We start from the raw sequence: 57,421 nt of genomic DNA on the forward strand, positions 1-57,421 counted from the left end.
GTGTTGGTCCAGACGACATCGCGAGAGTCGTGAGGATCACGTGACGGGATGCTGTGAGGGGCGGTGCTAACCGGTGCGACGGGTGCGGCTCTTGCGTCGCGCCGCGAGCTCGTCCTCGGGTGCCGTCTCGCTGACGCCGCCGTCGGCGCGTTCCCCCGGGAAATCGGCGATGGTGCCGGTCAGCTCGCGCATCGCACCGCTGACCGCGATGCCGAACACTCCCTGCCCACCCTGGAGGAGGTCGACCACCTCTTCGGCGGAGGTGCATTCGTAGACGGTCGTGCCGTCGGAGAACAGGGTGATCTTCGCCAGATCCTCGACGCCACGCTTGCGGAGGTGGTCGACGGCGACACGGATGTTCTGCAGCGAGATGCCGGTGTCGAGCAGTCGCTTGACGATCTTGAGGACGAGGATGTCCTTGAACGAGTACAGACGCTGGCTGCCCGAGCCGGCGGCGCCGCGGATCGACGGGACGACCAGCGAGGTGCGAGCCCAGTAGTCGAGCTGGCGGTAGGTGATGCCGGCGATCTGGCAGGCACTCGGCACGCGGTAGCCGACGAGCTCGTCGGGCACGGTGTCGTCGGGGAAGAGACCCGGTGCGATCTCCTCGAGGCTGCCCTGGGTCGGGCCCGCGGGGCGATCGGACACAGCGTGGTCGGGTGACGGGTCGCTCGACGTCACTTCACTGTCGACCGGACGATCGCCCACTTGATGTCTCCCTCGCAAAGCTCGGACCGGATGCCGCATCACATGCCTGACATCCACGTCCACAGTACGCGGTCCAGGCCCTGCTCGGGTCAGCCGATCACATCTTCATCGGCCCGTGAGTGGTGCTCGATGTCGGGTTTGACGCTATGCCGCGCGGGACACCGGATCAACGCGACGCGCCATGTGGCTCAACCTCAAGTTGAGATTGAGACATACGGTGACCTCTCGGTTGCCGTTCCGTGACCGGGTACAGCCTCAGGCGCCGCTGGCCTTGAAATCGTCGGGCGAGACGTTGTCGAGGAATTCCTTGAACTTCTCGACCTCGTCCTCTTTGGTCCCGTCGACCGACTCGGCGGTGGCGTCCTCGGGCTCCTCTTCCGGGATCAGCAGACCGGCCTCGGCGAGGACCTCTTCGTCGGCGATGATCGGCACCTCGGCACGCATCGCGACGGCGATGGAATCCGACGGCCGCGCGGACACCCGGAGATCGCCCGAGAAGATCATCTCGGCATAGAAGGTGCCCTCTTGCATGTCGACGATGCGCACCTCGAGGAGCGTCTGGCCGAACTCGCGGATGAGGTTCACGATCAGGTCGTGGGTCAGCGGGCGGGGCGGCTCGATCCCCTTCTGACGCAAGGCGATCGACGCGGCCTCACTCTGTCCGATCCAGATCGGCAGGTAGCGCTCGCCGTCGACCTCACGGAGTAGGAGCACGGGCTGACTCTGCGGGGGCTCGACCCTGATGCCCACCACACGCATCTCGCTCATCTCGCACCTCCCAGACGCCTCGTAGGGCGATCGATTGATGACCTCGACGCTACACCGCTCAGGCGATACACGGCGGCCGACTCGCTGCTGCGCGACACGATCATTCCGGCCCGATGAGGACCCCGGGGAACGCGGAGTGTGCTGGTCGAGGAAGAGTTCAGTCGAGCACGTCGCGGACGGCCGACTTGACCAACTGCGTGTGCAGGGTCACCGACAGCGCCGCGATCTCGCGGACGAGTTCCTCGGCGCGGTCTCGCGCACCGGTCCCCTTGCCCTTGGCTATGGGGTTGGCGATCTGGGCGACCAGACCGGCCTCCCGGTCCGCGGACACCTTGAAGGCACGCAGATGGCGCGTCTCGAGTCCATAGCTGGCCAGCGCCGCGGCGGCCTCGACGAGGCGCACCGCATCCTCGTCGAAGAAGCCGGCCGGTCCGGGGGTCAGCAGTCCGTTGCGCTGCAGTTCGGTCACGAACGCCGAGTCGACGCCCGTGCGCTCGATCAGCGTCTCCCGGGACACCCGCCCGGCGCGCGCACCGAAATCGGTTGCGGGGGCCACGGTGCCGCGGGCCGTGGACAACGCCACGGTCCCGCCGGAACCGAAGCCACCGTTCCCGTTGTCGATCGCGTCGAGCTGTTCCTTGATGACCTTCAGCGGGAGATACCGGTCCCGCTGGGCGGTCAGTACGAAGCGCAACCGTTCACAGTCGGCTTCGCTGAATCGCCGATAGCCGGACGGCGCCCGCTCCGGGGTCACCAGACCCTCCGATTCCAGGAACCGGATCTTCGAGATCGTGATGTCTGGGAAGTCATCACGCAACTGGGCGAGGACCGTGCCGATGGACATCGATCCCTCGCCGCGGGGGGCTGTGGACGCCGTCACGACGTATCAGGCGTCGGCTTCGTCGCGTGGTCCGCTGAGGAAGACCAGACGGAACTTGCCGATCTGGACTTCGTCGCCGTTGCTCAGCGATGCGGTGTCGACGGGCTCCCGGTTGACGTAGGTGCCGTTGAGGCTGCCCACGTCGACGACCTGAAACTCGTTGTCGCCGAGACGGAATTCCGCGTGACGACGGCTGACCGTCACATCGTCGAGGAAGATGTCGCTGTCGGGATGCCGACCTGCGGAGGTCGTCGGCTGGTCGAGGAGGAACCGCGATCCCGCGTTGGGTCCCCGCTTCACGACAAGCAGCGCGGTCCCGGGAGCGAGTCGCTCGACTCCCGTCTCGGCCGGCTCACTCGAGGTGCTGGTTCCGGCATCGAGTTCATTGATGAACTCCTCCCGGAACACCGAGGTGGTCTCCACCGGCGCCTCGAAGTCCCTGTCGTTTTCGCTCACCACTTCTCCTTCGTCGTCGTCAGTGCAATCGCACTGTCAGTGCACACCGCACTGTTCGGCCAGCCGCACTGTCCGGCCGTCCACGTCTCCGGTCCCGATCGCGGTCTCGCGTCGGCTCGGAGTCGGCTCTCGCCACGATGGCCGGTTGAATCTACATGACATGTGCGGACGGGTAGATCTCGGTGCATGATCGCGAAGTTGGTTCACGTCACGCCTCTTTCCCACTGCCGTAACCGTACCGGTCATGTCGATCGCACCGGCGAGCGAGTCGACTCCGGCACGGTCGATCATATCGTCACCGGGGCGATCAGCCAGGTCGATCAGAGCCACCGGGGCGTATCGGCGGGAAGTCCTACCCTTCGATGACGGCGCGGTAGCCCGCGGCGTCGAGAACATCACCCAGTTGCTCGTCGAGGGTCGCCTCGTCGGCGGCCTCGATCTCCACCAGCCAGCCCTCACCGTACGGGTCCGAATTGACCAGTTCCGGTGAGGCGTCCAGTGCGTCGTTGACCGCGCTGACGGTACCGGTCAACGGCCCGAAGATGTCGGAGACACTCTTGGTCGACTCGACCTCGGCGAAGGACTCGCCGACGGTGACCTCTGCACCGGAGTCGGGCAGCTGCACGAACACCACGTCGCCGAGCGCATCCTGCGCGAAGTCGGTGATGCCGATGCGCACGGCCGTCGGCCCGATCTTCTCGATCCACTCATGTTCTGCGGTATAGCGCAGGTCTTCTGGCACTTTGCTGTCGGTCACAAGGGCCCCTTTCGTTCCCGTCAGACTCTACTGTCTGGGGAGGTGTCGGCCTGACGGCGCGACGGCATGTGTCGCATCACCAGGATCGTCTGATACCAGTACAGGACGAAGGACCACAGGTAGAGCCCCACGCCCCAGATCATGAACGCCCACCCGATCGGGTAGGCGAAGCCGCTCACCGCATCGATCTGTCCGGCGAGCAGCCACGGGAACGCGCTCATCAGCGCGAAGGTCGCCGCCTTGCCGATGTAGAGCACCGGGAGTGCGAACACACCGCGCGAGCGCAGCAGCGGTGCCGTGGCGAACAGCAGTACGTCGCGCCCGATGATGATGCCGATGAGCCACCACGGGATGAACTCCCGCACGCCGAAGGCCAGCGGGATGATCACGATGTACAGCCGGTCGGCCGCCGGGTCGAGCAGGGCCCCGATCCGCGAGGACTGATCGAGCAGCCGCGCGAGTTTCCCGTCGAGCCAGTCGGAGACCCCGGAGAAGATCAACACCGCGAACGCCCACCCGTCGGCCTTCTCGACGAGCAGCAGCCAGAGGAAGACCGGGATGAGGACGAGCCGAAGCACGCTGAGCGCGTTCGGCACCGTCACGATCCGGTCCGGAGCCGGCGTGGGTGCCGCCTCCGGTTCGGTCACCGGAAGATCCCGATGATGCCCTGCAGCGTCTTCGCCCCGCCGGAGGAGAAGAGGTTGTCGTGGACCATGTAGGTCCACGTCGTCGTCGAGCGGTGCAGATCCGAGGAACCGAGGTCGACTCCGTCCGCGGTGATCTCGGCCTCCCGGAACGTCTCCCGTGCCTTCTCGAGCGCCTTGGCGGGCAGATCGGAGAACTCCGCGAGGATCATCCGGTGGAACTCGTCGAGCGGGCTCTCCTTACCCAACGACCGCAGATGGATGCTCGCCCGGACATCGGAGACGAACGCGAGATGGTCTGCCCACGCACGGTCGAGGTGGTAGAGCACGATCTCGCGGGCCGCCTGGCTCAGCACCTCTCGCGGCACGGTCTCGGTGGCGGCCTTCGACGTTTCGTCCGACTTCTCCGCGTCGCCCGACGTCGTGGGCTTCTCCCCCGTCAGTTCGGCGTAGCGCTCCGGTTCGAGTTCGGCGAGCTCGTCGAGCGCGGTGTCCGTGGTGAGGATCTTCATGCGCCGGTCGACGATGATGTCGCGCTGCTGGTTGACGAGCTTGTTGTAGCGCCAGGTGTTGGCGTGCAACTCCAGGCGGACGCCCTCGGCGATCCGCTGCGCCTGCTCGATGAGGTCGATGCCCTTGCTGCCCATCGAGCCGTCCTCGTTGGGCGACACCGGATCACGCTTGAACGCGAGGTTCTTGGTGACGACCGGGTCCTCGAGGCTGGAGAAGAAGACCGACGTGCCGGGGTCGCCCTGGCGTCCGGCGCGACCCCGCAACTGGCTGTCGAGACGCTCGGTGTCGTGCCGTCCGGTGCCGACCACGCACAGTCCACCGAGCTCGACGACCGCGTCGCGGGCGGCGGCGTCGTCGGCCGAGCCGCCCAGCCGGATGTCGGTACCACGACCAGCCATCTGCGTCGAGACCGTCACCGCGTTCAGCGCGCCGGCCTCGGCGATGATCTTCGCCTCCTGCGCGTCGTTCTTGGCGTTGAGGACCACCGACGACACACCCGCCTTCTCGAGGAAGTACGCGAGCTCCTCGGACTCGGCGACGTCGTGGGTGCCGATGAGGACCGGCTGGCCGGTCTCGTGGATCTCCTTGACGTAGGCCACGATCGCCTCGACCTTGTTGGCCTTGGTGTCGTAGACCCGGTCGGGCAGATCGGTGCGGATGTTCTCGGTGTTCGGCGGGATCTGCGACACCCGGAGGTCGTAGAACTGCCGGAACTGCTCTCCGGCGGCGAGCGCCGTACCGGTCATGCCGCACACCTTCGGGTAGCGGCCGATGAGCGCCTGCACCGTGATGGTGTCGATGACCTCGCCCGAGTCGGTCTGGGCGAGCCCCTCCTTGAGTTCGACGGCCGCCTGGACGCCGTCCGGCCAACGCTGCAGCTGGGCCACGCGGCCGCGCGAGGCGTTGATCAGGTGGACCCCGCCGTCGCGGACGATGTAATGGATGTCGCGTTCCAGCAGGTAGTGGGCGTGCATCGCGATGCTGACGTGCACGAGCGTGGAGCCGACGTGTTCCTCGCTGTAGAGGTTGATCCCGCCGAGTTCCTCCTCGACGAAGGCCGCACCCTCGTCGGTGAGCGTCACGTTGCGGCCCTCGGCGTCGACCTCGTAGTGCTTCTTCTTCATCCGCGACACCACGTCGTGGATGGCCTGGTCGGGAACCTCGGTCTCGGTCGATCCGGCCAGCACCAGCGGCACGAGTGCCTCGTCGACGAGCACCGAGTCGGCCTCGTCGATGATCGCGACGTCGGGCTTGGGTGAGACGAGGTCGGCCTCGGACAGGGCCAGCTGGTCGCGGAGGACGTCGAATCCGATCTCGTTGACCGAACCGTAGGTGACGTCGCCGGCGTAGGCGCGTCGACGCTCCTCGCGGCTGGAGTTCTCCGAGATGGCATGCACCGCAATGCCGAAGACGTCGAAGAGCGGCTTCATCCACTCGGCGTCGCGGGTGGCGAGGTAGTCGTTGACCGAGATGACATGGACCTGGTGTCCTTCGAGGACATACCCGATCGCGGCGATCGCACCGGCGAGCGTCTTGCCCTCACCGGTGGCCATCTCGACGATGTCGCCCTCGAGGAGACGCAGCGCGCCCTGCAGCTGGACGTCGAAGGGGCGCAGGTTGATCGAGCGGTCCGCGGCCTCCCGGACGAGCGCCAGGAACTTCGCCCGGTCGCCGGGCTTGGACCCGATGTCGAGCTTCTCGGCCTCACCGACGAAGGCGTCGTCGGCGAGTTCGGCTGCCCAATCGGTGTGGGTCTCGGCCTCCTTGATCACACTCAGCGACTTCGACTGGTTGCGAGTCGACTGGGCGCCCAGAAGTCGCCACATGCTGTTGCTCAGCTTTCCCACCGAAACACTTCTCCTGATCGTTTCCCGGCCACCTACACGACCCGTCGGGCCTCGCGGCGCCGTCAGGTCAGCAACAACGGTACGCGGCCCCTGGTAGCGCAGGGTCGGCGACATTATGATCAGTCCACCGATTTCGCCCCTGACGCATTTCGCCCCTGCTCCCCTCACCCTAGGACGGCTGATGAGCGCGACCCTCTCGAGCAGGACACGCCTACGTCTGGTCCGGGCCGTCCTGGCCGGGATGCTGGTGGCGACCGGTATCGGGCTCGGCGCGTTCAACGCCTGGTGGGTCGCCTTGTCCTTCGGTGTTCCGCTGGTCTTCCTGGGGATCGCGATCAGTCCGCGCGCGTCGCGGGTGTCCGAGCTGCCGGAGTTCCGGCGCGGTGTCACGCGAGACGCACCGCAGATCGAGGTCGGGGCGCTCACGCGCAGCAGCCTCGGGGCCGAGGACATGCAGCCGACGATGGTGACCGCGACCGTCAACCCGCCGAATGACACCGCCTACGAGGCGCGATGGATCACCTCGATGAGCAAGGGGCATTTCCAGGCGCTGGCGTCGAGCCCGTTCACGACGCTGCCGCCCGACCAGTTGCCGCCGCGCGATCAGACCGACACCCCCGAGTTCGACGACCACCCCGGCCGGTGGGCGGTCATCTATCCCGCGGTGACCCTCGTGACGGCCGTCGCCCTGCTCTTCGGTGTCGCCGAGAGCTGGACGATCTCGGTCCCGTCGATGCCGTCCTTCGGTTCGGCCGTCGACATCGACGACGCCGACGACGCCGAGGCCACACTCGCCGAGCGCCACCAACGACTCCTCGACGAGATCGTCGACTACCTCGGACCCGGCGCGACCCGAAATCTGTTGCGCCTGAGCTACAATCTCGATTCGACCTCCGATCAGGCCATCGTGTTCGATCCCACGAACGGCCGCGCGACGAACATCAACGTCTGGGACGGGGGTTCCAATGCGTCGGCGACCCGCACCATGGACCGGGCGGACAAGACCTTCGACGCGGCCTCGATCAACCCGGGTTCGCTGGGCGACATCGTCGGGTCCATGCACGCCGAGGTCACGCCCATCGTGCCGGATGCCCAACTCGACGGATTCGAGATCCGACGTCCGGCGGCGAACGAGCCCGTCGTCCTCACCGGTTCGTTCGATCCCGGCGACGCTTTCATCCACGACGTCGAGATCGAGGCGCGCTCCGACGGCACCGTCGCGACGTTCTTCGACCCCGCGGACTTCGACACCGCTTTCGCGGTGGGCCGCGCCGCGCTGCCGCTCGCCGGCATCGCCCCTAACGCAGCGGCCCTCGACCAGTTCGTGATCCGCGGTATCGCCGACAACACCCCGATCATCAGCGCCAGCAGCATCCAGAACAGTGGCGGTGTCCTGATGCAGTACCGGACATCCACCAGTGACGGGCAGATCGTCATCGTGCCGGGCAAGTTCCCGGCGGTCAGCGGCGTCGAGGGAAGCTACCGGCCCGACGGTTTCTCCTTCGACGCGATCTCACCGCGATTGTTCGACCGTGTGCGCGACGACGCGATGAAGCGCGGTTCGGTCCCCGACTACGATCACGGGGCCGTCGCCATCGATGTCATCGAGCCGCATCTCCGCGACGACACGGCCTTCGTGATCCGCATCGAGATGGCGCGGGTCGACGCGTCGAAGGGCATGTATTCACTCGACGGACAGTTCATCAAGGCCGCGCACTACTGACTCGGCACCGGCCGGACTCCGAGTGGGACGGCGCCGTCGACCCGAGGTCACCAGCGATCGCGATGGATGACGGTCTCCGGGTCATACCGGCTGACCGGTCCGAAACGTCCTCGCGGCCAGCCGATCGGGACGATCGCGAACGTCTTGACCCGCCGCGGTATCCCCGCATGATTCCTCCCGAGATCGTCGACGGGTCACGCGTTGGACTTGCCGGCCTCCAGCGCGCGACGCGTGACGGCGCTCAGTTCAGCGACCGCCGCCTCCGGCGGATGCAGGACCCCGCGGTCGGTCATCGTCGTGACGATGTCGCGAACCCGGCCGTAGTACGTCGCCTGCTCTGCCGGGGTGCTGCTCGCCTCGGCATGGTTGTACAGCTTGAGTGCGGTGTCGAGGGCGTTCTGGTCGGCGGGTTCGAGGTAGCCGGCCCCGATGCGTCGTCCGTGCTTCTCACAGGCGATCCAGGCACGCCGCAGGGCAGCCACCGACTGCTGGTAGGCGTCGGCGCGACCGCGATTGCCCGGGTAGGAGTCGGTGCGCAGGGCGGTGGCCTCGTCGAGCGCGAGATGGAAGGTCTGGGTCTGATCGACGGTCACGTCGGTGACCGCGGGATACTTCAACAGCAGCGCCGGATCGAGCTCATAGCTCCCGTACGCGCTGAGCACCTCGTCGTGGCGCCGCGTCGCTTCCTCCCACAACCGCTCGGCGGCCTCGTCCGATCCCGCGTCGGCGATGCGAGGCCGGCGCAGATCGACGGGTGAGTGCTCGTCGTTCGAGGGGTCGTGGTCGGGCGGCACCGTCGCCACCGACGCCTTCTCCTTCGGCGGAGCGGCCTTCTTTTCCGTCGAAACACGTTGCGGCGCATGGACTAGTAGCCTGTCGATCACCGCGGACGCTGCCGGATCGCCCTCGATGATCGCGACCCGCCAGAAGTCGGGGTCGAGATCTTCGTCGGCTCCGGTGCCGGCGCGCGGTTGTTCTCGCGCGAAGGTCAGCTTGAGGTACTTCTGTCCGAAGACGGTGAGGTGCTGGGCCCGCCGGCCGGTCATCGGCGAGGTGTCGTCCGCCGGTCCGCCGATCGCGAACGAGCGCAGCGCGCTCAGGGGGTAGGACACCAGCGTGCGGTCCTCGTTGCCGAAGTAGACGGTGTCGTCGTCGACGGTCAGCAGCACCGCTCCGCGCTCGCCCAGTCGGCCGTATGCAGCCGCGAACAGCGACAAGGCGAGCAGTCCGGCGACCACTGCGGAGATGAGCAGACCGTCGACGCCGGCGATGTTCAGCCCGACGAGCGCGATCATCGCGACCATCATGACGATCCACGCGGCCCCCGCGGAGATGTGGTGGCGCCCCGTCAGATATTCGGTTCGGCAGGTCACCGGAACCACATCTCACCTCCGATGGCCATATCGCATCCCCCATCCGGTCGGCTACCGTAGTGAACGTGAGCCTCGGGGATCGCCGACAGACGGCACGCGTACTCCGCCCAGCCCGCGAACATCGCATCAGCTTACGCATTGTTGCGCTGGTCAGCGCGGTGTTGTTCGTGTCGGGTCTCGGTGCGTTCGCCGCCGGTCGGGGTGACGCCGCGCCTGCGGTTCCGCCCTTCGTCGGCAAGTCCTACTCGTCGACGGCGGTGACCGGCCCCGAGATCCCCGGCGGCGGCCCCCTCCAGTTGACCTTCACCGCCGCCAACCGCATCTCCCTGTTCGCCGGCTGCAACCGTCACGTCGGTGAGATGACCGTGGAGGGATCGGTGCTGCGCGTCGGCTCGCTCGCCTCGACGATGATGGCGTGCCCCGGTCCACGCGCCGGCGCCGACGAGTGGATCACCGCGCTCACCCGAGAGCCCCTCACCTGGTACTCGGCGGGCCACGCACTCGTACTCTCCGGACCGGGAACCCAGGTCCTCCTGATGGAAAAGTACTCGTGAGACGTTCCGCACCGGCTGTCGTCACCGTGACCGGTGCGGCCGGGAGCATCGGGTACGCCAGCGTCTTCCGGATCGCCGCCGGCGCCATGCTCGGCCACGACCAGCCCATCGCCCTCCGACTCCTCGAGCTGCCCCAGTCGGTCCCGGCCGCCGTGGGAACCGCGATGGAACTCGACGACGGCGCGTTCGGTCTGCTGAAGTCCGTGGACGTCTTCGACGACCCGCGCAAGGCATTCGACGGTGCGAGTTTCGCTCTGCTCGTCGGCGCTCGCCCACGGTCCAAGGGCATGGAACGCGCGGATCTGCTCGCGGCCAACTCCGACATCTTCGCGTTACAGGGAGCGGTCATCAACGAGGTTGCCGCCGACGACGTCCGGGTGATCGTCGTGGGCAATCCCGCGAACACCAACGCCGCGGTGGCCGCTGCCCACGCTCCCGAGGTGCCACCCCAACGGTTCACCGCGCTGACCCGCCTCGACCACAACCGCGCGATCGCCCAGCTGTCCCATCGCGCCGGGGTCGAGGTCGGCGAGATCAGCCGGGTCACCATCTGGGGCAACCACTCGGCGACGCAGTACCCCGACATCTTCCATGCACGCGTCGGCGGCCGGAGCGGCGCCGACCTCGCCGCGGACCGCGAATGGCTCGTCGACGACTTCATCCCGACCGTCGCACGTCGGGGCACCGCGATCATCGAGGCGCGCGGCTCGTCCTCGGCGGCGTCGGCGGCCAACGCGACCATCGATCACGTCCGTGACTGGGTGCTCGGAACCCCCGCCGACGACTGGACGTCCACCGCACTCCCGTCACCGGGCGTGTACGGCGTGCCCGAGGGCATTGTCTGCTCGTTCCCGGTGCGCTCGGTCGACGGACAATGGGAGATCGTCGAAGGACTCGAGATCAACGGGTTCTCCCGGGCACGCATCGACGCTTCGGTCGCGGAACTCGAAGCCGAACGCGTCGCTGCTCTGACCTCCTGATCGCCTCCGCAGCCCGTAGTCTCTTCCCATGGCGAAGAAGGACAAGCAGAGGCCTCAGAAGATTCCGAACAATGTCTACGAGGCCGAGCTGTTCCGGCTGCAGACCGAGCTGGTCAAGCTCCAGGAATGGGTGCGCGAGACCGGCGCTCGCGTGGTGGTGGTCTTCGAGGGCCGCGACGCCGCGGGCAAGGGCGGCACCATCAAGCGGATCACCCAATATCTGAGTCCTCGCATCGCACGCGTCGCCGCGCTGCCCGCGCCGACCGATCGTGAACGCGGGCAGTGGTACTACCAACGCTACGTCGCGCATCTCCCGGCGCCGGGTGAGATCGTGCTGTTCGACCGGTCCTGGTACAACCGTGCCGGAGTCGAGAAGGTCATGGGATTCTGCACGCCCGAGGAACACACCCGATTCCTGCGGCAGACACCGATCTTCGAGCAGATGCTCATCGACGACGGCATCATCCTGCGCAAGTACTGGTTCTCCGTCTCCGACGACGAACAGCTCAAGCGGTTCCGGCAGCGGATGAAAGATCCGGTGCGACAGTGGAAATTGAGCCCGATGGACCTCGAGTCGGTGTACCGCTGGGAGGACTACTCGCGCGCCAAGGACGAGATGATGGTGCACACCGACACCGCCCTGAGCCCTTGGTACGTCGTCGAATCCGACGTGAAGAAGCACGCGCGGCTCAACATGATCTCGCACCTGCTCGACAACATCGAGTACGGCGAGGTACCCCGCCCCGAGGTGACGTTGCCGAAGAAACCGATCCAGTCGGGCAACTATCACCGGCCGCCGCGATCGCTGTCCAAGTACGTTCCCGACCACGTGGCGACGCTGATCCGCACCGACCACTGATCGCGTTCTGATGTGGATCGGGTTCGCCGAGTTCGACTATCGCCTCGGTGACGTGCACTCGCTGAAACAAAAACGGTCCATCGTCCGGCCGATCGTCGCCGAACTCCGACGACGGTTCTCGGTGTCTGCGGCCGAGGTCGGTCACCTCGACATGCATCGGCGCGCGGTGATCGGCACGAGCGTGGTGGCGGCCGACCGGACCCACGTCGTCGATGTGCTCGATGCGGTCGAGCGGTCCGCCGCCAACCATCCCGAGGTGGAGCTCCTCTCGGTGCGGCGTCGGATCCTCAACTCAGAAGACCTCTGAGACCCGGCCGAAGGTCCGGCTGAGAAGCGCCCCCGGAATCCGCCCTCCAGAAGCCGACGGACGCTGGGTCGCCCGTGGCACTGTCCAGGGTCGTTTTCGGGCAGATTTCGGCGACGCCCGCTCAGACCACGCCGGCCGCGACCGCTGCCTCCCGATACGCGGCGGCCAGCGAGTCGACGGTCTCGTGCGCGTTGAGTCCGCTGGGGTTCGGGACCACCCAGAGCTGGGCCCCGTCCCAGGTCTCATCCTGGCGACCCGACACCGCGTCGCGACGCCCGAAGGCGCTGCGGTAGGCGGTGATCCCGGCGACCGCCACCACTCGTGGCCGGATCTCACGCACACGTTCCCGCAGCCGACGACCCCCGTCTTGAAACTCCTCGACCGTGAGTTCCGCGGCGGTCGCGGTCGCCCGGGCGACGACGTTCGTGATGCCGACTCCTCGTCCGGTCAGCAACTCGGCGTCGGCCTCGGACATGCCGCGGGACGCGTCGATGATCCGGTCGACGATCCCGGCGCGTGCCAGCGCGGGATAGAAGCGGTTGCCGGGGCGCGCGAAATGGGCGCCGGTGGCGGCGGTCCACAGGCCGGGGTTGATCCCGACGAACAGCAATCGACAGTCGTCACCGACGAGGTCGTCGACGGTGCGATCCCGGAACTCGAGGAGTTCGGCCCTGGTGAATCCCATCCCCCGAGGCTAGACGTCAGTCGAAGGTCCCCTCGGCCTCGTGCCGTCCGGCGACGCAGAACTGGTTGCCGTCGGGGTCGGCCAGCGTCACCCAGCCGAAACCGGGCATCTCACGGTCGGCGATCTTCGTCGCGCCGGCGGCGATGAGTCGTTCGACCTCGGTTTCGCGATCTTCGGTCGTGAGGTCGAGGTGGATGCGGTTCTTCCCCGGGGTCGGGTCGTCGACCTGCTGGAATGCGAGGAGCGGTGCCCCCTCTTCGAGGGAGACGACGACGAAGAACCCCTCGTTCTCCTGGATGATCCGGCCACCGAGGGCCTCGGCCCACCACGTGGCGAGCGGCATCGGCTGAAGGGTGTCGACGGTGATCATGCCCACTGTGAGAGTCATGCGGACAAAGGTATCGCCGCCCACCGACATCTGGCGTCCGCGTCTGTCGGACGAAGGACCGGTCCTGGTCCTCAACCCCTCCCTCGAGGGGTTGTGGAGCATTACACTCACGCTGATGCTCGGACTCTCGTACACGGTCTTGGGCGGGCTCGGCGCCCAGATCGGTTCCGATCCCGTCGAACTCGGCACCCGCAAGCAGCGGGCCACACTCGCGCAGCTCGTCCTCGCCGAGGGTGCACCGCTACGTGCCGACCGGCTGATCGAGGGCATCTGGGGCGACTCACCACCCGACCGCGCCGAAGTGTCGCTGCAGTCCTACATCTCGGGGTTGCGCAAGGCCCTCGAACCCGACCGTAAGCCGCGTAGTCCCTCGACCGTGCTGCTCACCCACGGAACCGGCTACAGCCTGCCGACGACCCCTGACCAGGTCGACCTGCGCCGGCTGACCACGGACCTGGCCTCGGCGCGAACCCTGATGCAGCAGGGCGACACCGCCGCCGCGGCCCCACTCCTGCAGAAGGTACTCGAGTCCTACCGGCCGATCCTCCCGGAGTTCGAGGGACTGGCATTCCGCGACGAGGCCGCCGACCATCTCGACCGCATGCTCGGCGCGGCGCGGGAGATGTCCTTCGAGGCGCGGATGGCCGCGGGCGACCATCATCTCCTCGTCACCGAACTCGACGGCGCCGTCAAGAGATCGCCGCTCGACGAAGGACTGTGGGTTCTGCTCGCCACCGCGCTGTACCGGCTCGGACGGCAGTCCGATGCGCTCGGCGCGATCGCCGGCGCCCGACGCATCCTCGCCGACGAGATCGGTGTCGACCCGGGCCCACGACTCCGTGAGCTCGAACGCGACATCCTCGATCACGCACCGCACCTCGATGCACCGGCAGCGTCGCGCAGGTCCGTCACCGCTGCAACCGGTTCCCTGAGCACCGATGCCGTGGAACCCACCGCGGCGACACACGCCCCCGAACCTCTCGACGACGCGCCGACGCTGGTCGGGCGAACCGACGAACTGGCCGCGCTGCACCGCGCCGTCCTCGCCTCGATGGCCGGGCACGGCGGGGTCGTCGTGGTGGAAGGCGAACCGGGTGCGGGCAAGACGGCCCTGATCGACGAGGCGGGACGGCGAGCGGCCGGGGCCGCCGACCTACGGGTGTTGTGGGGACGGTGCGTGGACGATCCTGCGGCACCGTCGATGTGGCCGTGGGTGCAGATCCTCGGCACGGTACTTCCCCAGCTCGATCCGGCCGACCGGGAACGACTCCTCGACAGCTCGCTGGGCCGAATGGTCACCGAGGGCGTCAACGTCATCCCGCCACCGCGTCAGATGCCAGACGCCGCAGCACGTTTCCAGTTCTACGACCAGGCCGCCGACCTCCTCGACGGCGTCGCCGAGACGACCAAGCTGATCATCGTCCTCGACGACCTCCAGTGGGCGGACGGCGCCTCGCTGGAACTGTTCGCACACATGGCCTCTCGTCGGACAGCGGGCGTCACGTTCTTCGCCTCGCTGCGGTCGCCGACCCACCGGCCGGTCGTCGCCTCGACCCTCGCCACACTGGCGCGGCTCCCCGAGCACCGCCGTATCCACGTCGGCGCCCTCCGCGGGGACGACATCTCCGAGCTGATCCGCCGCGAGACGCAACAGTGGCCGGAGGTCGCGACCGTCAGTTCGATCGAGCGACGCACCGGCGGCAACGCCTTCTTCGTCCGCGAACTGGCACGCATCCTCGCCGATCGGGGCTCGATCGCGGGCAATGCCGTGCCGTCCGGGGTGCGTGACGTAGTTCGCCAGCGACTGCTCGGATTATCCCCGGAGACAACCGAACTCCTCGACATCGCCGTTCTCATCGGCACCCGGGTGGATCTGGTGTTGCTCGCGACCGCGGCCGGACGACCGGTGGACGAGGCGCTCGACACCCTCGAACCCGCCTCCGCCGCCGGGGTCGTCGACCTCGGACCCGCCGACCCGTTCGGATTCAGCTTCAGCCACGACATCATCCGCGAGGCGATCGCCGACGGGATTCCGTCGATGCGCGCGCGGCGTATCCACCTCGCCATCGCCGATGCGCTCGCCGGCAACTCCTCGCCGCATGCGGTCAGCCGGGTCGCGCGCCATCTCTGGTCGGCGGGTCCGCTCGCCGACCGGGAGCGCACGACCAGCGCGCTGCTGACCGCGGGTGACATCGCTCTGCGCACCTACGACTTCGACGGCGCGAAGCGCCATTTCGGCGACGCGTCGACCCTGGCACGGGCCACCGGCGACCAGCAGGCCGAGCTCCGGGCGATCGCCACCCAACTCGCCGGCGAGGTCTCCGTACACGGCTACTTCGCCGCCGATCCCGACCTTCAAGAACGCGCCCGCACGCTGGCCACCACGCTCGGCGACCGGCGGCTGCTGGCCTCCCTCGACTATGCGCGCTGTGCCGCGCACATCCAGGTCGCCGACGCGCACACCGGACACCGGCTCGCGAACGACCTACGCGTCCGCGCCGAACGGTCCGACGATCCCGTCGTCGTCCACCTCGGCATGCAGGCCGCCGGGATCGACGAGTTCACCCGCGGCAATTACGGTGCGGCTCATCGCATCCTGGAGACCTACGGGCCGCTCGACGACGTCGACGGGCTCCGCGACGACCAGCTCACGATGGCACGCGGCTTCCGGGCCTGGGCCGCCACGGTCCACCTCGGCCGGGATGCCGGCCGCACACTGTTCGCAAGCATCACCGACGCACGCCCCGACCCCAGGTCCCGGCTGGGCACCGCCATCTTCGCGGTCGGCGCGGCGGCGACGATCGGCGATGCGGAGTGGGCGCTCCACGCTGGACAGATCATCGACTCCGAGAGTGCGGGCCCGCTCGCCTATCTGCGTCGCGGCGGCGAACGCATGTACTGGTGGGCACGCGCCATGGCCGGCGACATCGACGACGCCCTGGTCCGCATCGACCGGTTGGAGACGGGTGACGCCGGCCCCGACCGACCCGGCAACGCCGACCGGCCGCGCACCGGCGACGGATTCTGGCTCGGACTGCATGCCGAGATACTGGTCACCGCCGGCAAGCTGACCGACGCGGCCGCCCTCCTGGATCAAGCCGACGACTTCGCCGAACGGACCGGGGAACACTACGGGGACGCACACCGTCTTCTCGTTCGCGCCCGCTACGAGTACGCCAACGGTCGCCCGGCGTCGACGTTCGGCACGACCCTCGGACGGGCTCGCGCCACCGCCGTGGCGCAAGAGGCAAAAGCGCTGGTCGAACGGGTCGACGCCGTCGCCTCGGCATGGGGCGTCTCCCCGACCGCGTAGGCCCCAAGTCCGCCTCAAGTCGCCCTCAAGAACCGTCGGTGAATCTGGTCTGACGAACCCGGCCTGCCCGGAACCAGACCGAACGCCCGGCGAAGCCGGCCACACCCGAGGACTCACCGTATGACCGCGACTCCCACCTCACCGACCGGCCGCCCCGAACGGCTGATCGTCCGCACCCGCACCTCGGTGCTCGCACAACTGCGTGACCGGATCGCCGGCGCGGTCCTCGGCCCCGGGGACGCGGGCTTCCGCGAGGCACGCGCCGGATTCAACCGACTCGTCATCCACCGCCCGTCGGTCATCGCCGTTCCCGAGAATCACTTCGACGTCGTCGAGGCCGTGCGGTTCGCCGCCGAGGAGGATCTGCGGATCACGGTCCAGGCCACCGGTCACGGGACCGGGGTGGCGGCCGATGGCGGCCTGCTCATCAACACGTCCCGGCTCACCGCGGTGGCCGTCGACCCTGTCACCAGGACCGCTCGCGTCGCCGCCGGCGCCACCTGGAAGGCGGTGCTCGACGCCGCGGTTCCGTACGGCCTTGCGCCGCTGATGGGTTCGGCAAGCATCGTCGGCGCGATCGGCTACACCCTCGGCGGCGGTTTCGGTTGGCTCGGCCGACGGTTCGGGCTGGCGTCGGACTCCGTGCTCTCCTTCGATCTCGTGATCCCCGACGGGACGCCGATCCGCGTCAGCGACGCGAGTTTCCCGCACATCTTCTGGGCTCTCAAGGGCGGGGGTGCCGGCAGCCTCGGTGTGGTCACCTCGATGGAGATCGCCCTCGCCGATGTGAGCACGGTGTACGCGGGCAACCTCTTCTACCCGGCCGCCGAGGCCGAGGAGATCATACGTCGGTTCCGCGACTGGGCACCGGCTCAGCCGGAAGCCCTGACCTCGGCCGTCACCATCCTGAATCTGCCGCCCACCGACGACGTCCCGGAACCGCTGCGCGGCGGCAGTTTCGCAGTGGTGCGCGGATGCTGGTCCGGAGACCTCGCCACCGGCCGGGCGATCGTCGACGGGTGGCGGAACTGGCGGACACCCCTGGTCGACATGTGGGACGAGATGCCCTTCGCCGCAACGGACGCGATCAGCATGGACCCCACCGAGCCGATGCCGGTCATGGTCACCACTGAGTGGTTCGACGATCTGCACGACGAGGCGATCGACATCATCGCCGGATGCGCTCGTCCGGCCCCGGGCTCGGCACCGCTCATCATGTCCGCCGAGATCCGTCACGCCGGCGGCGCGATCGCCCGAGGTGCGGCGCACGCCGCCAACGACCGGGCACGCTCCGGACGGTTCCTCCTCGAACTGATCTCGATGGTCCCCGACCCCCAGGTGGCGCTCGCCGTCGAATCGACCCAGCGCGTTACCCGCACCGAACTCGCGCCCTACGTCACCGGCGCCACGTATCTGAACTTCACCTCGGGTGCCGAGCGCGCCGGCCGCGCCGCCGACGCCTACAGCGCCGAGCACCGCCGTCGGCTGCTGGAGATCAAGGCGACGCTCGACCCGTACGACCGGTTCTGTCACGGCGACATCGGCTGACGCGGGCCGTCGATCGAACACCGGTCAGCGCGGATGGTCGAGCAGGCCGAGAAACCGCTTCGCAGCAGGATTGGTCGGTCCTCCGGTCCTCGACAACAACGCCAGGGACCGAGTGGCCGGCGGGGTCGTCTCCAATGGAACGGCCACCACCAGGTTCGCCGCGTGCGCCACCGGAGCCGGTACGACGGCAACACCGAGACCATGGTGGACGAGATCGACCAACCGACCCATGTCACCGACACGACAGGTGATCTCGCGCTGGACGCGCGCGGCGGAGAACAGGTCCGCCACAACGGTCTGCAGTCCGGGACCGGCCTCGAAGTCGATGAAGCCGTGCTCGGCGAGTTCGTCCAGGTCGACGCTGCGTTTCACCGAGATCGGGTGGTCGGGGCCCGCTATCGCGACGAGCGACTCGTCGTATCTCGCCACCTCCGTCAGGGAGGTGTGCAGTGGCGTCGCGTCGAGAGCCACGAATGCCAGATCCAGTTCCCCTTCGATCAGCGCTTCGATGAGTTGGGTGGTGGTCGCCTCGCGGAGTCGCATCTGCACCATCCGATGGTGACGATGGAACAGCGCCATCGTCGCGGGAAGGTCGATCGCGGTGAAGGTCTGCACGGTTCCGATGTCGATCGTTCCCGCATCGACGCCGGTGATGGATTCCACCGCCAGGCGCGCAGCGGCGACCTCACCGATGATCCGCCTAGCGTGATCACGTAACGCCACGCCCGCGTCGGTGAGCAGCACCCGTCGTGTGGTTCTCTCGAAAAGCTCTGCGGACAACTGCCGCTCCAGAGAGCGAATCGAGGAGCTGAGCGCCGACTGCGACATGTGCACGAGAGCTGCTGCGCGAGTGAAGTTTCCCTCGTCTGCAACCACCAGGAAGTGCTCTAACTGCCGGAGTTCCATCGACGGATGGTATCCAGCACGCCATCCATCGGTCCAGTCGCTTGGAACGATCAAGTCTATCTGTTGGACAGCTGAAAAGGCCTCGGCAACGATCGGTGCATGTCACTCTCCACGACGGCAGCACACTCGCTGAGTCGGCGATCCGTTCTCCTGATGGCACTCGCATCCGGACTCGTCGTCGCCAACAGCTACTACGCGCAACCCATCGTCGCCCTGATCGCGAACGATCTCGATGCTTCGACCACGAGCGTGGGACTTGTCGTGACGGCGAGCCAGATCGGTTATGCGATCGGTCTGGCCCTGCTCGTGCCGCTCGGCGATCTACTGGATCGGCGCAAGTTGCTGTGGGCGATGCTGATTGTCACCGGCGTGTGTCTGGCCGTCATGGCGTGCGCGCCGTCCTGGCAGGTGCTCGCATCTGCTGCGGTCCTGGTCGGCACGGGCTCGGTCGTCGGCCAGCTTCTCGTCCCTCTCGCCGCGACACTTGCCGCGGAGGCCGAACGTGGGCGCGTCATCGGGAACGTGATGACCGGCCTGTTGCTCGGGATACTCCTGTCGCGGGTGGTCGCCGGTCTGATCGCGGAGGTGGCCGGCTGGCGTACGGTCTTTCTGACCGCCGCGGTCCTGATGGCGGTCGCGGGCATCGCCGTCGCCGCGCTGCCCACCAGTCCACCGACCACCGAGCTGACCTACGGCGCCTTGCTGCGATCGGTGGTCCACTTGGTGGCCGATGAGCCGGTGCTCCGCTGGAGGATCGGCTACGGCATGCTCACCTATGCGTCGTTCGGCGTGGTGTGGACCAGCATCGGATTCGTGCTCGCCGGACCACGATACGACTGGTCGGACGCCGGCATCGGGCTCTTCACGCTCACCGGGGTCGCCGGTGCACTTGCCGCACGAGGGGCCGGCCGAGGAGTCGACCGCGGATACGGACACCAACAGACCGGTCTCATGCTGGCTGTGACGGCAGCGAGTTTCCTGCTGCTGGCCGCCGGAGAGCGTTCCATCGTGGCGATGGGCCTCGGTGTCGCTCTCCTGGACCTCGGAATCCAGGGCACGCACATCACCAATCAGAGCGTGTTCTACCCATTGCGGCCGGATGCCCGGAGTCGGCTGAACACCGCATACATGACCACGTACTTCACCGCAGGATCGGTCGGCAGCATCCTGTCGGTTCTCGTCTTCGCATCGTTCGGCTGGTCGGCCGTCTGCGTCCTGGGCGCCGCGTTTCCGGTCACCGGAGTGGGACTGTGGTTCGTGGAGACCAGGTTTCGGCGGCGTGATCAACACCGTCGAGGGACATCGGATTTGCGCGACGGCGCCGACCGTGGGCTCATGGGCACATGAACGATCCGACGCCGTCCCGCCTCGACGTCCCGCTGCTCGTCGTCGACGGCGCGAACGTCGTCGGATCCGTGCCGGACGGTTGGTGGCGGGACCGCCGGGGTGCGGCGCAGCGGTTACGGGACCGGCTCGCGCAACTCGCCGAGCCCGGGCTCGACGTGTTGACCGGCCCGATCGAGGTGGTGCTCGTCGTGGAGGGAAGAGCGCGCGGGATCGCGTCGGTTCCCGCAGTGACGGTCGTCGAGGCCCCGGCGTCGGGCGACGACACGATCGTCGACGTCGTCGGCGACCACCCCCGCCGCCGTCGAGTGGTCGTCACCGCCGATCGCGAGCTGCGCGCCCGGGTCACCGAGCTGGGTGCCGAGATCCTCGGACCGTCGTCGATCCCGCGCTGAGTCCCCAACGATGCCGTGCCACATTTACCGAGTACCGCACCGGCATCGGTGGTCCAGCGAATAATCCGGTCCGGGAACACCGCACACGACCACCGACGAAGGGTCTCTGTATGAACGACGTCGACGTACTGATCGCGGGCGCGGGCCCGATCGGCCTGACCGCCGCCATCGAACTCCGCCGACGAGGTGTGCGGGTCCGGATCGTCGACCCGCTCCTCGAGCCTCCCCAGTACGCGAAAGCCGTTGGTATCCAACCCCGCACGCTCGAGGTGTTCGAGGGCATGGGGGTGCTCGAGCACATCCTGGACGCGGGCATGGAGATGCGCGGGCAGTTCGTGTTCGTCAACGGTTCTCAGGTCTCGCGGATCGACCTGGTCACGCCGGCCGACGTGCCCTTCCGGTTCCACCTGCTGCCGCAGTACTCCACCGAGCGCGTCCTGCGGGACCGGCTCACCGACCTCGACGCCGAGATCGAGCGCGGTGTCCGCGTGTCGGCGTTCACACCGGACGACGACGGGGTCACGGTCACCCTGACCGACGCGGCAGGCGCCGAGACCTCGGTCCGCGCGGGCTATCTGATCGGTGCCGACGGCGCCCACAGCACGGTCCGCAAAGGACTTGGTCTGGGCTTCGAGGGCGGGGCTTTCACCGAGCAGTACATGCTGGGCGACGTGGCCGTGGACTGGTCGATGCCCCGCGGCTACGCGATCCGCGCGATGCACCAGGCCGACGACGGCACCACCGACGACCTGCTGGTGTGCATCCCGCTGCCGGGACGGGGCCGGTATCGGATGTCGATGCTCGTACCCGACGAACTCGCGATCGGTCCGACCTCCGGCGGCGACGGTGTCGCCCACGGGTTCGAGGGCACCCGCACTCCCGAGCTGTCGCACATCCAGGCCGTCGTCGACCGGTTGTCGCCCGAACCCGCCACCGTGTCGGACCTCCGGTGGTCGTCGGTCTTCCGCATCAGCCACCGGATCGTCGACTCCTACGGTCGCGGAAGAGTCTTCGTCGCCGGGGACGCCGCGCACATCCATCCGCCCACCGGCGCGCAGGGCATGAACACCGGCGTGCAGGACGCCCACAACCTCGCGTGGAAGCTGGCGCTGGCCGTCGCGGGCGACGCGGGCGACGCGGCTCCCGGCCTGCTCGAGAGCTACGACCTGGAACGACGCCCCGTCGGAGAAGAAGTCGTCGGGCGAACGGTCCGCGACGCGCGGGAAGGCATCGGATCCGATTCCACCGACGTCGAGTTCGTGACGCGCCGCGAAGCCCAGTTGCTGATCTCCTACGCCGACAGCCCGATCACCGCGGGCTCGACGATCCCCTCCGCGCCGGCCGCACCGCGGGCGGGTGAACGGGCCCCGGATGCCGCCGGACTCGGTCGTGACTCGGTGAATCATCCGCTCCGGCTGTACTCGCTGCTGAGCGGCGTCGACCACGCTCTCGTGCTGTACGCCGACGCCGCCGCGGGGGCCAAGGACGTGGCCGTGCTCGAGAATCTCGCCGCCGAGGTCACCAAGGCGGCCCGCGGGCACATGACCGCGCACGTGGTGGCCGCGCCGACCGCGCAGGTCGGCAGCACCGACCTGCCGCTGCTCCGCGACACCGAGAACCGCTTCGCCGCCGGATATCTCCCCGACGGATCGACGGCCTTCGTCATCCGCCCCGACGGCTATCTCGGCTACCGCGGGCCGCTCGACGACACCGCCACGGTCCTCGCGTACCTCCGTGCCACGTTCGCGTGAGGCGACCCCGGTCCCCGGACCGCCGAGTGGCGCAGCCGAGCCGTCACCGTAATCTCTCACCATGACGAAATGGGGGCAGCTGGAGCGTGTTCGCGCGCTGGCAGGTCGGGTGGAGGCATCGGCGCGACGCCGGGCGAGTGAGTCCTCTGTCGGTCGCGCCCTGGGTTCGGGCGAGGTCATCTACCTGATCGCACCGACCGGCTACCCGAACTACGGAGACGAGCTCATCGCACGCACGTGGCTGCGCCGCCTCGCGCGCATCCGCCCCCAGGCAAAGGTGATCCTGGACTGCCACAGTCCGGGATCGGCGAGCGCGCTCATGGGCGACGCCCACCCCGATCTGCGCGTCGTCGACACACTGTGGCAACTCTCGAACCACGCCGCCGAGACCGAACCCGACGCCCCGTGGTCGTGGGTCGGTCGAGCGGTCCTCGATGCCGGGCTGGCGCCACGTCTCACCGCCGGCATCGACCTCCTGCATTCGGCGACCACCATCCACCTGCTCGGCGGCGGATATGTGAACAGCGTGTGGCCGCACCACGTGTCGCTGCTCGTGGCGGCCGCCGCGGTCTCCGGCCGATCGGGGACGAAGGTGGTGGCCACCGGGCAGGGCCTGGTGCCGACGGTCGAGGAACCGGCGTGGACGGCTCTGGTCACGGCGCTGGGCGCGTTCGACATCGTCGACGTGCGCGACACCGCATCGGCGCAGGCGCTGGAGGGTGCGGTCGACGTGCGGCAGTCCGGGGACGATGCCTGGCTCGCGCTGCACCGGCCGCAACCGGCGGTCTACCGCGACGAGGTACCTGCCGAGACACCCGGGCAGGGCGGCGGCGTCGTGCTCTGCTTGCAGTCGGACCTCACCGAGAAGTTCACCGGGCCAAGCGGATCGGGCGTCGAGGCGCTCGCAGCATTCGTCCACGACACTCTCGACGCCTGGGAGGTCCCGGGATCGGCGGTCACTGTCGTCGAAGGAATCCCGGGTCATGACTACGAGGTGCCCTTCCGTCTGGGCTCGCGTCTCGACGGTGCGCGCGTCCTCAACTTTTGCGACGTCTGGTTCGGCGGGCTGCCCGCCGGGCAGGGCAGCACCTGGATCAGCACGCGTTTCCACCCGCACCTCATCGCGGCTGCGGCGGGAGACCCGGGCGTGGCGATCGTGCCGATGCCGGTCTACTACTCGACCAAGCATCGATCCCTCGTCGAGGCCGGATCGGCCTGGAGCGTCGTCGATTCCGGAGACACGATCCCCGATCGCCCCACCGCCGGCGGCTTCGGCACGACGGACCGCACGCGCGCCATCGAAGCCAAGGTCGCCACCGCACTCGACATCTATCCGGTGGCCCCGCTGTTCGCACACCGCGCCTGACACCTCCGACAGCGCGGAATCTGCGCCGGGATCGCCCGATGTGCCCGCTGTTCCGGCATCCGCGGGAGAGGATCACAAAATGACCCGTCGGCCCGCGCGCCCCACTGCCCTACGACTTCTGGTGTGCGGTGTGACCGCCGTGCTCGGCATCGCCGCCTGTTCGCCATCCCAGACGACTTCGGAGTCGTCGAGCACCACCCCGACCTCGGTGTCCGCCGAGAGCGGCGCGGCCTTCCAGCAGGTGCTCGACGACCTCCGATCATCCGGCGGATTCCCCGGCGTCATCGCTCGCGTCATCTCGCCGGCGGGCATCTGGACGGGCACGGCCGGCACTGCTGTCGAGGGCGAGGACCGGCCGATCACCGCCTCCGATCACACCCGCATCGGCTCGCTCACCAAGACGATGACCGCGACGATCCTGCTGCAACTCGTCCAGGACGGGCGGGTCTCGCTCGACGATCCGATCAGCGAGTACGTCCCCGACGCACCCAACGGGAACGCGACCGTCCGTCAGGTCGCGGACATGACCAGCGGCATCCCGTCCTACACCCTGTCCGACGCCTTCACACAGAGGTTCTTCGCCGATCCCGGATACGACTGGCCGCCAACCCAACTCGTCGACACCGCGAGGTCGTTGCCGCCAGCATTCGCACCCGGGGCGGGCTGGCAGTACTCGAACACCAACTACGTTCTGCTAGGGCTGCTCATCGAAAGGGTTCTGCGGCAGCCGATTCGCGACGCCTTCGACGACCGGATCTTCCGTCCCCTGGGCATGAACGATTCGTCGTGGCCGGGCGGGTCCGTCGAGATCCCGGATCCGCACGTCGACGGCGTGACCAGCCAGGGGCAGCCGGCCGGCAAGACGGTCGACTCAACGAACTGGAACCCGTCCTTCGCCTTCACCGCGGGCGCGGTGATCTCGACCCTCGACGATCTGCAGCGGTGGGGTGACGCCTTGTTCACCGGCCGGGGCGTGCTCAATCCTTCGACACAGCAACTGCGGCGCGACTCGATCCTGACGTCTCCCCCGCCGAACACCGCGACCGCCGGCTACGGCATCGGTATCGGCAACCGGGACGGCTGGTGGGGGCATGACGGCGACTTCCCGGGCTTCAACTCGTCGCTGTTCCACGACTACGACTCCGACACGACGATCATCATCCTTGTCAACAGCGACGACGACATCACCGTCGACGGCAAGCAGGAGTCGCCGGTGTCGGCGATTCTCGCCGGTCTGATCTCCGCTCTGCCCTGAACCGCTGCGGCGTAGGGTCGTCGGCATGGCCAGAACCGTTGCGAAAGCCGATGCCGTCGACCGCGAAGCACTGCTGGAGTTCATCCGGCCACGCCACAAGATGATCCTCGGCACCGTCCGATCCAACGGCGGGCCACAGCTGTCCCCGGTCACCGGCGGAGTCGATGCCGACGGTCGGATCGTGATCTCGACCTACCCCGGCCGGGCGAAGGCCGCGAACCTCCGCAACACCCCCGTCGCGAGCGTCGTCGTGCTGTCCGACGAGTTCAACGGCGTCTGGGTCCAGGTCGACGGAGACGCCGAGGTCCTCGACATGCCGGACGCCGAGGATGCCCTCGTCGACTACTTCCGCAGCATTTCCGGAGAGCACCCGGACTGGGACGAGTACCGCGCCGCGATGCGTCTGCAGGGAAAGTCGCTGATCCGCGTCACCCCGACGCACTGGGGACCGATCGCCACCGGCGGATTCCCCGCCGATGTCGCCGCGAAGCTCGACGCGCAGGACGACTGAAGGTAGTCGCTTCAGATGACACATATTTGTGTCATCTCAGTCATGCGCGCACACTGTGATGCATGGCACTCGACGCCCAGCTGACGTTCGCCGATCACATGGCGCGGTTCTGTGCGCGCCGGTACAGCTATCCGCCGATGGTCGGTCGCGTTCTCGGCTATCTGGCGGTGTGCGAGCCGCCCGCCCCGACGATCGCCGAACTGAGCGACGCCCTGCTGGCGAGTCGCTCGGCGATCACCAACGCCATCACGACGTTGGAGTCCGTGGGCCAGGTGAAGCGGTCGCGCGCGGCCGGTGAACGGATGGATCGCATCTCGATCGACATCACGTCGGCACGCGGCCTCGGGATGGACAACGCCGAGTACGAGGAACTGGGGGCGCTCGCACGCGAGGGACTCGAGGTCCTCCGCGACGCCCCGCCGGAACGTCGCGCGGTCCTGAGTGAGATCGCGGCGTTCACCGAGTTCCTCACCAACCGCATCCCGGCCCTGTACGCCGAATGGCAGAAGGAACGCGAGGTGCTCATCGCGGCCGGCGAGATCCCGGCCTCCCCGCCGGAGGGCACACGGTCATGACCCACAGAGAGACCACCGGCGCCGAGATCCTCATCCGCGGACTGGCGAAAAGCTATGGCGAGCACCAGGTTCTGAGCGGTATCGATCTGACTGTTCCAGCCGGTTCGGTGACCGCACTGCTGGGGCCCAACGGTTCGGGCAAGACGACGACGGTGAGCATCGCCTCGACACTGTTCCCCGCCGACTCCGGCAGTGTGACCATCGACGGCCACGACACGGTGACCGATGCCCGCGCGGTGCGATCGATCATCGGAGTCACCGGCCAGTACGTCGCCATCGACGACCTGTTCACCGGCCGCGAGAACCTGACCCTCATGGCAGATCTCCGTCACCTCGGACGTGCGGCCGGCCGGCGGCGCGCAGACGATCTGCTCGAACAGTTCGACCTCACCGGCGCCGCGGACCGGGCGGTGTCGACCTACTCCGGCGGCATGCGCCGCCGCCTCGACCTCGCGATGACCCTCGTGTCCACCCCGCGCGTCATCTTCCTCGACGAGCCGACGACCGGGCTCGACCCGCGAAGCCGACGGGTGTTGTGGGACATCATCACCGGCCTCGCCGGAGACGGGGTCACGATCTTCCTCACCACCCAGTACCTGGAGGAAGCCGACCAGCTCGCCGATCGCATCGCCGTGCTCGATCACGGCCACATCGTCGCCGAAGGCACTGCGGCGGAACTGAAGAAGCGGGTGCACGATTCCGAGGTGCGTCTCACGTTCCCCGACGACGAAGCCTTCGACTCCGCCCGACGGCTGCTCCCCTCCGCACGGCCGATCGTCGAGTCACACCGGCTCGACATCGCCACCGACGACACGGTGTCCACCATCCGCACCACACTCAATCTGCTCGACGCTGCGGACGTGGAGGTTGCCGACGTCCACGTCCACACCCCCACCCTCGACGACGTCTTCTTCGCCCTCACCGGTGCGCCGGCCGAGGAACCCGTCGAGACCGACGCCGACACGTCCGGAGCCGCGTGATGAGCACACTCACCTATGCCGTGTCCGACTCCCGGGTCATGTTGCGCCGCAACCTCCGGCGGCTCGTCAAGTACCCGTCGCTGACCATCATGCTGGTGGGTCTGCCGGTGGTGTTCCTGCTGCTGTTCGTCTTCGTCTTCGGCGGGCAGCTCGGCGCCGGGATGACCACGTCCGGCGGGGCCACCGGGCGCGCCGCATACCTCGACTACGTCGTCCCCGGCATCATCCTGGTGACGATCGCGTCAGCCGTGCAAGGCTCGGCAATCGTCGTCGCGATGGACATGACCTCGGGGATCATCAACCGCTTCCGCACCATGGACATCGGACGGTCATCGGTGCTCGTCGGACATGTCCTGGCCAGCCTCATCCAGGCGCTGTTCAGCATCGCGGTCGTTCTCGCGGTGGCGATCGCCCTCGGCTTCCGCCCCAACGTCGACCCACTCGGGTGGCTCGGAGCCCTGGGCATCACCGGGTTGTTCTCGATTGCCCTGATCTGGCTCGCGATCTACCTGGGCCTCGCCGCGGACACCGTCGAAACCGCAAGCAACTCGCCGATGTTCCTGACGATCATGCCGTTCCTCAGCACGGGTTTCGTTCCCGCCGACTCGTTGCCCGTCGGCGTCAAACAGTTCGCCGAGTACCAGCCGTTCACCCCGGTGATCGAGGTTCTCCGAGGAGCCCTCACCGCCGCAACGGTTTCCACGAGCAGTGTGATCGCCGCGATCGCCTGGAGCCTGGGGATCGGCGCGGTATCGTACGGACTCGCCCTGCGCACCTACGAACGCCGGGCCATCACCTCCTAGCCGATGACCGGACACTCATGATCATGATCCCGGAGTGGTTGCCCGACGACCTGATCGCCGCCGCGATCGAGACCGTCGGCGCGACGAGATCTACTTCAGCGATAGGGGTCAGTGACCTCACGCAGGCGCATCAACGACTTCTCCAGAGCCGCGAAGTCGTCGGCACCCAGGTGATCGCGCCACTCCTGTTCGATGGCCTCGACCTCCCGCGCCGCGATCTCACACAGCTCGACGCCACGGTCGCTGAGAGTCACCAGCCGGGCCCGGCGGTCCGACGGGTCGGGGACGCGGACGAGGTATCCCGCGGCTTCGAGCTGGTCAACGATGCCACCGGCGGTCTGCTTGGTGACGCCCGCCTGCTCGGCGAGGTCGGTCAGCCGCATCGGCTCGGGCGCGAGCCGTTGCACCACGCGACTCTGCGCGAGGGTGATGTCGTCGGCCCCGACGGCGGCGAGCCGTGCCATGACCCGCCGTTCGATGGACCGGTGGGCCACGAACATCAGGACGCCTAGGGCCGGTCGTTCGTCGGTCACGCCGTTGACGTTAGTACGGATTCCTGACTAATATGGTCAGGCACCCTGACTAATTCGGAACGGGAGCCCGTCATGGACAGTGACACCCTGTGGAAGCACATCGACGAGCAGCGGATCGACCTCGCCGCACTGATCGAATCCCTGTCCGAAGAACAACTCGCGACACCGTCGCTCTGTGCCGGATGGACGGTCCGCGACGTTGCAGTGCATCTCACCCAATCACACGCGGGCGCCCGCCAGGTCATCCCGGCAGCCGTTCGGTACGGCTTCCGGTTCAACACGATGATCCGCGAGATGGCCGTCCGCGATCAGACACCACCGCGCGAGGCCGCGGACAAACTCCGCGCGATGGTCGGCTCACGACGTCACCCGTTCGCGACCAACGAGCGGGCGCCCCTCATCGATTCCCTCCTCCACGGCCAGGACATCGCCGTTCCGCTCGGGATCGATCGACCGATGCCGGTCGACGCCGCCGCGGCCGCGGCACAGGAGATCTGGGATGTCGCCTTCCCGTTCTTCGCCCGACGCCGCAACCGCGGGCTCCGGTTCGAGGCCACCGACGTCGACTTCGCAGCCGGGTCGGGTCAGGTCGTCGAGGCTCCGATCCGCGACATCCTGATGTGCTTCAGCGGGCGCGTCCCGGCGAGTGCACCTCAGCCGTCCGATGGTTCGGACTCCGGTTCGCGCGCGGGCTGACTCCAGCTCGCCAGGATCGCGATCGCTTGGCGGGACGACGATCCCGGCTCGGTCGTGTAGATGTAGAGGGCCTGTTCGTTGTCTCCGGGCAACTCGAAGGTCTCGTAATCGACGGTGAGGTCGCCGACGACCGGGTGGACGAGTCGCTTCGAACCGAAGGTCCGCTGGTGGACCTGATGTTCCGACCACCACCGCCGGAACTCCGGACTCGACACCGACAGCTCCCCGACCAGTTCGATGAGGTCGCGATCCTCCGGCGCGCGTCCGGCCTCGAGCCGGAGCGCCTCTACTGCGTTGCGGGCCTGCACCTCCCAGTCCACGAAGAGGCTGCGCGCGTCGTCGGAGAGCAGCATCCAGCGGGCGTAGTTCCGTTCGCGTCCGGGCATGCGCTCGAAGTCGGCGAACAACGCACACGCCATCCGGTTGGCCGCCAGCACTTCGGTCCGGCGGCCGAGGACCAGCGCGGGATGCGCGTCGAGTGAGTCGAGCAACCGGCGCAGTCCGGGTCGCACGCGCTGCACCGCTGAACGCGACCGTACAGCCGCCCGCGAAGTCCGCGTCGCCGAGACGAGGTCATGCAGGTGGGTACGCCCCACGTCGTCGAGCCCGAGGGCACGCGCGACCGCGTCGATGACCTGCGTCGACGGGACGATGCGCCGGCCCTGCTCGAGACGCGTGTAGTAGTCGGTGGACACCCCGGCGAGCACGGCCACCTCTTCGCGCCGCAGTCCCTTGACGCGGCGAACCCGCCCGTCATCGGGGAGGCCGGCCTGTTGCGGATCGCGCGCGGCCCGAGCACGGCGGAGGAAATCCGCGAGTTCTCGATTCAGATCGGCCATGACCACATCATGCGCGTCCGGTGCGGACCGTGCCTGGGTCTCTCAATCCCAGGTTGCGCGGTCCTGGGTTCGACGTGATCAGTTATGACGTCCCACAGGGCCTTTCGCGGCGCGATTCTGGTGCCACCGGTTCGAGAGACGAGCCGGAGCACACAGGAGGCAATCATGAGCTACCCCACCGATCGTCCGGCCACCTGGTTCGTCACCGGCGCCTCGCGCGGCCTCGGCCTGGAGCTGGTCACGCAACTGCTGCAGCGCGGTGACAACGTCGCCGCCACCACACGCTCGACGGATCGACTGACCGAGGCCCTCGCCGGCATCGACACGAGTCACTTTCTCCCCCTGCAGGTGTCGCTCGCCGACGAAGCCGAGGTCACCGCTGCGGTCGCGGCCACGCACGATCGGTTCGGCGGCATCGACGTGGTGGTCAACAATGCGGGCTACGGCTTCCTCGCCGCAGTCGAGGAGGTCACCGACGCCGAGGCCCGCGACATGTTCGACGTTCAGATCTTCGGGGTCTGGAACGTGCTGCGGGCAACGCTCCCCCAGATGCGGGCACGCCGCGGTGGCCACATCATCAACGTGTCGTCGATCCTCGGCCTGACCACGTTCCCCGGTTGGGGCCTGTACAGCGCAGGCAAGTTCGCACTGGAGGGCCTCACCGAGTCGCTCGCCGCCGAGATCGCCGACTTCGACATTTCGGTCAACCTGATCGAACCCGGGTACCTGCGGACCGACTTCCTGCGTGCCACCTCGCTGGGTCTGCCCGAGTCCACGGTCGACGCCTATCCCGCCATCCGCGAGATGACCCGGGCACACCAGGCCATGCCCGGCACCCAGCTGGGCGATCCGGTCCGCGCCGCGGCGGCCATCATCACCGTCGCCGTGGAGGGCGACGCGCCGCTGCACCAGCTCCTGGGTTCGGACTCACTCGAGTTCGCCGACGCCCGGCTGAACACTCTCCGGGCAGAGTTCGACGCCGCGAAGGACCTCGCGGTGACCTCGGATCACCAGGGCTGAGTCCATGGGACTTCGTTTCGGTGATGCGACCTCGACCGAGGACGCATCACCGAAATACTGTCTGCCGGCGAGCAGGCGTGGTGATCAGCTCGCCACGGCGTACTCCCACGCGTCGGCTCTGCGGTTGTAGGCGACCCGGATGATGACTCCGGGATCGAGTTGCGCGGCCAGCACCAGCGTCGGCACCAGCAGCTCGAGGGCGTATGCCGCAACCGGGTCCGCCGGCTCTTCGGGCACGACATCGGACCTGAGCAGATCGGCCCATCCTGCGGACTCCAGATATCCGAAGGCGGCCGCCACCAGATCCTCGACGGTCAGGTCGAGGTCGCGGACCATGATCGTCGTGGTGGCCTGGTGAGAGTTGAGTCCGCCGAACGCGCGGTCGCATCCGCAGGTCCGGGAATCGCACACCACCGACGGCAGCACGATCTCGCCCTCGACGGCGTGGCAGAAGTCATCCTCTCGGGTGGCACCGGAGGAGGTGGCGGTCAGGACTTTCATGAGCGACTCCCGTGTGTCGATCCACCTCGCAGAACACGAGGCCCACGCCGCCCGGCGTGGTGCGATCCACTGTGACGACGGACCCCGACGAGAAGCGTCGTGGCCGACGACGCCATCCACAGCCCGGCGGCATCCACAGGCGCCGGGGCTACCCCGCCAGCACAGGTCCGAGTCGTCGGGCGAGGTCGCCGAGTCCGTGGGATGACGACGAGACCCTGGGACGACGCGATCCTTGGAGAAGTTCTCGATGTCATGGGTTTCCGGGTGGAGTGGGGCCTGAAATCGTCGTAGCGCATCGAAACACTCACGGCGACGCCGGGATTGAGGCGTCCGCCGCTGAGGAGGTCGACGGAGTCTCTGCAGTGGTTCACCGCGCTGTGCCGGACAGCTGGTGTCATCGGCGAAACCGAACGCCACGCCGCGAATCATCGCGCACGAAAGTTGAACCAGGTCGGTACCGCTGGCGTCGCGTCTATAGTCGGGGTTCACACGGACTCGACCGAATGGATCGCCATGTCGACAACAGTCGCCGAGAGGATCGTCGAAGAGCTCGATCGTTCCGGAGTGCAGCGTGTATACGGGCTTCCGGGCGATTCCCTCAACGGTCTCACCGACGCCCTACGCAGCGCCGAGGCCATCACCTGGGAGCATGTCCGCCACGAGGAAGCCGCTGCTTTCGCTGCCTCCGCCGAGGCTGCTCTCACCGGCGAACTCGCGGTCTGCGTGGGCAGTTGCGGTCCCGGCAACCTCCACCTGATCAACGGACTCTTCGACGCCCATCGCAGCCGCGTCCCGGTGCTCGCCATCGCCGCCCACATCCCCGGCCCCGAGATCGGCAGCGGTTACTTCCAGGAGACCCACCCCGAACAGCTCTTCCGTGAGTGCAGCGCATTCTGCGAGATGGTCAGCACCCCCGACCAGATGCCGCGACTGCTCGATGTGGCGTTGCGGACCGCGGTCGAGCGACGCGACGTGGCGGTGCTCGTGATCCCCGGCGAGCTGTTCCTCAAGCCGTGCCCCAAACGCCGTGCGGGAGCCCCGATCCGGCAGGTTCGGCGCGTCGTGCGGCCCACCGATGCCGACCTGACGCGCACCGCGGACACCCTGAACGCCGCCCAGCGCGTCACCATCCTCGCGGGCGCCGGCGTGCAGGGCGCCCACGATGAGGTCGTCGAACTGGCCCGCACACTACAAGCACCGGTCGTGCATGCGTTGCGCGGCAAGGAGTTCATCGAGTACGACAATCCCTACGACGTCGGAATGACCGGGCTGCTGGGCTTTTCGTCGGGCTATCGCGCAATCGAGAAATGCGACACCCTGCTGATGCTGGGCACCGACTTCCCGTACGAGCAGTTCTACCCGTCGAAGGCGACCATCATCCAGGTCGACATCCGCGGCGAGCAGATCGGCCGCCGGTGCCCGGTCGACGTACCGCTGGTCGGAGACGTCGGCGACACCGTGCGCGCGTTGATCCCGCTGGTCTCGACCGGCCGCGATCCGGAACACCTGACGTCCTCTCTCGCGCACTACACCAAGGCGCGTCGACGTCTGGACGAACTGGCCGACAACGACCGCAACCGGGCACCCATCCACCCGCAGTACCTCACCCGGCTGATCAGTGAGAAGGCCGGTGCGGATGCCGTGTTCATCCCCGACGTCGGCTCCCCGGTCGTGTGGGCGGCGCGCTATCTGGTGATGAACGGCGCCCGCCGCCTGATCGGTTCGTTCACCCATGGGTCGATGGCGAATGCGGTCTCGCAGGCCATCGGTGCGCAGACCGCCTTCCCCGGGCGCCAGGTCATCGCACTCGCCGGCGACGGCGGACTCGCGATGCTGCTCGGCGAGCTGTTGACCATCACCCAGAACAAACTGCCGGTGAAGATCGTCGTCTACAACAACTCCTCACTGAACTTCGTCGAGGTGGAGATGAAAGCGGCCGGGTTCGTCAACTACGGGACAGATCTGGAGAACCCCGACTTCGCGAAACTCGCCGAGGCCGTCGGGATACGCGGACGCAAGGTCGAGCAGCCCGACGATCTCGCCGGGGCCATCGACGAATTCCTGGCCCACGACGGACCGGCGCTACTCGATGTCACAACCGCCCGCCAGGAGCTCTCGATCCCGCCGACGGTAACTGCCGCCCAGGCCAAGGGATTCACGCTCTACGCCCTCCGCACCGTGTTGTCGGGCCGGGGCGACGAGCTGGTCGATCTCGCCGAGACCAACGTGTTCCGGCGACTGTTCGACTGACTGCCACCAGTTCTGGATACTCGGCAGGCCGTCTCAGTTCAGGTAGGCAGCATTCAGCAACACCGAGGCAATGGCGAGTTCGGCGGGTGACGCCTCCTGCAGATCGATGACCTGCCGTAGTTGTGGGCGTGGTGCATCGACGGACAACGGTTCGAGTTGTCCGTGGATGGCGTCACGAATGTCGGTGAGGACTTCGCGGAACCGTCCGGCTATGTCGGGTCGCCGGTTGATGCGTTCGGGGTTGGGTGGCGCCCCTGGTTCGGCGTTCAACTGCCAGACACATCTGCCTTCGTCGGCGCCGTCGGCGATCATCCGGGTCGAGTATTGACCGGGTTGGTCACCGACCATGTGGTGGTGGCGGGTGCAGGCCGGAGTGAGATTGTCGATGTCGGTGAATCCGCCATCACCCCAATCGGTGTGGGCGTGATGCATTTCCACGTGTGTGGTGGGCATGTCGCAGTCCGGGTTGGAGCACATCTCGCCGTCAGGTCTGGCAAACGAGACGAGCCGCTGTTCCATGGTGGCGAGTCGTTTGCCGCGTCCGAAGTACAGCGGGACCGCGGTGGCGTCTCTGAACACCGCCAACCAGGGCTGCACGTCGGCGCCGATGGCGATGAGGTCTGCGATGGGGATCAGGGTGCCGTCGGCGCTGGTGGCGGACCCGGTTTCGCGGATGAGGTCGTCGAGCTCGGCTTTGGCGATCAGCTGGACCGGCAGGCCTCGGTGGGTCTTGCCGAGCATTCCGTCGTCGAACACCGCTTCCAGCAGTGCGTTGAGGGCGTCGTGATTGCGCTGTGCGGGGGTGCGGTGGTCGCGGTCGGCTGCTGCCGCGACCACCTCGGGGTCGGCGTCCTCGATCGAACCGCACGGCGATTCGGGATCGGTGGGGTTGTTCATGCCCGGTCGGGCCCAGACGGCCAGGAAAGTCATGATCCGCGCCCGCGCCAGAGGGGTGAGGTTGGCGATGAGTTTGGAGGTCCCGTCGGCGCGTTGCCGGTTCACCTGCAGGTTGCGGCGGCGTACGCGGTCGTCGTGGTCGGTGAGGGTTCCGTCGGGGTCGAGGTGTGCCAGCAGTCGGGCACCGACCTGACCGATCTCGGCGGGCGTGAGCGTGGCGGCGTATTCGGCCAGGGTTTGCTCGGCGGCGGCGCGCACATCGTGTGGGACGGCATGTGGGATCTGGTCCACGACGTCCATCACCGCATGAACGTGGGCAGACCCCACCCGGCCGTCGGCCAATTCTCGGGCGAGCGTCGGCAGCTCGGGTTCGAGTGGTTGTCCGGTGGTGAGGTCGGTGTAGGTGGCGGTGGCTTTCACCTCGGCGTGGCGTCGGCCGGGGAAGGCGATCCGCAGGCGGTGTTGCATGTACTGGATGATGCTGCGGTGACCGGTCTTTCGGGCCAGGCTGCGGTTCTCGACCTCGACGATCTGCTGGTTGCCGGCGTAGGTCAGGCGGGCGATCAGACGCTCGTTCTCGGCGGCCACCTGGTCGACCTCGACATCGGACAATCGAGAGAGGTCAACATTCTGCAACCGGTCGGTGAGGGCGTGCATCTGCTCGATGATCGCGACCGCGTCAGAGGGTGCCGGGTCGGCGGCGTCGACAGTTGCAGCAACGGCCACGACGGTCACCCCCCAAGATTCCGCGGTTCGAATGCATGTTCGATGTTACACACGAATCCGTCGTCACGCAGGAAAGCTCCACAGGCTTCACCAGCAGATCACCCGCACATCAACGTGTTGTTCCGGACGCGATTGCCAATCTTTCGAGCGCCTGCTCGATGTAGCCCGACCAGTCCTGCGCGGCAACCTGATTCACCGCCGACTCCCCGGCGAATGCGCTCGAGATGACCACGTCGGGAGCGAGGGTCGCCAGCAGATGCAGGCTCTCCGCGAGGGTATTCGCATTGCTGAACGGTAGGTATCCGGCGGCCCATTCCCCGGATGCGCTCAGATACAGGGTGTCCCCGGTGAAAAGGTACCGAAGACCGTCATCACCAGGCACCAGGTAGCACGTGCTGCCGGGCGTGTGCCCCGGAGTCGGGATCACCTCGACCCCGTTGTCGTCGACGTACCGTTCCGCGACCGCGATGTCCACGCGCGCAAAGCGGCCGATCCGCTCGACCTCGGGAGCGGGCGCGTGCAGCGTCGCCCCGAACCGGTCTTCGACACGACCGAGAATCGGGCCGGCCTCGTCCTGATGGGACAGGTACTGGTCGTCGACACCGCCCAGCTTCTCCAGATCGTCGAACTCGGCGTCCGATGCCATCGAGTAGAACAGCGCGTTGCGGTCGGACGTCCACAGATACGCATGGGTGGTGAGACCGGGGAACGGGTTGTCGGTCGTTGTCTCCCAGAGGTCGGGTAGCACCTGTCGCATCGGATCTCCTCGTTGAGTGGTGACGGCTCCGCCCCCACCGTGCAACTTCAAGTGAACTTCAGGTCAAGGGCGAACGTGCGCTGGTCAACCCTCGAGTGATACACATGATTCGATTCGTCTCAAACAGTTGGGGGTTCCCGTGTCCGCAGTGCTGCCGAGTCGACCGATCGACGACGCCCCCGGCTTCCCGAGGGCCGTCAGCTACGACGCCGCGATGTCGAACCGAAAGCTCCGGCGTACGCGCGCCCTCGTCCGCAAGGTCACCGGCAAGGACCTCTACCCCGAGCCCGAACACCTGCACACCTTCGCCGAGGACATGTTCCGCACCGATCCCGTGGCCGAGCGGTTCGTCGACGAGGTCTACGGCACGCTCGGCCCCGAAGCCGCGCGCACACTGCTGGACAAGGCCCTGACCGACGGACTCGACAGCGTCGAGAACCCGCCGCCCGCACTCGTCGAACTGTTCGAGGAGTTCGAGACCGTTCCCGACTGGGTCGATCCGCATCTCATCGCCGAGGGTGAGGCGATCTGGCGCCGCTGGGGTACCGGCCTGTTCAGTGTCGCCGGTGGGATCACTCTCGAGATGTACACCGAGGCCGCGGTCGCCAAGCCGTTGTCACTGGCAGGCGGATATGCCGGCGACAACGCGCTGCGCCGATTCCTGGAGACCTCCCGTTTCTGGATCGACGTGTCCCAGCCCGGCGCGCTGCTCACCCCGGGATCAGCCGGCCGGGCGACGGCGATGCGGGTCCGCGTGATGCATGTGTGGGTCCGACGCACCGTCGCGAAGCACCCCGAGTGGGACGTCGAACGGTGGGGCGAGCCGATCAGCCAGTCGTATCAGCTGCTGACCCTGCTCGGCGGCAGCGTCGTGCCGGCGTCGGCGCTGTGGCTGACCGGGGTCCAGACCACACCCCGAGAGATCCGGGTGCTGCTGCACTACCAGCGCTACCTCGGGCACCTCCTCGGCGTGCGGACCCAGTGGTTCCCCGAGACCATCGCCGACTCACTGCGATTGCTGGCCCTCGTCAACACCACCCGCAGCTACGACGCCGGCGCCGACGGCGCCGAACTCATCGAATCGTTCCCGGCCGCGTTCGCCAACGAGAGCGCGACGGGCCTCGAGCGCATCCGCGGCAAGTACAACGCCATGATGTACGCCGCCTACTCGACGATCTACATGATGCCGACGACGCGCTTCCGCTACGACATGCCCAACCCGATCCCGGGACTCGCACTGATCCTCCTGCGGTTGCCGGCCGTGACGCTCGTCGAGACGCTGCGCCGGATCTCCCCGACGTTCCGTCGGCTGCACGAGAAGGTGATGTGCCGGCACCGGGAGAACTGGCACGCCTGGCAGTCCTCGGGACGCCCCGCGGAGTTCGCGCACGGCAAGGGATTGCGACGGTGACCTTCCATCCGACACGGTCGAGTACGTGACAGGACACCGACCACGGTTTTGCCGACGGAACCCGCGCGATTAGCGTTGTCAAAATGACCCAACCCCCGATCACGGAACCGACGGCAGCCGGCGAGGCGCCAGACCTCGAGACGCGCGTCGGCCACTACTACGTCCTCGACGGCTCCTATGAGGTGGGACGCGAGAAGGTCCGCGAGTACGCCCGCGCGGTGCAGGACTACCACCCCGCCCACTGGGAGCCCGAAGCTGCTGCCGCACTCGGGTATTCGGGACTCGTCGCGCCGCTGACGTTCACCTCCATCCCGGCGATGGCGGCGAACCGCGAGCTGTTCGAGTCCGTGATCGTCGGCTACGACACCTACGTGCAGACCGAGCAGGCCTTCGAACAGCACCGGCCGATCGTCGCCGGCGACGAGCTCGTCACCGACGTCGAACTGTCGGGCGTGCGCAAGGTCGCGGGCCGCGAACTGATCACGGTGACCAACACCATGACCGACGCCGCGGGCGAGAAGGTGCACACGATGCACACCACCGTCGTGGGCGTGACCGCCGAAGAGGTCGATCCGGGCCTCAGCGCCGCGGTACGCAAGGTGATGATGCACGACGTCAACATCTTCAGCCACGAGGACACCCACCACCTGTACGAGAAGACCGTCCGGCCCGAAGGCGAGATCCGCGTCGCCGACGGCGCGACGCGCCCGTCCGGCGCCCGCTCCTTCGACGATCTGTCGGTCGGCGACGAACTGCCGATCCACACCGCCCGCATCTCCCGCGGCGACCTCGTCAACTACGGCGGTGTCGCCGGCGACGCCAACCCGATCCACTGGGACGAAGCCGTGGCCAGGCTCGCCGGCCTGCCCGACGTCATCGCCCACGGAATGTTCACCATGGGTCTCGGTGCAGCATTCGTCGCGTCGTGGTCCGGCGACCCCGGCGCTGTCACTCGCTACTCGGTCCGCCTGTCGCAGACCGTTCCCGTGTCGGCCGTCGACGGTGGCGAGATCGAGTTCAGCGGACGCATCAAGTCGCTGGACCCGGAGACCCGGACCGGCGTCGTCATCATCGTCGCGAAGTCGGGCGGCCGAAAGGTGTTCGGCCTCGCGACCATGAACATCCGCTTCTCCTGACGCCGGTTCCGCCCCTCATCGGAACCCGCTACTATCTGCATATGAATGCAGATAAGCATTCACCGAACGCCCACCCTCCCATCGCGGAGGACCAGGTGCGATTGGTGGTCGAGGTCTTCCGGATGCTTGCCGATCCGACCCGTATCCAATTGCTATGGGCGCTGGCCGACACCGAGATGTCGGTCAGCGAACTCGCAGAAGTGGTCGGCAAGCCCGGGCCTTCGGTGTCACAGCACCTCGCCAAGCTCCGGATGGCGCGGCTCGTCCGGACCCGACGCGCCGGGACCACCATCCACTACTCCCTAGAGAACGAGCACGTCCGACGGCTCGTCACCGATGCGGTCTTCAACGCCGAGCACGCCGGGCCGGGTGTGCCGCCGCACCATCGTGGTGACGCCGCTCTGCGCGCCGTCGATCACGACACCGAGCGGGAGGCCTGAGCGATGACGCACCTTCGCCGTGAACAGGATTCACACGATCACCCGCATGACCATGCCCACGGCCATTCGCACGACCACGGCCACTCGCACCGCCGCGGACTCGCCGGAGTCGTACGCGAGATCTTCGCGCCTCATTCCCACGACGCCGCCGACAGCCTCGACTCGGCGCTCGAATCGTCGCGAGCGGGTATCCGGGCCGTGAAGATCAGCCTGGTGGTCCTGGGCGTCACCGCGGTGGCGCAGGCCGGGATCGTCGCCGCATCGGGCTCGATAGCGCTGGCCGCGGACACGATTCACAACTTCTCGGATGCGCTCACCGCGCTACCGCTCTGGATCGCGTTCGCGATGGGCGCCCGGTCGGCCACCCGTCGCTACACCTACGGGTTCGGACGGGTCGAGGACCTGGCCGGTCTGTTCGTCGTCGCGATGATCGCGCTGTCGGCCGTGATCGCCGGATACGAGGCCGTGGGCCGACTCGTCGATCCCCGCCCCATCGACCACGTCGGATGGGTGGCACTGGCCGGACTCGTCGGCTTCATCGGCAACGAGTGGGTGGCGCTCTACCGCATCCGGGTCGGCCGACGCATCGGCTCGGCCGCACTCGTCGCCGACGGACTCCATGCGCGCACAGACGGTTTCACGTCGCTGGCGGTGCTGCTCAGCGCAGCCGGCGTGGCACTCGGGATTCCACTCGCTGACCCGATCATCGGCCTGCTGATCACCGTCGCCATCCTCGCGGTGCTCCGCACGGCAGCGCGCGACGTCTTCCGCCGCCTCCTCGACGGCGTGGACCCGGCCCTGGTCGAGACCGCGGAGAGAACCCTCGCCGAACGTCCGGGAGTGCTCGCCGTCCGGAGCGTCCGCATGCGTTGGATCGGCCACCGTCTCCATGTCGACGCCGAACTCGACGTCGACCCGAATCTACGGCTGACCGAGGCGCACTCCATCGCGCACGACGCCGAACACGAACTGACCCACGCCGTTCCGAAACTCGCCGGCGCTCTGATCCATGCTTATCCCGCACACGACGATCATGAGAGCGCGGTCAGTACTCACCCTTGATGACGAAGTACGACCCGCGGATGGTGCCGGCGAGTTTCGACTTCTGGCGCGCGAACTTGAACTTCGATTCGAGTTCCGCGGGGACGTCCATGCCGTCGGACAGTGTGAAGCCGACGGCGCGTTTTGATAGCCGGGTCGATGCTGTACACGACGTTGATCGCGAGTCCCGAGTCGTAGAACACGTACGACACGTGGAGGCCGTCGACCTCGAAGTCGCTGACCTCGAGCGGACGTGAGGCGATCATCATGTCGCCCTGCGTGGAGACGTTCGTGAAATCGACGACGTGTCTCATGCCCACTCCCGCTTCGCTGACGCACACTCGGTGGCCACAACACCAGAGCCCCCGACGTCGTCGGGGGCTCTGGTGCCCGCGGGCTGCAGAAGGATCACTCCAGGATGAAGACCGGGATCTCTCGGTCGGTCTTGGTCTGGTACTCGGCGTAGGGAGGGAACGCCGCCACCGCGAGCTCCCACCAGTGAGCGCGCTCGTCGCCACTGATCTCGCGCGCGGTGAGTTCCTTGATCTCGGTGCCGTCCTGCACGGTGACGTGCGGGTTGGCCTTGACGTTGAAGTACCAGGCGGGATGCTCGGGGGCGCCGCCCTTGGAGGCGACCATCGCGTACTTGCCGTTCTCCTCCACCCGCATCAACGGGACGTACCGCTTCTTGCCGGACTTCGCACCGGTGGTGGTGAACAGGACGATCGGGCGGTCCATGACCTGGACCCCGTCGGTGGTGCCCTGCTCCAGGATCTTCTCGGTCTGCTCGCGGACCCAGCCTTCAGGACTCAATTCAGCGTTGGCACTCATGGGCTCGGGAACGCTGCAGAGTCCGCGCTTATTCCCGCGAGCACGGCTCCGGACACCGCCATGATTGTCGGGGAGGCCGGTTACCGTGGGTTCGCACGCTCGCGAAGGGCAGACCCATGACCTCACCTCGGGTAGACCGCGACCCCACGTCGACGGCCACCGTCTCGACTCCGGTCGGCCCGATCACGATCACCGGAAACGGACGGGCAATCGTTCGGGTCGCCTGGCGGGAGACACCCGAGCCAGGAGATGGGGCACCGACGGAACCACTCCTCGTCGAGGCGGTCGGTCAGCTCCACGCCTACTTCGACGGCTCGTTGACCACGTTCGATCTCCCGATCGATCTCTCCGGGGTGTCCGGAGCGGCCTGTGCGGTCCTGAACGCCCTCCACCGTGACGTCCCGTATGGCGCGACCGTCACCTACGGGGAGCTCGCGACAATGAGTGGCGCCGGCATCCCGGCGCGTAGCGTCGGCTCGATCATGGGCGTCAACCCGGTCCCCCTGCTGATCCCGTGCCACCGCGTCGTCGCGGGCGACGGCCTGGGCGGTTTCTCCGGCGGCCTCACCGGGGAAGGTCCGGCGACCAAACGGTGGCTCCTCGAATTCGAAGGTGCGCTCCCGCCGACGCTGTTCTGAGCGGGGCGTGGTCTCACGCGATGGGCTCCCCGTCACCGATCGTCGGAACCGCGGCGAGCAGTTCCCGCGTGTAGGGATGCTCCGGGCTGCCGAAGACGCGATCGGCCTCGCCGTATTCGACGACCTCTCCCCCGCGCATCACCAGGATGTCGTCGGCGACGTGGTGGATGACCCCGAGGTCGTGCGAGATGAAGACCAGCGAGACGCCGGTTTCCACCTGCAACATCGCGAGCAGGTCGAGGATGCGGGCCTGGATCGAGACGTCGAGAGCCGACACCGGTTCGTCGCACACGATCACCGACGGTTCCGGAGCCAGCGCACGGGCGATGGCGACTCGTTGTCGCTGCCCGCCGGACAGGTGCAGCGGGTGACGCCGGCGAAACGCGTCCGACAGTCCGACGCTGTCGAGCAACTCGGAGATGCGGTCGTCGAGTGCTGTGCCGCGCAGAATCCGCGAACGCAGGCTGTCGCGCAGGATGCGTTCGACGTTCCAGCGGGGATCGAACGAGCTGAGCGGGTCCTGGTAGATGACGGAAATCTGGTGACGGTTCGCGCGTCGTCGGACATCGGACAATGCGCTCCACGGTCGCCCGTTCAGCTCGACGGTCCCGGTGTCCGGGGTCGTGAGCCCGAGGACCATGCGGGCGGTGGTCGTCTTGCCCGATCCGGATTCGCCGACGATGCCCAGTGTCTTACCGGGCAGGACGTCGAAACTCACGTCGCGCACCGCCGGTCGTGCCGTCTTGTCCTTGCTGTCGAACGACTTTCGGAGATCCCGGACACGCAGCGCGGGCGGCGCCTCGGTATGCGATGGCACGAGGGTCTCCGGGAGCGTCTCACCGCTCGTAAGGAGCGTGCCCTTGGAGGTGCGCGACGGCACCGACGCGAGCAAGCTCTTCGTGTAGTCGTGGGTGGGATTGCGCAGCACGTCGTCGGTGGAGCCGTACTCGACGATCTCACCGTGCCGCATCACCGCGACGCGGTCGGCGAGACGTGCGACGACCGCGAGGTCGTGGGAGATGAGGATGACGCCGTTGCCACGATCCTTGGCCTCGCCGAGGACGTCGAGGATCTGGGCCTGGACGGTGGCGTCGAGGGCGGTGGTCGGTTCGTCCGCGATGAGCAGCTTCGGGTCCTGCGCGAGAGCCGACGCGATCAGCGCGCGCTGACGGAGACCACCGGAGAGCTCGTGCGGGCGCTGCGCTGCACGGACTCCGGGCTCGGGAACCCCGACCAGGGTCAACAGTTCTTCGATCTTCTCGTCGCGTTCGGCGCGTCGGCGCGGTGATCGATTCCGGAAGAGACCGCCGCCACGGGAGTCTGAATGGGCGGTCAGGGCCTCCCCGATCTCGCTGCCGACGGTGCGCAGCTGATCCAGCGACACCAGGGCGTCCTGGAGGACGAATCCGATGTCCCGGCCGCGCAGACGGCGCCAGTCCCGGTCCTTGTACCCGAGCAGCGACCGACCGTCGAAAGCGATTGTCTCGGCGCTGATCCGGGCGCCCTCACCGGTGAGCCCGATGAGCGTGCGTGCGGTGACCGACTTGCCCGACCCGGATTCTCCGACGACCGCAAGGCATTCGCCGGCGCTCACCGAGAACGAGACGCCCCTGACCACCTCGCGGCCGCCGAAGGACACGTGCAGGTCCCGGATCTCGGCGAGTGGGGCCGTCGAGTCGTCGGTGCCGGTGGGGTCGGCGACGTCGTCGGTCCGGTCCTCGAGGGGAGTCGCGACTACGGTCATCGGGTGGTTCCTTCCAGACGGGCGCCGAGGTGGCGTCCCACGGTGGTGAATGCCAGGGCGGTGATCACGATGACGAGACCGGGGAAGATCTCGAGCCACCAGGCCACGGTGATGTAGGTGCGTCCGGCGTCGAGCAGGGCGCCCCACTCGGGCGACGGGGGCGCAACGCCGAGACCGAGGTAGGCCAGCCCCGACGCCCAGATGATCGCCTGACCGATACCCAGTGTCGCGGTGACGATCATCGGCCGCAGCGCGTTGGGAGCGATGTGCTGCAGGAGGATTCGCGTCCGCGAGTGCCCGAGCGCCGTCGCCGCCTCGATGTAGGCGGCATTGCGGACCGTCAGGACCTGGCCGCGGATGATCCGCGCATATCCCGGGGCGATGCCGATCCCGATCGCGAAGATCAGCGTGTACGGCCCTGGGCCGAACACCGAGGTCAGCAGGAGTCCGAGCAGGATCGTCGGGAAGGCGAACAGCACATCGATCCACCGATTGGCGAGGGCCTGCGCGATCCGTCCAGACAGACCGGCGGTGATTCCCAGCACCACGGCGAGGACGAGTGCCACCGCCACCGCGCCGAGGCCGATCGCGAGGGACTGCTTGGTGCCGAAGATGATCCGGCTCAGAAGATCTCGGCCCGACAGGTCGGTGCCGAACGGATGCGCCCACGTCGGCGGCGACAGCGTCGCGTCGAGGTCGATGGCGAGCGGGTCGTACGGCGCGATCAGCCCCGGCACGACGGCTGCCAAGACGAGCAGGACGAGGACTCCGAGCGCGGCGATGAGGGTGGGTGGCAGCGCCCACGGTCGGCGCGAGCTCTCCGGCAGCGCGGTGACCGTGCTGCGGGAGGTCTTGATCGATGACGTCGTGTCCGGTGACGTCGTGTCGGGTGCCGTCCCGGTGGACGGTTTCTGGATGGTCACGGGACCTCGATCCGGGGGTCGATGACGGTGTAGAGGAAGTCGACCAGCAGATTGGCGACGGTGTAGATCGCGGCGACGAGCACGACAATGCCGCTGACCAGTGGGACGTCACGCGAGCCGGCCGCCGCGACAAGGGTCTGCCCGATGCCGGCCCGCGCGAACACGGTCTCGGCGATGACCGCACCCGAGAGCAGCGCCCCCATGGCCCAACCGGAGACCGTGACGGCGGGAATCACCGAGTGGCGCAGCACATGTCGGGCGCGAACCGACAGATCGCCGAGACCACGGCTCCGAGCGGTGAGAACGAAGGGCTGGTCGAGCGCCCGGGCGAACTCGTCGCGGGCGATGCTGCCGAGGAATCCGGCCAGCGGTATCGCCAGCGTGAGAACCGGGAGGACCAGACCGCGCAACGAGTCACCGCTCTCGACCGGGAACCAGGCGAGGTTGATCGCGAAGACCACCAGCAGGATCGAACCCAGCCAGTATTGCGGGAGCCCGGCGCTCACGGTCTCGAGCAGGGCGCCGAGCGCTCCGCCCGGACCGCGGCGGCCGGCGGTCAGCGTCGTGGTCACCAGGACAAGCAGCCAGGCCACGATCAGCGCACTGATGGTCAGCACCAGCGTGGGACCGAGCTGGGCGGCGATCACCTCGGTGACGGGTTCACTCAGCTGGTACGACGTCCCGAGGTCGCCGCGCAGCAGACCCTGTAGGTAGTGCAGGTACTGCTGCCAGATCGAGTCGGTGAACCCGAACTGGTCGTTGACCGGGCCCAGTTCGTCGGGGGTGCGTTCGCGGCTCTCCCCCGACGACAGGTTCAGCAGCAGCGTGGCGCGGTCACCGGGCGCGAGCACCTGGAGGAGGAACGTGATCGTCGCAGCCGCCCACAGCACGAACACGGCCGAGCCGAGTTTGCCGAACCACCGCAGCCACACCGCAGAACCCCCGCGGCGTCGACGTCGGGTCGGCTCGCCGGCCGACTCCGGGTCGATGATCGTCGTCTTGTCGACCTGTATGGTCATCGCACAAACCTCGCATCCGCGAACACCGGTTCACCTTGGGATTTCTCGACCCACACGTCGTGCAGTTTCGGGTTGACCGCGATCGAGGTCGTCTGTGTGTACAGGCCGATGGACAGTGCCTCGTCGCCGATCAGCTTCTGGGCCCTGCGGTAGAACTCGCGCTGCTCGGCCGGGTCTGCCGCACTGTTGGCCTTCTCGATGAAGCCCTGCAGGGTCGGATCGTTGTAGTAGGCCGTGTTGTGGGGATTCGGTGAATCCTCGAGTCGCTGGCGCCAGTTGATGTAGAGCAGCCCCGGGGTCGGACTCGTCCAGTAGCCGACGTAGGCGTCGTAGGTGGGCGCCTTGGCGTAGTTGCCGCCGAAGTATTCGCTCTGCGTCGCCGGGACGAGTTCGATGTCGAAGCCGACGTCGCGCGCCTGGTGGGCGATGTTCTGCAGGATCGCCGCGCCCTCGGGTCCGACGATGGCGTCGGCCGCGTACACCACGCGTGCGGTCAGACGGCGGCCGTCCTTGGTTCGGATGCCGTCGGAGTCGCGCGCGGTCCAACCTGCCTGGTCGAGCAGTGCATTCGCCTTCTCCGGATCACGGACGTAGGCGCCGGCGGACGGGTCGTAGTCGGGGGTGCTCTGACTCAGCGCTCCGTTCGAGTTGAACGGGACGACGCCGAGAAATGCTGTCTCCACTGCCTTCTCGCGGTCGGCAGAGTAGGCGAACGCCTGACGCACCCGGACGTCGTCGAACGGTGCGTGATCGACGTTGAGCGTGATCGCGTTGGGGCGTCCCGGTGTCACGTACTGCCTGGTCTGGAACCGAGTTGTCGCGTCGGCCCAGTTGATGGCCGGGACGTTGTAGATGACGTCGGATGATCCGCTGGTCAGCGAGCCGTACCGTAACACCGGGTCCTTGAGGAACTTCCAGATCACCTTGTCGACATAGGCCGGTCCCTGGTGTTTCGCGTTGGCCGGCGCCGAGTTGTAGTTCGCGTTCCGCACGAAGGTGATGCTGCGGTTGCGATCCCAGCGTTCGATGATGAACGGCCCGGACCCGACGGGCTTCGAGCAGTTCTCCTTCTTCCCGCGCGCGAGCGCGGTCGGCGACTGAATCCCGAAGTAGCCCTGGGTCAGGACCGTGAGGAGCGGACTGTACGGCTGCTTGAGGTGCAGTACGTAGGTGTTGCGATCGCGAACCTCGCCACCGGCGTAGTACTGGCCAATATAGGCCATCACCGTTCCGTTGGGAGCGTCCGGATCGAGGTACTTGTCGAAATTGGTCTTCACCGCGGCCGCGTCGAGATCGGTCCCGTCGCTGAACCTCACGTCGGGCTTGAGGCGGAACGTGTAGGTCTTGCGGTCGGGCGAGATCTCCCAGCTCGTCGCCAGCCACGGCACCGGTGACCCGTTGTCGTCGAGTGAGACGAGGTTGTCGAGGTATTGCCTTGCGAGGTAGGCGTTCTGGACCCAGCCGCCGTGGATGCACGGCGGTTCCTGTTCGTGTCCGTACTCGATGACGCCGCCGTCGAGGTATTCACCGGCCGCTGCGGGCACGCCCGTCGACGTACCGTCTCCGGTGGCCGGGCGTTCGCCGCACGCCGACAGCAGCGCAGCGGCCGACAGGCCGACTGCCAGTAGGGTTCGAGTCCGTCTGGAACGGACAGATCTGAACACGCCAGGTACTCCTCGAGATCGAGAGTCGTGATTTCGACAGTGATGGAAAACAGAAGAACAAGTTCGGACCACGGGGGCCGGCGGGTCGGCGCCGGTGTCGCGGCACGTAGAAGCTGCAGAGGCGACCCGCGGTCAGCTCGTACGGTAGTGATCGGCGACGTCGACGTCAGGCTTTGGATTCACCCTGAGCACAAGGACGCACGAAGCGGGGGGCGTGAGTACCGTCATCCGGGTGTCAGAGCCAAAACCCTTGCGTTTCGCCGCATTTGTGATGAACACGACGTCCCACATCCTGCACGGGGCGTGGCGTGCTCCCGATGCGCGACAAACGGACTTCAACTCCCTCCAGCACTGGATCGACCTCGCAAAGACGTTGGAGGAAGCCAGATTCGACTTCATCTTCTTCGCCGACGTCGTCGGACTCTACGACGACTACCAGGGCGACTGGAAGAAGTTCGTCGACACCGGACTGCAGATCCCGAGCAACGATCCACTGGTTCTCGCCTCTGCGCTCGCGTCGCACACCGAGAACCTGGGCATCGCCATCACCAGTTCGATCCTGCAGGAACATCCCTTCGACTTCGCCCGCAAGATCTCCACGCTCGATCACGCCTCCAACGGACGTATCGCGTGGAACATCGTGACCAGCCTGTCCCAGAATGCCTGGCGCAACTTCGGATACGACGGCATCACCGCGCACGACGACCGGTATGCGTGGGCCGAGGAGTACGTCGACGTCGCCTACAAGCTCTGGGAGGGCAGCTGGGATGACGGCGCCCTGGTCCAGGACAGGATCCGCGGCATCCACGCCGACTTCGACAAGGTCCACAAGATCCACCACGTCGGCGACCGCTACCGCGTCGAGGGACCGCACCTGGTCGCCCCGTCGCCGCAGCGCACACCGGTGCTGTTCCAGGCCGGCTCGTCACCCACGGGCCGTCGGTTCGCCGCACGAAATGCCGAGGCGCAGTTCATCGTGTCGCCCACACCGCAAGCAGCCAAGGGACTCGTCGACGACACCCGTCGTCTGGCCGCCAGAGCCGGCCGCGATCCTCAGGACATCCAGTTCTTCCAGGGTCTTTCGTTCGTCATCGGGAGCACCGAGGAGGAGGCACGGCGAAAGGCGGCCGAGCTCGACGAGTACATCGACCCGAGCACGATCATCGCCCACTCGGCGGGTGGTCTCGGGTTCGATCTCGGGTTCTACGACCTCGACACCCCGATCGGCGAGATCAAGACCGAGGGCACGCAGAGCACCCTGCTGTGGCTGCGCGAGGCCGTACCCGATCGTGAGCCGACCGTCCGCGACCTGGCCGAACTGCGTAGCCGCAGCGGACGCGTCGTCGGCACGCCGGAGCAGATCGCCGATCGACTGGCGGAATGGCGCGACGCCGGCGTCGGGGGCATCAACGTCATCAACGCGACGATCCCGAACAGCTACATCGAGTTCGCCGAGCATGTCCTGCCGGTGCTGCGAGAGCGCGGACTTGCCCAGCACGAATACGCGCCGGGCACGAGCCGGCGCAAGCTGACCGGCCGGGACACCCTTCCGGACACGCATCCCGCCGCGGCGTACCGCGGCGCGTTCGCCGAGAAGGTCGAGGTGCCGGCATGAGTGTCCTGACCCGCGTCGTCTCCGATCGTTCGACGATCCTGTCCGAGATCGCAGCCGATGCCGCCGTGCGCGAACTGACCGGCATCGACCCGCACGCCCAGGTGCGATTGCTGAGTGAATCCGGTTTGACCGCTGTGACTCTCGACGAGTCGTCAGGCCCCGGTGCCGGCGCCCCCGAGCTGTTCGATTTCCTCATCGATCTCGCCCGTGCCGATCCGATCGTCGCCCACATCCTGCGGGCGCACTTCTGGTTCGTCGAGCAGATCCGCCGGTTCCCCGACGGCCCCGTCCGCGACCGCTGGGTCGCAGAGATCGCGGCGGGCAGGGTGTTCGGCAACGCGACCAGTGAACGCACCGGCAGCGCGGGTTCGCTCTCGTTCCAGACCGAACTGCGTGCCGTCGACGGCGGGTGGTTGCTGACCGGGGCCAAGTTCTACAGCACCGGCACCGCATTCTCGGACTACGTGTCGGTCACCGCGACGGTTCGCGGCGGCGAGTTCGACGGTCAGGTCGCTCGGATCGTCCTGCCCGTCGACCGCGACGGCGTCACCATCGTCGACGACTGGGACGGGATCGGACAGAACCGTACCGGTACCGGCACCACCACCTTGGACAGCGTCCGGGTGACCGCCGACGACATCCTGGCCTTCACCGACCCGGCGTCGACCGCCGCGATCGCCAACGACGGACCGTTCCTGCAGCTTTACCTACAGGCGCTGATCACCGGAATCCTGTTGTCGGTCAGCGACGATGCGACCGCGCTCCTGCGGTCACGGACGCGGACCTTCGACCATGCGCCCGCCGAGTCGCCGCGCCACGACCCCGTGCTGCTCGGCACCGTCGGTGAGATCGACGCGGCCGCCCACGTCGCGCGGGCCGCGGTCCTCGATGCCGCACGGACGATCGAGGAGGCGTTCGCGCCGGCACGCAGCGGCGTGATCGAGCCGGACCTGTTCGTCCGGGCATCCACGGCGGCCGCGCGAGTGAAGGTCCACGTCGACCGCGTCGGGTTGCGTGCTGCCGCCGATCTGTTCGACGTCGGCGGCGCGTCGTCGGCCAGCCGGGCCAAGAACCTGGATCGGCACTGGCGCAACATCCGCACGGTCACGCTGCACAACCCGACGTCATACAAGGCGATCGCGCTCGGTGACCTGCTGGTCAACGGCACTCCCCTCCCGGCGAACGGGTACTTCTGACATCTTGCCTGCAAGAGAGGGAACGGCAGCAACAATCCCTCGCTCCCTGAGGTGTGAGGAGCCATAGCGACGCCCCCCTCGCTCCCTGAGGTGTGAGGAGCCATAGCGACGAACCTCGAAGGGCCTGGTGACATTCCGTCACCAGGCCCTTCGTGCTGTCATGCCGAGATGAGGTCGCGCGCGATGTCGATCAGGGTTCGACGACTTCGGCCGATGACGCTCAGCCGGATCCGCGTCGGCGACCGGATGCAGTCCAGCCCCCAAGGTCACGTCTCGAAACTTATGAGACCCCTATTTTGCGACAGACGATCTCGAAATGGCTCCCATCGCGAGACTTTTGCAACCGACGTCTCGAATTCCCGGCGCGTCTCAGAATCAGTATCGAGACTTTTGAGATAGAGTCCCTCTTGTGACGGACCAAGCGAGAGGTGGCGCACCGGGGATGTCCCTCGGATACGCGCGCGAGACCCCGGGAGCGCACGCTCTCGGACCACAGATCGATGCACTGACCGAGGCGGGGGTGGATCCGGGTCGGATCTACACCGACGCCGCCGATCGGGCGCAGCCCGCGGACCGTCGGGCGGGGATGAACGCCTTACTCGACTATGCGAGAGCCGGTGACACGACGGTGGTCGTGGGCATCGACCGACTGGGCCGTAACATCCGCGAGGTCATGGCCATCACACGTGAACTCGCGAAACGACGCATCGGTCTCCGCTCGTTGCGCGAGGGCATCGACACCGACGATCCGACCGGCGCGATGGTCGTCGGCGTCCTGGCTTCACTGGCCGAACTCGACGACCCCTCCCCCGCGCTCACCTCGGCGCGACCACTGACGACGCGCCGGCGGTCGGAGTCGACGGTCGGACGGCCCCGCGTCCTCGACGACGAGCAGGTGCTCCGCGCCGAACAGATGCGTGCCGCAGGCGAATCCGTGCCGCGGATCGCCCAGGCACTGGGGGTCAGCCGTGCGACGCTCTACCGCACGCTCGCCGAAAGGCGCACGGTCCGTTGACGAACCACGAAAACGAATTTCCCGAACTCGACATCGTCACCGAATACGGAGTCGTCACCCGGCTACCCACCTCCTTCCCGATCTACGATGCCGACCTCGACGAGCACCTCGATCCCGATCTGTTCCAGAAAGGATTCGAGGATGCGGAGGCCGCGCTGTGCGCTCTCCCGGCACCGTGGGCACGTCAGCTCGCGTCGTCGACCCTCGACTGCCCGCCCGACCCGGACGACGAGGAACCCAGCTACACCCGCGGCTACCGCGCGGCCCTGTACGGGCACCTGCGGCACGCCGGCAGGTGAGCATCGACGACACGGAGGACGCAATGGGCACGGGTTCACACGCCGAGGTGCAGCAGGACGACGGACGGTTCCGAGTCACCCGGTGGACCATCGAGCCGGGTGGAGCCATCCCCATGCACCGGCATGAGCACGACTACGTCGTCGTACCGCTCGTCGACGACACGATGTATGCCGTCGCACCGGACGGTTCGGAGATCGCCGCAGAACTCCGGATCGGCGAGAGCTACACCCGGATCGCCGGTGTCGAACACCGCGTGGAGAACCGGGGTTCGACGAACACGATTGTCTTCGTCGAGGTCGAGCGGCTCTGACGATCTCCCGGCGAAGGTCCGGCACACATCGCGCGGCGCTGCGAGTCGGTGCCGTGTCCCTCGACGCCGTATTCTTCAGGCGTGGTTCAGCTGACAGTGGGAAGCCATCGCGACGACGCGACGTCCGACGTCGTCCTCTCCGCACACAAGTTCAACCGGCACACCTTCTGGTGCGGCCAGAGCGGTTCGGGAAAGACCTACGCACTCGGGGTGGTGCTGGAGCAGTTGCTGCTGAACACGCGCCTGCCACTGCTCATCCTCGATCCGAACGCCGACTTCACCCGGCTTCCGGAGACGCGTGACACCACCGATGCCGAACTCGCCGCGGCCATCGCCGCATCGGACATCCAGGTGCTGCATTCGACACGACGCGATCTCCCGCAGTTGCGGGCGCGGTTCACCGATCTGCCGTTGACCGCGAAGGCCGCCGTCCTGCAGCTGGATCCGATCGCCGATGCCGACGAGTACAACGTCCTGCTGCACGCCGACGCCACCCTCAGCGGCGGCGCCGGCGACACACCCGACCAGAGCACCTACATCTCGGCGCTGCGGGCGTCCGACGATCCCGGTCACCAGCGACTGGCCAAGCGGATCGAGAATCTCCAGGTCCTCGACTGGGACCTGTGGGCTCGAGGCGAGGTCGCGGCCACCGACATCATCGACGAACGCCCCCAGGCGACCGTGCTCGACCTGGGCGGTTTCGCCCACCCGGCAGAACCCAAGGTGGCCGCCCTCTCCGCGCTCGAACACCTGTGGGCGCGTCGCGAAGAGCGGCGACCCGTGCTCATCGTGATCGACGAGGCCCACAACATCTGTCCTCCCGTCGCCACCAGCGCGGTCGAGCAGGCCCTCATCGACCGCGTCGTGCAGATCGCCGCCGAGGGACGCAAGTTCGGACTCTGGCTCCTCCTGTCGACGCAACGGCCGACGAAGATTCACCCCAACGTGCTGTCCCAGTGCGACAACCTGTGCCTGATGCGGATGAACGCGCCGCGCGATCTGGCCGAACTTGCCGACACCTTCGGGTTCGTCGGTGAACACATGCTGGCGGAGTCGCCCGAGTTCCGTCAGGGCGAAGCGCTCTTCGCGGGCGGGTTCATCACCACGCCCACCTTCACCCGGATGGGAGGCCGGATCACCGAAGAGGGCGGAGCCGACGTCGTGGTGCCGCTGCTCGCCTGAGCGTCTTCTCCCTCTGTCACACCGCGAGCGGCGCGCGATCGGAGCCGGATCCCGGGCCGTGACACAACGTTGCCGTCGGTGGAGGGTGGACGGGATCGTCGAGGACCGAGTGCGAAATAACGGACATCCAACCATCCGAACGGATGACGGTGACGGCAGTGTCGTTGGTGAATCGTGATCTCCTGGTGACGCTTACGCCCTCGTGGTGCGCATGGTCGGTGCGACCATGGACCGAGTCGGGGTTGCGGTTCGCGAGCGCGGACCGGGCGCAGTGTCAGTTCGGGCCCGCGTCGCGTTTCAGCGGTTCAAGTCGGCGGGCCGCACTTCCCTTCGGACAGTGCAAGGTGGTCGAGCGGTGAGCGAATCGACGGGCAACAACGGACAGACGGTGACCGAGGGCGACCTCGGCGAGCGCGAGCTCGCCGACCTCCGAGCGGAACTGGACACAATCGACAACCGGCTGCTCGACGATGTCCGCGCCCGGCTGGAGGTCTGCACTCGCATCGCGTACCTCAAGGAGCGCCACGCCATTCCCGTGATGCAGCCGCGCCGCGTCGGAGCGGTGCACGATCACGCCCACCGTTACGCCCTCGACCACGGACTCTCCCCACAGTTCCTGCACGACCTCTACGACCTGCTCATCTCGGAGACCTGCCGGGTGGAGGACCTCATCGTGGCGACCGATGAACTGCGGACGAACGGGGCTCCGGTCGCGCATGCGGGCCCTGATCGCGTCCTCGTCCAGCGGACAGCCGTGGACGGCGCCGCCGACGCCAGCGTGGACTGAGGCGGACGCGGTGCGGACACTTCTGATCGACAACTACGACTCGTTCACCTACAACCTCCATGCCCTGTTGACGGAGGTGAACGGCTCGGAGCCGGTGGTCGTCGCCAACGATGCGCCGTGGTCGTCGGTGAACCTGACGGCATTCGACAACGTGGTGGTCTCCCCCGGCCCGGGGCGTCCGGACTGCGCCCGCGACTTCGGGATCAGCGGGCGGGCCCTGACCGACAGCGGACTTCCCGTCCTCGGAGTCTGCCTGGGCCACCAGGGACTGTGTCACCTGTTCGGCAGTCCGGTTGTCTCGGCCCCGGAGCCTCGGCACGGACGGATCAGCGCGGTGCACCACGACGGGCAGGGCCTGTTCGATGGTCTTCCGTCCCCGTTCCGGGCAGTCAGGTACCACTCGCTGGCGGTCCTGGAGGTCCCGGACGGGTTGGAGGCCCAGGCGTGGTCGGACGACGGCGTCCTGATGGCGGTGCGTCATCGGAAACTCCCGCTGTGGGGGGTGCAGTTCCATCCGGAGTCGATCTGCACCGAGTACGGGCGGGAGCTGCTCTCGAACTTCGCCGCGGCCACCCCGGTGCGGATGCGGCGACCGATACCGGCGGCGCCGAGGAACACCTCCACGGAGCGGCCGGCCGAGGCGGCACCGATGAGGCCGGAACACGACTACCGGGTGCGGTCGGAGCGGGTGGACCGGGTCGTCGACCCGGCTGCGGTGTACGAGCGACTGTTCGCTGATGGACCGAACAGCTTTTGGCTCGACGGGTCGGCGGCCAACGAAACGGGGAGCCGGTTTTCCGTGATGGGTGACTGCTCGGGCCCACGCGCCGAGTACGTGACCTACCGGGTTCCGGAAATGACCGTGCGAGTGGAACATTCGGACGGCGGCGAGGAGGAGATCCGCAGCACCTTCTTCGACTATCTCGACGCCCGGCTACGGGAGCGGTCGGTCGCGCCCCGGCCGGATCTGCCGTTCGGGTTCTGTCTCGGCTACGTCGGTTATCTCGGCTACGAACTCAAAGCGGACACCGGCGGCCAGTTGGCCCACGCATCTGAACAGGCCGATGCGGCACTGGTGTTCGCGGACCGGGCCGTCGTGATCGATCACGAACGCGGGTGCGCATACCTGCTCGCACTCGAACCGGTCGATGACGCGGAGCCCGGCACCGTGGACCCTGCGACCGCGCGGTGGTTGCGCGACACGGCGTCGGCCATCCGGGAGCTGCAGGATCATGCCTCCGAACCGATGGTCGCCGCTCCCCCGCTGGTCCAGGAGTCGCACGAGGTGCCGATCGTGTTCCGGCACGACCACCCGACCTACCTGAGGCTCATCGAGCAGTGCTTGGCGGAGATCCGGTCCGGGGAGTCGTACGAGGTGTGCCTGACGAACTCGGCAACCGTGCACCGCGGCCTCGACCCGGTGTCCGGGTACTCCTGCCTCCGCGAGATCAGCCCGATGCCCTACAGCGCGCTGCTCCAGTTCTCGGGGTTGTCGGTGCTCAGCGCATCCCCGGAACGGTTCCTGAAGGTGGGGGCAGATCGCACGGTGGAGTCGAAACCGATCAAGGGCACTCGGCCACGGTCCGCGGATCCCGTGCAGGACGAGGGGTTTCAGTACGACCTGCGACACAGCGAGAAGGACCGGGCGGAGAACCTGATGATCGTCGACCTGGTCCGCAACGACCTGTCGCGGGTCTGCGAGCCCGGCTCGGTGCACGTGCCGTCGTTGTTCGCCGTCGAAACCTATTCGCCGGTACACCAATTGGTGTCGACGGTGCGCGGAACGTTGCGCGCGGGTGTGTCCGCGGTGGACTGTGTGCGGGCGGCGTTCCCGGGCGGGTCGATGACCGGGGCGCCGAAGATCCGCACGATGGAGATCATCGACAAACTCGAGGCCGGTCCGCGGGGGGTGTACTCGGGGGCGATCGGCTACTTCTCACTGACCGGAACCGCCGACCTGTCGATCGTGATCCGCACGATGGTGGCCACCGAGTCCGAGGTGACGTTCGGGGTCGGTGGTGCGATCGTCGCGCTGTCGGATCCGGAGGACGAGTTCGAGGAGACGATGGTGAAGGCGCTGTCGATGCGACGCTGTCTGTCCGTCGCCGACGAGAGTGGACCGTGACCGGATCGCCCGCGCCCGAAGCCCGGTCGATCGTCGTCGCCGGCGGTGCCGGAGCCGTCGGGACGATGCTCGCCGATCGGTGGCGCGGTGACGGGAACACCGTGCACGTGCTCGACGCCCGCCACGGTGACGACATCCGATACCCCGACCGGGGGGCGGAGTCACGACTGCGGGAGGCCGATGTCGTGGTGCTTGCGGTCCCGGAGGGTGTGGCGTTGGAGGCCGTGAAGTCGGTGATCCCTCTGCTGAACGCGGCGGCGCTGCTGGTGGAGACGTTGTCGGTGAAGACGCGGTTCTCCTCGGCCGTCGCCGAACTCGACGGGGACGACGTCGACAGGGGCGGTCCGATCGTCGGGATCAACCCGATGTTCGCTCCGTCCCTCGGTCTTTCGGGCCGGGCGGTCGCGGTCGTCGTCCATCGTGACGGTCCGGGTGCGGATCGCTTGCGCGACGACCTGTCTCGGTGGGGCGCGCGGGTCGAGATCACGACCGCCGATCGGCACGACCGGGTGTGCGCGGCGGTGCAGGCCCTCACCCACGCGACGATCCTGGCGTTCGGGTGCGCGCTCGCCGACCTGGGAATCGATGCCGACGAGGCAGCCGCCCTGGCCACTCCGCCGTTCACGACGATGTCGGCACTACAGGCACGGATCACCGGCGGGACACCAGAGGTGTATCGGGACGTGCAGGCGTCAAACCCGTGTGCACCCGCCGCACGAGAGGCGTTGGCGCGGGCCGTGTGCCGGGTGTCCGCTGCGTCCGCGGGCGACACCGACGACTTCACGGCACTGCTCACCGAGGCCGGTGGTCCGTTGGGCGGCCACGCGGACGACTACGCGCGACTGTGTGCGCGGATGTTCGAGAGGCTGTCCACGTGACCGGCCACCTGCCCGAGCACGACGCGTCCGACCCGGTGGAGTCGGCGGTCATCGACGGCCTCGTGCGGAGCTGGCCACGGCGGGCGACGGTGCGGCGCACCGAACCCGAGCTCGACATACCGACGATGGACGACCTCTACGACGACACCCGCGAGGACTATCCCGAGGTGCTGCTCCCGTTCGCCGGGCATCCGAGCTGGGAGCGGCTCGACGAGGACGTCCGGACCCGGGTCCGGGCCTGGGCGTGGATCGCCTACAACAAGAACGTCGTCGACATCGAACAGGACGTCGTGACACCCGGTTTCGGGTTGCTGTTCCGGGACGTGTTCGGCACCGGCTTCTCTGATGCGGACCGGGCGGCGGTGGTGCAGTCGATGGTCGACGAGGAGTACCACACCCTGATGCACCTGAACGCGTCCGCGCTGACTCGTCGTCGTCGCGGCTGGGCACTACCGGACTCGACGTTGCCGGAGTCGTCGACCGCACGCGGGCACCGAGAGTCGTTCGCGCAGGCAGAGTCCCCGCGAGCAGCGGCGCTGACGACTCTGGCATACGCAACGGTCGCCGAGACCTCCATCGCCGACTACCTGAGCCTGATCGCCGGTGACCGGACGATCCAGCCCGTGCACCAGGCCACCATCGCGCTACACCGCCGCGACGAACGCGCTCACGCCTCGGTTGCGACCGAGATGATCGCGATGGTGCACGACAAGCTGGATTCGGACGACCGGAGCTTCCTGGCGCGCGCGCTGCGGGAC

55 protein-coding genes and 1 pseudogene (1 of these 56 running past the window's edge) are annotated in these 57,421 nt (G+C 67.6%); 34 read left to right on the forward strand and 22 right to left on the reverse strand.

From position 1 onward, the window contains the following. Window positions 1-66 precede the first annotated feature (66 nt). The 7 genes from BJF87_RS02270 to secA2 form a co-directional block, all read right to left on the reverse strand. Window positions 67-708, reverse strand: coding sequence for a MerR family transcriptional regulator (locus BJF87_RS02270; protein ID WP_006360907.1), 642 nt, complete (start codon window positions 706-708; stop codon window positions 67-69). Between the two features lie 255 nt (window positions 709-963). Then, complete coding sequence (locus tag BJF87_RS02275; protein ID WP_006360906.1) at window positions 964-1,476, reverse strand: bifunctional nuclease family protein; 513 nt, start codon at window positions 1,474-1,476, stop codon at window positions 964-966. A gap of 157 nt (window positions 1,477-1,633) precedes the next feature. Beyond that, the gene (locus BJF87_RS02280; protein ID WP_006360905.1) at window positions 1,634-2,320 is read right to left on the reverse strand and encodes a MerR family transcriptional regulator; all 687 of its coding nucleotides are present in this window, start codon (window positions 2,318-2,320) and stop codon (window positions 1,634-1,636) included. Between the two features lie 42 nt (window positions 2,321-2,362). Then, window positions 2,363-2,815 carry a glycogen accumulation regulator GarA gene (gene garA, locus BJF87_RS02285; protein WP_005199386.1) on the reverse strand — a complete coding sequence of 151 codons (453 nt, stop codon included), beginning with the start codon at window positions 2,813-2,815 and terminating at the stop codon, window positions 2,363-2,365. A gap of 349 nt (window positions 2,816-3,164) precedes the next feature. Beyond that, a complete protein-coding gene (gene gcvH / locus BJF87_RS02295) occupies window positions 3,165-3,569 on the reverse strand; it encodes a glycine cleavage system protein GcvH (protein WP_006360904.1) in 405 nt (134 codons plus the stop codon). 20 nt (window positions 3,570-3,589) lie between these two features. Further along, a complete protein-coding gene (locus BJF87_RS02300) occupies window positions 3,590-4,216 on the reverse strand; it encodes a CDP-alcohol phosphatidyltransferase family protein (RefSeq protein WP_006360903.1) in 627 nt (208 codons plus the stop codon). Beyond that, window positions 4,213-6,573, reverse strand: a complete 2,361-nt coding sequence (gene secA2 / locus BJF87_RS02305) for an accessory Sec system translocase SecA2 (protein WP_040004407.1) — start codon at window positions 6,571-6,573, stop codon at window positions 4,213-4,215. The genes BJF87_RS02300 and secA2 overlap by 4 nt, the downstream gene beginning before the upstream one ends. Before the next feature lie 181 nt (window positions 6,574-6,754). On the opposite strand from secA2, the gene BJF87_RS02310 reads away from it, so the two are divergent. Continuing rightward, the gene (locus BJF87_RS02310; protein ID WP_035752284.1) at window positions 6,755-8,296 is read left to right on the forward strand and encodes a hypothetical protein; all 1,542 of its coding nucleotides are present in this window, start codon (window positions 6,755-6,757) and stop codon (window positions 8,294-8,296) included. 194 nt (window positions 8,297-8,490) lie between these two features. On the opposite strand, the gene BJF87_RS02315 is transcribed toward BJF87_RS02310, so the two are convergent. Then, window positions 8,491-9,678 carry a hypothetical protein gene (locus tag BJF87_RS02315; RefSeq protein ID WP_035752283.1) on the reverse strand — a complete coding sequence of 396 codons (1,188 nt, stop codon included), beginning with the start codon at window positions 9,676-9,678 and terminating at the stop codon, window positions 8,491-8,493. A gap of 149 nt (window positions 9,679-9,827) precedes the next feature. On the opposite strand from BJF87_RS02315, the gene BJF87_RS02320 reads away from it, so the two are divergent. Genes BJF87_RS02320 through BJF87_RS02335 form a run of 4 tightly spaced genes read left to right on the forward strand, consistent with a single transcriptional unit; the run spans window position 9,828 to window position 12,369 of the window. Next, entirely contained in the window at window positions 9,828-10,223 is a 396-nt protein-coding gene (locus tag BJF87_RS02320) for an META domain-containing protein (RefSeq protein WP_006360899.1), read from the forward strand. Next, entirely contained in the window at window positions 10,220-11,203 is a 984-nt protein-coding gene (locus tag BJF87_RS02325) for a malate dehydrogenase (RefSeq protein WP_035752282.1), read from the forward strand. The genes BJF87_RS02320 and BJF87_RS02325 overlap by 4 nt, the downstream gene beginning before the upstream one ends. Window positions 11,204-11,231: 28 nt before the next feature. Next, complete coding sequence (ppk2, locus tag BJF87_RS02330) at window positions 11,232-12,062, forward strand: polyphosphate kinase 2 (protein ID WP_035752279.1); 831 nt, start codon at window positions 11,232-11,234, stop codon at window positions 12,060-12,062. 10 nt (window positions 12,063-12,072) lie between these two features. Next, the gene (locus tag BJF87_RS02335; protein ID WP_006360896.1) at window positions 12,073-12,369 is read left to right on the forward strand and encodes a DUF503 domain-containing protein; all 297 of its coding nucleotides are present in this window, start codon (window positions 12,073-12,075) and stop codon (window positions 12,367-12,369) included. 121 nt (window positions 12,370-12,490) lie between these two features. On the opposite strand, the gene BJF87_RS02340 is transcribed toward BJF87_RS02335, so the two are convergent. Both BJF87_RS02340 and BJF87_RS02345 read right to left on the reverse strand, forming a co-directional pair. Next, window positions 12,491-13,054 carry a mismatch-specific DNA-glycosylase gene (locus BJF87_RS02340; RefSeq protein WP_006360895.1) on the reverse strand — a complete coding sequence of 188 codons (564 nt, stop codon included), beginning with the start codon at window positions 13,052-13,054 and terminating at the stop codon, window positions 12,491-12,493. Between the two features lie 16 nt (window positions 13,055-13,070). Continuing rightward, a complete protein-coding gene (locus BJF87_RS02345) occupies window positions 13,071-13,442 on the reverse strand; it encodes a VOC family protein (protein ID WP_006360894.1) in 372 nt (123 codons plus the stop codon). Between the two features lie 115 nt (window positions 13,443-13,557). On the opposite strand from BJF87_RS02345, the gene BJF87_RS02350 reads away from it, so the two are divergent. Continuing rightward, entirely contained in the window at window positions 13,558-16,755 is a 3,198-nt protein-coding gene (locus BJF87_RS02350) for a BTAD domain-containing putative transcriptional regulator (RefSeq protein ID WP_075862587.1), read from the forward strand. Window positions 16,756-16,875: 120 nt separating this feature from the next. Continuing rightward, window positions 16,876-18,303 (forward strand): FAD-binding oxidoreductase, encoded by a 1,428-nt coding sequence (locus tag BJF87_RS02355; protein ID WP_006360892.1) that lies wholly within the window; start codon window positions 16,876-16,878, stop codon window positions 18,301-18,303. 24 nt (window positions 18,304-18,327) lie between these two features. On the opposite strand, the gene BJF87_RS02360 is transcribed toward BJF87_RS02355, so the two are convergent. Then, window positions 18,328-19,209 (reverse strand): LysR family transcriptional regulator, encoded by an 882-nt coding sequence (locus BJF87_RS02360; protein ID WP_006360891.1) that lies wholly within the window; start codon window positions 19,207-19,209, stop codon window positions 18,328-18,330. A 153-nt stretch (window positions 19,210-19,362) separates the two neighbouring features. On the opposite strand from BJF87_RS02360, the gene BJF87_RS02365 reads away from it, so the two are divergent. The 9 genes from BJF87_RS02365 (at window position 19,363) to BJF87_RS02405 (ending at window position 28,189) form a co-directional block, all read left to right on the forward strand. Next, window positions 19,363-20,556, forward strand: a complete 1,194-nt coding sequence (locus tag BJF87_RS02365) for an MFS transporter (protein ID WP_075862588.1) — start codon at window positions 19,363-19,365, stop codon at window positions 20,554-20,556. Then, the gene (locus BJF87_RS02370) at window positions 20,553-20,948 is read left to right on the forward strand and encodes a hypothetical protein (protein WP_006360889.1); all 396 of its coding nucleotides are present in this window, start codon (window positions 20,553-20,555) and stop codon (window positions 20,946-20,948) included. The genes BJF87_RS02365 and BJF87_RS02370 overlap by 4 nt, the downstream gene beginning before the upstream one ends. A gap of 110 nt (window positions 20,949-21,058) precedes the next feature. After that, entirely contained in the window at window positions 21,059-22,699 is a 1,641-nt protein-coding gene (locus BJF87_RS02375; protein WP_075862575.1) for an FAD-dependent monooxygenase, read from the forward strand. A 61-nt stretch (window positions 22,700-22,760) separates the two neighbouring features. After that, window positions 22,761-24,065 carry a polysaccharide pyruvyl transferase family protein gene (locus BJF87_RS02380; RefSeq protein ID WP_006360887.1) on the forward strand — a complete coding sequence of 435 codons (1,305 nt, stop codon included), beginning with the start codon at window positions 22,761-22,763 and terminating at the stop codon, window positions 24,063-24,065. Between the two features lie 79 nt (window positions 24,066-24,144). Further along, on the forward strand, window positions 24,145-25,320 hold the full coding sequence (locus BJF87_RS02385) for a serine hydrolase (RefSeq protein WP_006360886.1): 1,176 nt from the start codon (window positions 24,145-24,147) through the stop codon (window positions 25,318-25,320). Between the two features lie 25 nt (window positions 25,321-25,345). Then, window positions 25,346-25,831 (forward strand): PPOX class F420-dependent oxidoreductase, encoded by a 486-nt coding sequence (locus BJF87_RS02390; protein WP_075862576.1) that lies wholly within the window; start codon window positions 25,346-25,348, stop codon window positions 25,829-25,831. Between the two features lie 62 nt (window positions 25,832-25,893). Then, on the forward strand, window positions 25,894-26,406 hold the full coding sequence (locus tag BJF87_RS02395; protein ID WP_006360884.1) for a GbsR/MarR family transcriptional regulator: 513 nt from the start codon (window positions 25,894-25,896) through the stop codon (window positions 26,404-26,406). Next, the gene (locus BJF87_RS02400) at window positions 26,403-27,386 is read left to right on the forward strand and encodes a daunorubicin resistance protein DrrA family ABC transporter ATP-binding protein (RefSeq protein ID WP_006360883.1); all 984 of its coding nucleotides are present in this window, start codon (window positions 26,403-26,405) and stop codon (window positions 27,384-27,386) included. The genes BJF87_RS02395 and BJF87_RS02400 overlap by 4 nt, the downstream gene beginning before the upstream one ends. Continuing rightward, the gene (locus tag BJF87_RS02405) at window positions 27,386-28,189 is read left to right on the forward strand and encodes an ABC transporter permease (protein WP_035752275.1); all 804 of its coding nucleotides are present in this window, start codon (window positions 27,386-27,388) and stop codon (window positions 28,187-28,189) included. Before BJF87_RS02400 ends, BJF87_RS02405 begins: the two co-directional genes overlap by 1 nt. A 95-nt stretch (window positions 28,190-28,284) precedes the next feature. Here BJF87_RS02405 and BJF87_RS02410 read toward each other — a convergent pair whose 3' ends face one another. Continuing rightward, the gene (locus tag BJF87_RS02410) at window positions 28,285-28,722 is read right to left on the reverse strand and encodes a MarR family winged helix-turn-helix transcriptional regulator (protein WP_006360881.1); all 438 of its coding nucleotides are present in this window, start codon (window positions 28,720-28,722) and stop codon (window positions 28,285-28,287) included. A gap of 72 nt (window positions 28,723-28,794) precedes the next feature. Between BJF87_RS02410 and BJF87_RS02415 the strand changes: the two genes are divergently transcribed. Further along, window positions 28,795-29,418: a maleylpyruvate isomerase family mycothiol-dependent enzyme gene (locus BJF87_RS02415; RefSeq protein ID WP_006360880.1), complete on the forward strand. Its 624-nt coding sequence runs from the start codon at window positions 28,795-28,797 to the stop codon at window positions 29,416-29,418. On the opposite strand, the gene BJF87_RS02420 is transcribed toward BJF87_RS02415, so the two are convergent. Beyond that, window positions 29,376-30,257, reverse strand: a complete 882-nt coding sequence (locus BJF87_RS02420; protein WP_035752272.1) for a helix-turn-helix transcriptional regulator — start codon at window positions 30,255-30,257, stop codon at window positions 29,376-29,378. The genes BJF87_RS02415 and BJF87_RS02420 overlap by 43 nt on opposite strands. A 165-nt stretch (window positions 30,258-30,422) precedes the next feature. Between BJF87_RS02420 and BJF87_RS02425 the strand changes: the two genes are divergently transcribed. Next, complete coding sequence (locus BJF87_RS02425; protein ID WP_006360878.1) at window positions 30,423-31,277, forward strand: SDR family NAD(P)-dependent oxidoreductase; 855 nt, start codon at window positions 30,423-30,425, stop codon at window positions 31,275-31,277. Window positions 31,278-31,361: 84 nt separating this feature from the next. Here the strand turns inward: BJF87_RS02425 and BJF87_RS02430 are convergent, their stop codons facing one another. Beyond that, the gene (locus tag BJF87_RS02430; RefSeq protein ID WP_006360877.1) at window positions 31,362-31,778 is read right to left on the reverse strand and encodes a hypothetical protein; all 417 of its coding nucleotides are present in this window, start codon (window positions 31,776-31,778) and stop codon (window positions 31,362-31,364) included. A 219-nt stretch (window positions 31,779-31,997) separates the two neighbouring features. Further along, a pseudogene (locus tag BJF87_RS26525) lies at window positions 31,998-32,131 on the reverse strand (LLM class flavin-dependent oxidoreductase); the annotation flags it as partial. A 160-nt stretch (window positions 32,132-32,291) separates the two neighbouring features. On the opposite strand from BJF87_RS26525, the gene poxB reads away from it, so the two are divergent. Then, window positions 32,292-34,028: a ubiquinone-dependent pyruvate dehydrogenase gene (poxB, locus tag BJF87_RS02435; RefSeq protein WP_006360876.1), complete on the forward strand. Its 1,737-nt coding sequence runs from the start codon at window positions 32,292-32,294 to the stop codon at window positions 34,026-34,028. 33 nt (window positions 34,029-34,061) lie between these two features. Here poxB and BJF87_RS02440 read toward each other — a convergent pair whose 3' ends face one another. Continuing rightward, window positions 34,062-35,660 carry an HNH endonuclease signature motif containing protein gene (locus BJF87_RS02440; protein ID WP_006360875.1) on the reverse strand — a complete coding sequence of 533 codons (1,599 nt, stop codon included), beginning with the start codon at window positions 35,658-35,660 and terminating at the stop codon, window positions 34,062-34,064. A 100-nt stretch (window positions 35,661-35,760) separates the two neighbouring features. Further along, window positions 35,761-36,408 carry an MBL fold metallo-hydrolase gene (locus BJF87_RS02445; RefSeq protein ID WP_075862577.1) on the reverse strand — a complete coding sequence of 216 codons (648 nt, stop codon included), beginning with the start codon at window positions 36,406-36,408 and terminating at the stop codon, window positions 35,761-35,763. Between the two features lie 139 nt (window positions 36,409-36,547). Between BJF87_RS02445 and BJF87_RS02450 the strand changes: the two genes are divergently transcribed. The 4 genes from BJF87_RS02450 (at window position 36,548) to BJF87_RS02465 (ending at window position 40,457) form a co-directional block, all read left to right on the forward strand. Then, window positions 36,548-37,819: an oxygenase MpaB family protein gene (locus BJF87_RS02450; protein WP_006360873.1), complete on the forward strand. Its 1,272-nt coding sequence runs from the start codon at window positions 36,548-36,550 to the stop codon at window positions 37,817-37,819. Between the two features lie 83 nt (window positions 37,820-37,902). Further along, window positions 37,903-38,955: a fused (3R)-hydroxyacyl-ACP dehydratase subunits HadA/HadB gene (locus BJF87_RS02455; RefSeq protein WP_006360872.1), complete on the forward strand. Its 1,053-nt coding sequence runs from the start codon at window positions 37,903-37,905 to the stop codon at window positions 38,953-38,955. A 41-nt stretch (window positions 38,956-38,996) separates the two neighbouring features. Beyond that, entirely contained in the window at window positions 38,997-39,395 is a 399-nt protein-coding gene (locus tag BJF87_RS02460; RefSeq protein WP_042375720.1) for a metalloregulator ArsR/SmtB family transcription factor, read from the forward strand. Window positions 39,396-39,398: 3 nt separating this feature from the next. Beyond that, window positions 39,399-40,457 carry a cation diffusion facilitator family transporter gene (locus BJF87_RS02465; RefSeq protein WP_075862578.1) on the forward strand — a complete coding sequence of 353 codons (1,059 nt, stop codon included), beginning with the start codon at window positions 39,399-39,401 and terminating at the stop codon, window positions 40,455-40,457. A 387-nt stretch (window positions 40,458-40,844) separates the two neighbouring features. Here the strand turns inward: BJF87_RS02465 and BJF87_RS02475 are convergent, their stop codons facing one another. Further along, a complete protein-coding gene (locus BJF87_RS02475) occupies window positions 40,845-41,267 on the reverse strand; it encodes a nitroreductase family deazaflavin-dependent oxidoreductase (RefSeq protein WP_006360869.1) in 423 nt (140 codons plus the stop codon). Between the two features lie 116 nt (window positions 41,268-41,383). Between BJF87_RS02475 and BJF87_RS02480 the strand changes: the two genes are divergently transcribed. After that, the gene (locus tag BJF87_RS02480; RefSeq protein WP_075862579.1) at window positions 41,384-41,905 is read left to right on the forward strand and encodes a methylated-DNA--[protein]-cysteine S-methyltransferase; all 522 of its coding nucleotides are present in this window, start codon (window positions 41,384-41,386) and stop codon (window positions 41,903-41,905) included. Between the two features lie 13 nt (window positions 41,906-41,918). Here the strand turns inward: BJF87_RS02480 and BJF87_RS02485 are convergent, their stop codons facing one another. Genes BJF87_RS02485 through BJF87_RS02500 form a run of 4 tightly spaced genes read right to left on the reverse strand, consistent with a single transcriptional unit; the run spans window position 41,919 to window position 47,255 of the window. Then, a complete protein-coding gene (locus BJF87_RS02485) occupies window positions 41,919-43,649 on the reverse strand; it encodes an ABC transporter ATP-binding protein (RefSeq protein WP_084813138.1) in 1,731 nt (576 codons plus the stop codon). Next, complete coding sequence (locus tag BJF87_RS02490) at window positions 43,646-44,572, reverse strand: ABC transporter permease (RefSeq protein WP_035752263.1); 927 nt, start codon at window positions 44,570-44,572, stop codon at window positions 43,646-43,648. The genes BJF87_RS02485 and BJF87_RS02490 overlap by 4 nt, the downstream gene beginning before the upstream one ends. Beyond that, entirely contained in the window at window positions 44,569-45,591 is a 1,023-nt protein-coding gene (locus BJF87_RS02495) for an ABC transporter permease (protein WP_035752260.1), read from the reverse strand. The genes BJF87_RS02490 and BJF87_RS02495 overlap by 4 nt, the downstream gene beginning before the upstream one ends. Continuing rightward, on the reverse strand, window positions 45,588-47,255 hold the full coding sequence (locus BJF87_RS02500; RefSeq protein ID WP_035752258.1) for an ABC transporter substrate-binding protein: 1,668 nt from the start codon (window positions 47,253-47,255) through the stop codon (window positions 45,588-45,590). The genes BJF87_RS02495 and BJF87_RS02500 overlap by 4 nt, the downstream gene beginning before the upstream one ends. 232 nt (window positions 47,256-47,487) lie before the next feature. On the opposite strand from BJF87_RS02500, the gene BJF87_RS02505 reads away from it, so the two are divergent. The 10 genes from BJF87_RS02505 to BJF87_RS02550 all read left to right on the forward strand — a co-directional run. Then, a complete protein-coding gene (locus BJF87_RS02505) occupies window positions 47,488-48,870 on the forward strand; it encodes an LLM class flavin-dependent oxidoreductase (protein ID WP_035752531.1) in 1,383 nt (460 codons plus the stop codon). Continuing rightward, window positions 48,867-50,066, forward strand: a complete 1,200-nt coding sequence (locus tag BJF87_RS02510; protein ID WP_035752256.1) for an acyl-CoA dehydrogenase — start codon at window positions 48,867-48,869, stop codon at window positions 50,064-50,066. The genes BJF87_RS02505 and BJF87_RS02510 overlap by 4 nt, the downstream gene beginning before the upstream one ends. 442 nt (window positions 50,067-50,508) lie before the next feature. Further along, on the forward strand, window positions 50,509-51,081 hold the full coding sequence (locus BJF87_RS02515; protein WP_006360861.1) for a recombinase family protein: 573 nt from the start codon (window positions 50,509-50,511) through the stop codon (window positions 51,079-51,081). Next, entirely contained in the window at window positions 51,078-51,380 is a 303-nt protein-coding gene (locus BJF87_RS02520) for a hypothetical protein (protein WP_006360860.1), read from the forward strand. The genes BJF87_RS02515 and BJF87_RS02520 overlap by 4 nt, the downstream gene beginning before the upstream one ends. Before the next feature lie 23 nt (window positions 51,381-51,403). Then, window positions 51,404-51,691, forward strand: coding sequence for a hypothetical protein (locus tag BJF87_RS02525; protein ID WP_006360859.1), 288 nt, complete (start codon window positions 51,404-51,406; stop codon window positions 51,689-51,691). Window positions 51,692-51,772: 81 nt separating this feature from the next. Further along, window positions 51,773-52,873, forward strand: coding sequence for an ATP-binding protein (locus BJF87_RS02530; RefSeq protein ID WP_035752254.1), 1,101 nt, complete (start codon window positions 51,773-51,775; stop codon window positions 52,871-52,873). A 355-nt stretch (window positions 52,874-53,228) separates the two neighbouring features. Further along, window positions 53,229-53,660 (forward strand): chorismate mutase family protein, encoded by a 432-nt coding sequence (locus BJF87_RS02535; protein WP_006360857.1) that lies wholly within the window; start codon window positions 53,229-53,231, stop codon window positions 53,658-53,660. 10 nt (window positions 53,661-53,670) lie between these two features. Then, window positions 53,671-55,785 (forward strand): aminodeoxychorismate synthase component I, encoded by a 2,115-nt coding sequence (gene pabB / locus BJF87_RS02540; RefSeq protein WP_035752252.1) that lies wholly within the window; start codon window positions 53,671-53,673, stop codon window positions 55,783-55,785. Next, window positions 55,782-56,663 carry a prephenate dehydrogenase gene (locus tag BJF87_RS02545; RefSeq protein ID WP_035752251.1) on the forward strand — a complete coding sequence of 294 codons (882 nt, stop codon included), beginning with the start codon at window positions 55,782-55,784 and terminating at the stop codon, window positions 56,661-56,663. The genes pabB and BJF87_RS02545 overlap by 4 nt, the downstream gene beginning before the upstream one ends. Then, a protein-coding gene (locus tag BJF87_RS02550; protein WP_035752250.1) for a diiron oxygenase crosses the window boundary here: on the forward strand, window positions 56,660-57,421 show its 5' portion. The gene runs 186 nt beyond the window's last position; 762 of the gene's 948 nt are visible here — the first part of the coding sequence; its start codon is at window positions 56,660-56,662; its stop codon lies off the right edge, out of view. The genes BJF87_RS02545 and BJF87_RS02550 overlap by 4 nt, the downstream gene beginning before the upstream one ends.

This window comes from Gordonia sp. CNJ-863 (genome assembly GCF_001942325.1).
Classification (GTDB): Bacteria; Actinomycetota; Actinomycetes; order Mycobacteriales; family Mycobacteriaceae; genus Gordonia; species Gordonia alkanivorans.

Coding starts and splice junctions, on each gene's coding strand:
- BJF87_RS02280 (WP_006360905.1), bottom strand. CDS start 2,320: ATGTCCATCGGCACGGTCCTCGCCCAGTTGCGTGATGACTTCCCAGAC.
- BJF87_RS02495 (WP_035752260.1), bottom strand. CDS start 45,591: ATGACCATACAGGTCGACAAGACGACGATCATCGACCCGGAGTCGGCC.
- BJF87_RS02485 (WP_084813138.1), bottom strand. CDS start 43,649: ATGACCGTAGTCGCGACTCCCCTCGAGGACCGGACCGACGACGTCGCC.
- BJF87_RS02445 (WP_075862577.1), bottom strand. CDS start 36,408: ATGCGACAGGTGCTACCCGACCTCTGGGAGACAACGACCGACAACCCG.
- BJF87_RS02465 (WP_075862578.1), top strand. CDS start 39,399: ATGACGCACCTTCGCCGTGAACAGGATTCACACGATCACCCGCATGAC.
- BJF87_RS02310 (WP_035752284.1), top strand. CDS start 6,755: ATGAGCGCGACCCTCTCGAGCAGGACACGCCTACGTCTGGTCCGGGCC.
- poxB (WP_006360876.1), top strand. CDS start 32,292: ATGTCGACAACAGTCGCCGAGAGGATCGTCGAAGAGCTCGATCGTTCC.
- BJF87_RS02455 (WP_006360872.1), top strand. CDS start 37,903: ATGACCCAACCCCCGATCACGGAACCGACGGCAGCCGGCGAGGCGCCA.
- BJF87_RS02460 (WP_042375720.1), top strand. CDS start 38,997: ATGAATGCAGATAAGCATTCACCGAACGCCCACCCTCCCATCGCGGAG.
- BJF87_RS02475 (WP_006360869.1), bottom strand. CDS start 41,267: ATGAGTGCCAACGCTGAATTGAGTCCTGAAGGCTGGGTCCGCGAGCAG.
- BJF87_RS02360 (WP_006360891.1), bottom strand. CDS start 19,209: ATGGAACTCCGGCAGTTAGAGCACTTCCTGGTGGTTGCAGACGAGGGA.
- BJF87_RS02370 (WP_006360889.1), top strand. CDS start 20,553: ATGAACGATCCGACGCCGTCCCGCCTCGACGTCCCGCTGCTCGTCGTC.
- BJF87_RS02380 (WP_006360887.1), top strand. CDS start 22,761: ATGACGAAATGGGGGCAGCTGGAGCGTGTTCGCGCGCTGGCAGGTCGG.
- BJF87_RS02400 (WP_006360883.1), top strand. CDS start 26,403: ATGACCCACAGAGAGACCACCGGCGCCGAGATCCTCATCCGCGGACTG.
- BJF87_RS02420 (WP_035752272.1), bottom strand. CDS start 30,257: ATGGCCGATCTGAATCGAGAACTCGCGGATTTCCTCCGCCGTGCTCGG.
- BJF87_RS02355 (WP_006360892.1), top strand. CDS start 16,876: ATGACCGCGACTCCCACCTCACCGACCGGCCGCCCCGAACGGCTGATC.
- BJF87_RS02365 (WP_075862588.1), top strand. CDS start 19,363: ATGGCACTCGCATCCGGACTCGTCGTCGCCAACAGCTACTACGCGCAA.
- BJF87_RS02390 (WP_075862576.1), top strand. CDS start 25,346: ATGGCCAGAACCGTTGCGAAAGCCGATGCCGTCGACCGCGAAGCACTG.
- BJF87_RS02415 (WP_006360880.1), top strand. CDS start 28,795: ATGGACAGTGACACCCTGTGGAAGCACATCGACGAGCAGCGGATCGAC.
- ppk2 (WP_035752279.1), top strand. CDS start 11,232: ATGGCGAAGAAGGACAAGCAGAGGCCTCAGAAGATTCCGAACAATGTC.
- BJF87_RS02275 (WP_006360906.1), bottom strand. CDS start 1,476: ATGAGCGAGATGCGTGTGGTGGGCATCAGGGTCGAGCCCCCGCAGAGT.
- BJF87_RS02375 (WP_075862575.1), top strand. CDS start 21,059: ATGAACGACGTCGACGTACTGATCGCGGGCGCGGGCCCGATCGGCCTG.
- BJF87_RS02510 (WP_035752256.1), top strand. CDS start 48,867: ATGAGTGTCCTGACCCGCGTCGTCTCCGATCGTTCGACGATCCTGTCC.
- BJF87_RS02350 (WP_075862587.1), top strand. CDS start 13,558: ATGCTCGGACTCTCGTACACGGTCTTGGGCGGGCTCGGCGCCCAGATC.
- BJF87_RS02335 (WP_006360896.1), top strand. CDS start 12,073: ATGTGGATCGGGTTCGCCGAGTTCGACTATCGCCTCGGTGACGTGCAC.
- BJF87_RS02345 (WP_006360894.1), bottom strand. CDS start 13,442: ATGACTCTCACAGTGGGCATGATCACCGTCGACACCCTTCAGCCGATG.
- BJF87_RS02430 (WP_006360877.1), bottom strand. CDS start 31,778: ATGAAAGTCCTGACCGCCACCTCCTCCGGTGCCACCCGAGAGGATGAC.
- BJF87_RS02480 (WP_075862579.1), top strand. CDS start 41,384: ATGACCTCACCTCGGGTAGACCGCGACCCCACGTCGACGGCCACCGTC.
- BJF87_RS02425 (WP_006360878.1), top strand. CDS start 30,423: ATGAGCTACCCCACCGATCGTCCGGCCACCTGGTTCGTCACCGGCGCC.
- BJF87_RS02405 (WP_035752275.1), top strand. CDS start 27,386: ATGAGCACACTCACCTATGCCGTGTCCGACTCCCGGGTCATGTTGCGC.
- BJF87_RS02515 (WP_006360861.1), top strand. CDS start 50,509: ATGTCCCTCGGATACGCGCGCGAGACCCCGGGAGCGCACGCTCTCGGA.
- BJF87_RS02385 (WP_006360886.1), top strand. CDS start 24,145: ATGACCCGTCGGCCCGCGCGCCCCACTGCCCTACGACTTCTGGTGTGC.
- BJF87_RS02340 (WP_006360895.1), bottom strand. CDS start 13,054: ATGGGATTCACCAGGGCCGAACTCCTCGAGTTCCGGGATCGCACCGTC.
- BJF87_RS02525 (WP_006360859.1), top strand. CDS start 51,404: ATGGGCACGGGTTCACACGCCGAGGTGCAGCAGGACGACGGACGGTTC.
- BJF87_RS02395 (WP_006360884.1), top strand. CDS start 25,894: ATGGCACTCGACGCCCAGCTGACGTTCGCCGATCACATGGCGCGGTTC.